Below are 57,671 nucleotides of genomic sequence, written 5' to 3'. Positions count from 1 at the left end.
TAGGGGGTCGGTGGCACGCCCGCGCCGGTGGTGGAGTTCTTGCTGAATGCGTCTGCGGCACTCATCCAAGGCGTTGCCAGCCAGGTGCACGACATGGAAGGGGTCCATGACTGCCCTCGCGCCGGGGAGTTCTTCAGCGGCTGCGCTTTTGAACCCGGTGAATCCATCCATCGCGACGATCTCAATGCGTTCGCGCCACGTGTCAGGGCGGGAGGCCAGCCAGGTTTTGAAAACCTGCTTGGAGCGGCCCGGGACCATGTCCAGGAGCCGGGAGGGACCGCGACGGTCTCGTACGGGAGTGACGTCCAAGATGACGGTGACGTATTTGTCGCCGTAGGGGGTGTGGCGCCACACGTGTTCATCCACGCCAATGACACGCACGCCTTCACACCGTGCTGGATCATTGATCAGCAGGCGCGCCCCTTCAGCCAGGACAGCAGTATTGGCGGCTCTTCCAGGACACACCGAGGGCCTGGGCGACGCGCGCCACCGTCAGATGGTGGACCACCAGGCCCGTCAGCGCCCAGCGCACCGCCGCACGCGAGAGCTTCGCGCGCGGATCGGCCGCTTGACTCATGTCTTGACGCCACACGTGAGCACACGTCTCGCACCGGTAGCGGCGCACGCTCACATGCAAGATCGTGGGACGCCACCCGTAAGGCTCGTGAGCTAAGCGCCTGACCACCGTGTCACGAGAAATGCCCTGGCACCCGCAGCGTCGACACCACCGGTCCTCACCCGTAATACGGCACGCCAACACTGCATGGTCTGCCTCAACGCGCTGGCCCGTCACTTCTAGGCCCAGGTCATCCAGGCGCGTGAACACGCTCAGATCAGGGCGATCAAAGATAGTATTGGCCATGTCGAGGTCTTTCAGATGGACGGTGTAGGAACCCCCATCATCGGAAGACCTCGACCCCTACCCAGCCACGACACGCCCAACCCCGCCCACAACACCTACACCCTCAAATGCGAAGAGCCACAAAAGTCCATGCACATCAGTCGCCGACGTCTCCGCCGCCGCGCAGCTCGTCGAGCATGCCCGCCGTGAGGATGCCCGAGGGCAGGGCAACGACGGCGACGCCCATGAGCGAGGAGATCATGGCGATGGCACGCCCCACGTCGGAGGTGGGGTAGAGGTCGCCGTAGCCGACGGTCGTCAGGGAGACGACCGCCCAGTACACGGCATCGAAGAAGGTGTTGAAGGTTTCCGGCTCGACGTTAAAGATGGCGAGGGCGCTGACGAGGATGTAGCCGATGGCCAGGCCGAGGACGGCGAGCAGCGCCTCCCTCTCTTTCTCGAACACGGCGGCGATGACGGAGGCGCTCTTCGAGTAGCGAATGAGCTTGAACAGCCGCAGGGCCCGAAACAGGCGGAGGACTCGCAGCGTGCGCGGCGCGTCGTTGAGGGCATTGAAGACTGGCAGGATCGACAGCAGGTCGATGACGGCCATGGGGGTGAAGGGATAGATCAGGAACGACAATGCGCCCTTGCCGAGCTTCAGATCCGCCGTCGCCCATCGTGCCAGATAGTCGGCGATGAACACGAGGACGCAGGCGTACTCGATTGTCTCGAGGACGGGGCTGGATTCCTTGAAGCACAGGGGAAGGAGGCTGGCGATAATGAGCACGGTCATGACGTGCCCGCACCACATCGCCGCTCCCCCATCACCATCCAGCAGAGAGTAGAGACGTTTCCGCACCTTTAACACTCCTCATCGATATGCGCGTCACGCGCCGGGAAAACGCACCCACGACTGGGCACTGACTTGCGTCGAGCGAGGGCCCCGGAGCTTGCCACTCGCCGATACCACGCACTGTAGCACCGCGCCGAGTCCCGCCGACCACGCCCCACACACAGTTGTGGGCCGCTCACAAACAGCACAAGAACGCCTATCTCGTCAAATACTCAACGAACTTCCCCGCACAAACACCATACGTGTTAATTATTTACGTGTAAGGTAGCAAACATGGCAACATGTGCACCCTCGCTCTTCACGGCGCTGATTCACACGGAAATGGGCGCGTGGAACGCGGTCGAATCCGCCCTCTCCGAGGCGGAAAACGCGCTCACGCTCGGCCGCTTCCTCGTCCTGCGCACGGTTCGCGACACCCCCGCGTGCCGCATTCAGGAGGTCGCAGCAAGCCAGGGCATCACCCTGGGAGCAGCCTCGCGCCTCGTGGATCGCCTCCACCGCGACGGGCTGCTGCACCGCACCCCGTGCGAGCACGACCGGCGCGCGACCATCCTGACGGTGACAGAGCAGGGCCTGGCGCACCTCGAGGAGGCCTGCACGATCGTCGACAAGGAGCAGGAGCGCCTCTTCGCACCACTCTCCGCAGCCCAGCGCGAGGAGCTGACGCGCTGCCTCGCGCTCATCGCCGAGGCTGCCAAGGAGCGCGCATGATTCGCTTCGATCACGTCTCCAAGACCTACCCGGGCGGCACACGCGCCGTCGAGGACTTTTCCCTCACCGTCGAGCAGGGTTCCACGACCGTCTTCCTGGGCACCTCGGGCTGCGGCAAGACGACGCTCATGCGGATGGTGAACGCGATGGTCACCCCAACCTCGGGCAGGGTATTCGTACGAAACCAGGACGTCGCAGGCGAGGACCCCGTGCGCCTGCGCCGCTCGATCGGCTACGTCCTGCAGGAGGGCGGCCTCTTCCCCCACCGAAGCATTGCCGACAATATCGCGACCGTCCCGCGCCTGGAGGGCGCCACGAAGCATGCCTCCCGCGAGCGCGCGCTCGAGCTCCTCGAGCTGGTGGGCCTGGATCGCGAGATGGCCGATCGCTACCCCGCCCAGCTGTCGGGCGGCCAGCGTCAGCGCGTGGGCGTGGCTCGGGCGCTGGCCAATCGCGCGGACATCCTGCTGATGGACGAGCCCTTTGGCGCGCTGGATCCGATCGTGCGCACAGAGCTGCAGTGCGAGCTGAAGGAGATTCAGCGGGTGCTGGGCACAACGATCCTCTTCGTGACACACGACGTGGACGAGGCGTTCACGTTGGGCGACCAGGTTGCCGTCCTCTCGACGGGTGGCCACATCGAGCAGGTGGGGACGCCCACCGAGCTGCTCTCCTCTCCCGCCTCGCCCTTCGTTGCGGAGTTCGTCGGAGCCTCGCGCGCGGCACGCCCGGTGCGCGTCGCCGGGCCGGGTGGCCTGGTCGTCGACGACGCCGGCACACCCGTGGGCACGCTGACGACCGACGAGGCCGGGGAGCGTCCGTGACCTGGCTGTCCTCCAACTGGGGGCTCATTGGCTCCCTGACTCTTGCTCACCTGTGGATCGCCCTCCCAGCGATCGCACTGTCGGTGCTGCTCTCCGTGCCGATCGCGCGCTGGGCGGCGTTTTCGCGCCGCGGCGGCTGGGTGTTGTCTGCCCTGTCGGCGCTGTACGCGGTGCCGTCGCTGCCGCTCCTGATTGTCATTCCCATGATCGTCGGGGTGGCGCTGCGTTCTCCCGCCAACATGGTGATTGTCCTGACGCTGTACGGCGTGGCGGTGCTGGTGCGACAGGCCGCGGAGGGCTTCCGCGCGATTCCTCGCGCGACCCTGCAGGCCGCAAACGCGTGCGGCTACCCGCTCTTTCGACGCTTCGTCGAGGTGGAGCTCCCCCTGGCGACGCCCGTCATCGTCGCGGGCACGCGCGTGGTCGCCACGTCGACGGTGTCGCTCGTGACGGTGGGCGCGTTCATCGGGGTGCGCTCGCTGGGGACGCTGTTCACTGACGGTTTTCAGCGCGGCCTCATCGCCGAGGTCGTGGCCGGCTTGGTCGCAACGGTTCTCCTTGCGCTCGTCATCGATGCGCTGATCCAGGGAATCGGCTGGACCCTCACTCCGTGGACGAGGAGGGGGCGGGCATGAACATTCTCCTCGACGCCCTGAAGTGGTTGGCGGTCCCCGCTCACTGGCTAGGTGAGTCCGGGATCCTCGTGAGGGCCACCGAGCACCTGGGCCTCACCCTCCTGATCGTGGCGCTCGCGGCCCTCATCGCACTGCCGCTGGGCACCTGGATCGGGCACACGGGCAGGGGCCGATGGCTGGTGAGCGCGACGGGCGCGGCCCGTGCGGTTCCGACGCTCGGTGTCCTGACGCTGGCGGGCCTGTGGCTGGGTATTGGACTGGCCGCGCCCACACTGGCTCTCCTCATCCTGGCGATTCCGCCGCTCCTGTCGGCGACCTACTCGGGCATCGCCTCGACGCCGCGCGCGACCGTGGACGCTGCGCGAGCAATCGGCCTCACGGAACCCCAGGTCCTCGCGCAGGTCGAGGCCCCACACGCGGCCGGCCTCGTCGCGGCGGGCGTGCGGTCGGCGACCCTCCAGGTCATTGCGACGACGACGCTGGCGGCCTACACGGCGAACTACGGCCTCGGCCGTTTCCTCTACGAGGGCCTGAAGACCCGAGACTACGCGGAGATGATCGGCGGCGCGATTGTCGTCGTCGCCCTCGCACTGGCGACCGACGCGCTCCTGGCGCTGGTTGCGCGACGCCTTCGCGCCCGCACCCATTCTTTCTCAGACGATGAAGACAACTCACCCAAGGAGTCACTATGAAACGCACGATGATCACAATGGCTGCCGTCGCAGCTTCCGCCCTGGCGCTGGCCGCCTGCGGTTCGGCGGAGTCGGTCGGCGGCAACGCGAGCACCGGAAGTTCAGAGAACGGCTCAACGACGCTCGTCGTGGGGTCGCAGGACTACTACTCGAACGAGATCCTCGCCGAGGCGTACGCCCAGGCCCTCGAGGGTGCCGGGTTTACGGTCGACCGCCAGATGCGGATCGGCCAGCGCGAGGTCTACATGCCCGAGCTCGAGGCCGGATCGATCGACGTGTTCCCCGAGTACACGGGCAACCTGCTGCAGTACCTGGATGCTGACGCGACCGCGCGATCTACGGACGAGGTGTATTCGGCTCTGCAGACCGCGCTCCCCTCGGGCCTGCGCGCCCTCGAGCAGGCTGGCGCGACCGACCAGGATTCCTACGTGGTGACGGCCGACTTCGCGCAAGCACACTCACTGACGTCGATCGGCGACCTCGCGAACGCGGGCACGCTGACGCTGGGCGGCAATTCGGAGCTACGCACGCGCCCCTACGGCCCGACCGGACTGAAGGACCTCTACGGAGTGACCGTCAACTTCACCCCGATCGAGGATTCGGGCGGCCCCCTCACGGTCAAAGCCTTGAAGGACGGCGACATCCAGCTCGCGAACATCTACTCGTCCGACCCGGCGCTCGCGGACGGAACGCTGACGGTCCTGACGGACCCGAAGGGCCTGTTCCTCGCCTCGCACGTGGTGCCCCTGGCCTCTTCGCGGGTAAACGAAGACGCGACCGCGGTCATCAACAGGGTGAGCGAGGCGCTGGACGCGCAGGATCTCATCGAGATGAACCGGGAGTCGACGGTCGAGCAGAAGTCCGCCTCTCAGATCGCCCACGACTGGCTCGTTTCCGAGGGTCTGCTTTCCTAATTCTCGCTTCTCGACTCGACGAGGCAGTGGCCGGGTGTGTGCGCACGCTCAGCCCCGGCCTCGTCGCATGAATACTTGGTCACACCCCATGCTCTTTTATGTGACCCACACCATCATTTGACCTACTTTTTACGTTTGTAACCAAAATGTAATGCGCACATGATGGACATCTTTCATGAATTCCACGCGGCACGGGTTAATCTCGGACCATACCTGAGGGCACCGCCCCCAGTTCCACCCATCAACCAGGAGGAAGAATCCATGAACCTGAAGAAGGCATGGCTCGTCATCCCCGCAGCTGCCGCGCTCGCTCTGACCGCCTGCGCCGGCGGCGGCACCACGTCGTCCGGCTCCGGCGACAAGGTCGTCACGACCAACGGCACCGAGCCCCAGAACCCGCTCCTGCCGGGTCTGACCAACGAAAACGGCGGCGGAAAGATCCTGACCGTCCTGTTCAGCCAGCTCGTCCGCTACGACGTTGACGGCAAGGCCGTCCTCGACGTCGCCGAGTCCATCGAACCCAACGAGGACGCGTCCGAGTGGACCATCAAGCTCCACAACGACCGCAAGTTCTCCGACGGCACCCCCGTCCAGGCCCACAACTTCATCAAGGCCTGGAACCTCATCACGTCGAAGCAGCAGCAGCAGGCTGCCTTCTTCAGCATCTTCGAGGGCACCGACGACGAGGGCAACGGCGAGATCACCGGCCTGACCGAGATCGACGACTACACCTTCACCGCGAAACTGAAGAACCCCACCTCGGACTTCATGTCGCGCCTGGGCTACGTCGCCTACGCGCCGCTCCCGGACTCGACCCTGGAGAACCCCGAGGCCGGCGGCCAGGCCCCCGTGGGCAACGGCCCCTACAAGATGGCCTCCGCCGACGCGTGGGAGCACAACGTCAAGTTCACCACCGTCCCCAACGAGAACTACGTGGGCGACTCCAAGGCCCAGAACGAGGGCGTGACCTTCGTCTTCTACTCGAGCCTCGACGCCGCCTACCAGGACCTGTCCTCCGACTCCCTGGACGTCCTTGATGGCGTGCCGGCCTCCGTGTTCGCCACCTACGAGTCCGAGCTCTCCGGCCGCACCGTCAACCAGCCCTACGCTGGCGCCCAGTACTTCACGATCCCGCAGTACCTGCCCCACTTCTCCGGTGAGGAAGGCCAGCTGCGTCGCCAGGCCATCTCCATGGCCATCGACCGTGACACCATCGTGAAGAACATCTTCAACGGCACCCGCACCCCCTCCAAGGACTTCACCGCTCCGACGCTCGAGGGCTACGACGCCAACGTCTCCGGCAACGATGTCCTGACCTACAACCCCGAGAAGGCCAAGGAACTGTGGGCCAAGGCCGACGCCATCTCCCCGTGGGACGGCTCCTTCACCATCGCCTACAACTCCGACGGTGGCCACAAGGAATGGGTCGACGCGACCGCTAACTCCATCAAGAACACCCTGGGCATCGACGCCGAAGGCAACCCCTTCGCCGACTTCAAGTCCCTGCTCGACGCAGAGGACAAGGGTGAGATGACCGGCGCGTTCCGTAACGGCTGGCAGGGCGACTACCCGGCGCTGTACAACTTCCTGCAGCCCCAGTACGCCACCGGTGCCGACGCTAACAAGGGCGGCTACTCCAACAGCGAGTTCGACTCCCTGGTGACCCAGGCGTCCTCCGCCACCAGCAGCGCCGACGCCGCGAAGATCCTCGAGCAGGCCCAGACCATCCTGCTGCGCGACATGCCGGCTGTGCCCCTGTGGTACACCAACGTCAACGGCGCATGGTCCAAGAACGTCGACAACGTCAAGTTCGACTGGAAGGGTCAGCCCGTGATGTACCAGATCACCAAGAAGTGATCACGCAAGGGTAACCTCGCCACGAGGGGCGGGCGGCGCGAGCCGCCCGCCCCTCGTGTATATCTTTTCGACAGCCCCACACACATCAACGCAGCTCAGCGGCGCACTGCGTACCCGCATTGACACGGAACACACTTTCATCTCAAAACAGCATCACGGGGTTGATACGGCAGACAAATTGAGAGACCGATGCGCCATTTGCCCATTCTTTACCCTATGATGAGACCATAGTCGGCCTCGCCTGCGAGGCTCCGCCAGGGATCGGTACCTCCCCTCCCACGACACGAACACTAAAGGATTGTCCATGCTCCGCTACATCGGACGGCGACTCCTCCAGACCATCCCGGTCTTCTTCGGAGCCACCTTTCTGATCTTCGCGATGGTCTACCTGATGCCAGGTGACCCCGTCGCCGCACTCGGTGGCGACCGCGGCCTCTCCGAGGCCGCCGCCGCGCAGATCCGCGCCCAGTACAACCTGGACAAGCCCTTCTGGATGCAGTACCTGCTGTACCTCAAGGGAGTCTTCACCCTCGACTTCGGCACCGCGTTCAACGGCCAGAAGGTCACGTCCATCATGGCGACCGCCTTCCCGACGACCGCCAAGCTCGCCCTCTACGCCCTCGCCATCGAGACCATCCTCGGCATCGGCCTGGGCGTCGTCGCGGGCATGCGCCGCGGCGGGTGGTTCGACTCCACCATCCTCGTTGTCTCCCTGCTGCTGATCTCCGTCCCCACCTTCGTGCTCGGCTTCGTCCTCCAGTACGTCCTGGGCGTTCAGCTCGCAATCCTGCCGACCACGGCCTCGGCCTCCGTCGACCTCCGGAGCCTCACCATGCCGGCCATGGTGCTCGGCGGCGTCTCCCTGGCCTACGTCATCCGACTGACCCGCCAGTCCGTCTCCGAGAACGTCTCCGCCGACTACGTGCGTACCGCGCGCGCCAAGGGCCTGAGTAACGGCGTTGTCATGACGCGCCACATCCTGCGCAACTCCCTCATCCCCGTCGCCACGTTCATCGGCGGCGACCTCGGCGCCCTCATGGGCGGCGCAATCATCACCGAGGGTATCTTCAACATCCACGGCGTCGGCGGCACCCTGTGGAGCGCCATCATCAAGGGCGAACCCCAGACCGTCGTCTCAATGACAACAGTGCTCGTGATGGTCTACATCATCGCGAACCTAATCGTCGACCTCCTGTACGCCGTGCTCGACCCGAGGATCCGCTATGAGTGACCAGATTCCTTCCGCCAACATCACCCGCACCCGCGCGGGCCAGGACCACTACGTCTCCGACATCGACGAGACCGGCCTCGGTGCCGTCGACGCGGTCGCCGACGAGGGTGCCCCCTCGTCCATGTGGGGCGAGGCCTGGAAGCGCCTGCGCCGCCGCCCGACCTTCTGGATCGCCGCGGCCATCATCACGCTCGCCGCGCTCCTCGCCCTCTTCCCGTGGCTGTTCACCTCGACCGACCCGAAGTTCTGCGAGCTGTCCTCGTCCCTGGCCGGCCCCACAGCCGGTCACCCCTTCGGCTTCGACAAGCAGGGTTGCGACATCTACGCCCGCGTCGTCTACGGCGCCCGCGCATCCGTGTCCGTCGGCATCCTCACGACCATCGCGGTCGTCCTGATCGGCGGCACCGTCGGCGCACTCGCCGGCTACTTCGGCGGCTGGTTCGACGCGCTGCTCTCGCGCATCACCGACGTGTTCTTCGCCATCCCGCTGCTGCTCGCCGCCATCGTCTTCATGCAGATGTTCAAGGGCTCGCGCTCCATCATGATGGTCGTCATCGTCCTGTCCATGTTCGGCTGGACCTCCATCGCGCGTATCACCCGCGGTTCGGTCCTGTCCGCCAAGAACGAAGAGTTCGTCACCGCAGCCCGCGCAACCGGCGCATCCCGCGCGCGCATCCTGCTGAGCCACATCATCCCGAACTCGATGGCCCCCATCATCGTGTACGCGACCGTCGCTCTGGGCACCTTCATCGTGTCCGAGGCCTCCCTGTCCTTCATGGGCATCGGCCTGCCGACCTCGGTCGTCTCCTGGGGCGCTGACATCTCGTCCGCCCAGACGTCCCTGCGCACCAACCCGATGGTCCTGTTCTACCCGGGCGCGGCGCTGGCCCTAACCGTCCTCAGCTTCATCATGATGGGCGACGCCGTGCGCGAAGCCCTCGACCCGAAGGCACGCAAGTGAGCGAAACGAACACCCCCCAGCTCTCCGACAAGGAGATGGAAGAGATCGTCGAACGAGCCGTCGCCCCCAGCGCGGCCCCGGCCTCGTCCGACATCCACCCGGACGACGCGCAGCCCCTGCTTAAGATCACGGACCTGGAGGTCACCTTCACCTCCTCGACCGGCGTCGTCCCCGCCGTGCGCGGCGCGAACCTGACCATCTACCCCGGCCAGACCGTCGCCATCGTCGGCGAGTCCGGCTCCGGTAAGTCCACGACCGCCGCCGCCGTCATCGGCCTGCTGCCCGGCACCGGCAAGGTCGCGGGCGGAAAGATCGAGTTCGACGGCCGCGACATCACCCACCTGACCACCAGGCAGTGGGTGGAGCTGCGCGGGTCCGGCATCGGCCTCGTCCCCCAGGACCCGATGAGTAACCTCAACCCCGTGCTCCGCGTGGGCACGCAGGTCAAGGAAGCTCTCCTCGCGAACAACGTCGTGCCCCGCTCCGAGGCCGGCCAGCGCGTGACCCAGCTCCTCAAGGAAGCCGGCCTGCCCGACGCGAAACGCCGCGCCAACCAGTACCCGCACGAGTTCTCCGGCGGCATGCGCCAGCGCGCCCTCATCGCCATCGGTATGGCCGCGCACCCCAAGCTGCTGATCGCCGACGAGCCGACCTCCGCTCTGGACGTGACCGTCCAGCGCCGCATCCTCGACCACCTCGGCAAGCTCACCTCCGAGATGGGCACCGCCGTGCTGTTCATTACGCACGACCTCGGCCTGGCCGCCGAGCGCGCCGAGCAGCTCGTCGTCATGCACCGCGGCCGCATCGTCGAGTCCGGCCCCGCCCTGGAGATCCTCCAGCACCCCCAGCACCCCTACACGAAGCGCCTCGTGTCCGCCGCGCCCTCCCTGGCCTCCGCGCGCATCGAGTCCGCTCACAAGCAGGGCATCTCGGTCACCGAGGAAGAGCTCGTCGGTGCCGGCAAGGGCGCAACCTCCACGGACGCCATCATCCGCGTCGAAAACCTCACCAAGAAATTCGACATCCGCGGCGCCAAGAAGGGCCAGGACACCTTCCTGGCCGTCGACAATGTGTCCTTCGAGCTGCGCCGCGGCACGACCCTCGCGGTCGTCGGCGAGTCCGGCTCCGGTAAGTCCACCGCCGCGAACATGGTTCTGCAGCTCCTCAAGCCCACCAAGGGCAAGGTCTACTTCGACGGCGAGGACACCTCGCAGATGAGCGAGGCAGAGCTCTTCCGCCTGCGCCGCCGCCTCCAGGCCGTGTTCCAGAACCCCTACGGTTCGCTGGATCCCATGTTCTCGATCTACCGACTGATCGAGGAGCCCCTGAAGATCCACGGCTACGGCACCCTGGAGTACGCGCGCGCCGAAATCAAGCGCGCCGAAGCCACGGGCCGCGAGCCCGAGGAGTGGATGCGCGTCCTCGTCGAGGCCGCCAACGCGAAGCGTTCGCTGACCGCCGCCGAAAAGCGCGAGTTCAACCCGAAGAAGCTGCGCATCGCGCGCGCTTCCGAGCTGCTCGACATGGTGGCCCTGCCGCGTAGCGCCATGCGCCGCTACCCGAACGAGCTCTCCGGCGGCCAGCGCCAGCGCGTGGCCGTGGCCCGCGCCCTCGCACTCAACCCGGAGGTCATCGTCCTGGACGAGGCCGTGTCCGCGCTGGACGTTCTGGTGCAGAACCAGATCCTGTACCTGCTCAACGACCTGCAGGCGCAGCTGGGCCTGTCCTACCTGTTCATCACGCACGACCTGGCCGTTGTTCGCCAGATCGCCGACGACGTGATCGTCATGGAGAAGGGCAAGCTCGTCGAGGCCAACTCGACGGACGAGCTGTTCAACAACCCGGTCCAGGACTACACGCGCGAGCTGATCGAGGCCGTCCCCGGCCGCAACATCCAGCTCAACCTGTGAGCAACTGACACACGCGAGTGTGGGGCCCGAGGCGCTGCGGCGCTTCGGGCCCCTTGCTGTGTGCTGCCGGGTTGCTTGCGGCCCCACGGGTGTTCCGGGCGCCGGAGGGGCCGGGTCGCTGTGAATAGCCCAACCAGGCCCCGCCACCGCCCACGGCACCGCAGCCAGGCCCACCAATCCCTCCGGCGCCTCCGATGCTCTCCACGCCGGCAGCAAAGGAGGTTTTGCACTACACGAAGCCCTCTTGCGGCGTGTCGCCGGCGTGTCGGACCCCCGTGTAGTGCAATTCCCCCCGTTTGGTGGCTGCGAGGCAGCGCCTTGAGGGGGCGTGGCCGCCCAACCAAAGCAATCTCGCACGTAATTCCCCGACGACTGCTTCACAGTTTGAAATACCATCATTGGAATTGCAACGTTTGCAGGCTATCTCAAAAAGTGACCGCATTAAATTACGTGCGACTTTTGGAAGAGGCCGCCCCTGACATTTGTCATGGCACCACCTACATCAAAGGACACTTCCGGCACCATTAATACGCGCGCAGACTGGGAGCCATGAACGCAGAAGCAACGCCCGCCCTCCAGGCGACGAACATCCACCAGTCTTTCGGCCACGTCGACGCGCTGCGCGGCGTGAACCTGACCCTCATGCCCGGCGAGATCGTGGCGCTCCTCGGCGTCAACGGCGCGGGCAAGAGCACCTTCCTGGACATCGTCCTCGGCCTGGCCACCCCCACGCAGGGCGACATCAGCGTCTACGGCATGAGCCCGCGCGAGGCCGTGCGCCGCTCCCTCGTGAGCGCAATGCTCCAGACCGGATCGATGCCGCGCGACGGAAAGGTCCGCAACACGATCGACCTGGTCGCCGCGATGCACGCCAACCCGATCCCCACCGACGAGCTCCTCGAACGCACGAACCTCACGAAACTCGCGAAGCGCCCCCTCAACAAGCTGTCCGGCGGCGAGCGCCAGCGCGTGCGCCTCGCCCTCGCACTGGCCGGCAACCCTGACTTCCTGATCCTCGACGAGCCGACCGCCGGCATGGATGCGCTGGCCCGCCGCGCCTTCTGGGAGACGATGCGCGCCGAGGCCGCGGAGGGCCGCACGCTCCTCTTCGCCACGCACTACCTGACCGAGGCCCGCAAGGACGCCGACCGCATCGTCATCATCGACGCCGGGAAGGTCCTCCTGGACGCGCCCACCGAGCAGGTCGTCGCCGACAACGAGGACCTCGAAGACGTCTTTGAGCGCATCACCTCCCACGCCGACGCCGAGTGAGCGCAACCAACGCCCACCCCGATGAGCCGGCCCCAGCCTCGTCCCGAGGCCGACGCCGAGGCCCCCGCCCCACGAACGCAGACACGACACACGAAGAAGGCATCATGACCACCCAGGCACCCACGCGTCCCACCGACCGACCGATCCCCTCCCCCTTCACCGGAGCGGGCAAGCTGTGGCGCGCGACGTTCCTGTCCCACATCCTTAACCCGTGGAACATGGCGTTTGCCCTGCTGCTCCCCATGTTCATGTACGCGATGTTCGGCATGACCGATGTTGCGCGCGCGACCCAGACCGGGCGCGGGAACCTGGCAGCCGCGATGATCGCGATGATGACCACGTACGGCGTCATCCTGGTCGGCGGCTCACTCGGTGCAACGCTGTCCGTCGAGCGCACGACCGGCATCTCGCGCATGTACGCTCTGACCCCCATCCAGCCGTGGGTGATCCTCCTCGTGCGCCTCACGGCCCTCGTGGCGCTGAGCGCATTCATCACGCTCATCACCTTCAGCTTTGGCCTGGCCACGGGCGCGCAGATGACCCCGGGCGCGTGGGCGGCCAGCGCTGCGGTCGTCGTCGCCCTGTCGGCCCTGGGTGCGCTCATCGGCCTGGCCTGCGGATACACGATCAAGGGCGAGAACGCCTACAGCGCCTCCGCGTTCGTCATGCTGATGGGCGCGTTCGTGTCCGGCATGTTCATCCCGCTGGACCAGCTGCCGCCCTTCGTCGCACAGATCGCGCCCTTCACGCCCCTGTACGGCGCCGTCCAGGCGATCTACGCTGTCGCCGGAACTGTGACGATGCCGACCGCCGCGTGGCTCAACATCGCCGGGTGGGCGGTCATCACGGCGGGCATCGCCTGGTGGGGCGCATCCCACGACACGGGTCGATAGGCTTGTGCCATGAAGGAGCGCTTAATCTCCCTGGCGTGGGCGACCCCGTGGATGCTGTTCATGGGCTTCCCCCTGGCCTACGCCCTGGAGTTGACGGACACGGCCCAGCGCGCGGGCATCATCGGGCTGTGCGCCCTCCTCGCGGCCGCTAACTCGGCGGCATGGCTGACCAATCCCCTGCCCGCGCGCAACTCCTTCACGAGGCCGTTCATCCTCTCCCACGCGGCGCTGGCCGCGACGACGGCCATCTACCTCGTCTACGCGACCGCCGTCGGTTTCCCTTACGCGTTCATGCTGACGTCGTATCTGCTGGTCGCGTGGATCTTCCAGGCGCCAAGCAGATACATTGTCGCGGGCGTCGTGCCGATCGTCGCCATCGCGGGCGTGGCCGCCTATGCCGAGGGAGAGCCACTGTGGATGATCTGGTACCTGGCCCTCCTTATCGGCTTCGTCGGTATGGCCCGGTGGGGCATGGAGCGTTCGGCCCGTGAGCGCCTGCGCCGCCAGGACGCGATTCAGCGCGCGAAGGCCGCCGAGCGTGCGCGCCTGAGTACGGACCTGCACGATATCCTCGGGCACTCGCTGACTGGGATCACGATGGTATCTGAGCTGGCGGGTCGCCTCCTGGAGGCGGGGCGCGTGGAGGAGGCGCGCGAGCAGCTGCGCACGGTCACGGCTCAGTCGAACGAGGCCTTGGCTGACGTCCGCCGCATCGTGGCGGCTACGCGGGCCCTGTCGCCCACCGAGGAGCTTGAGGAGGCACGAGCCCTCCTGGAGGTCGCGCGCGTCGACGCCGACATCACGAACGAGGGCGAACCACCGTCGGGGCCTCGTTCGGCCGCGGCCGCCCACGTGATTCGCGAGGGCGTCACGAACGCGATCCTGCACGCGCACCCCTCGTGGGTTCGTATTCGCCTCTCCCCCGGCGGCGTGACCGTCGCGAATGACGGCTACTCGGCCGCCTACGCCGCGTCGAGCGCGGGATCCGGCTCGGGGCTCGCGGGCCTGTCCGAGCTGGTCGGCGACGAGGGCACGCTCACCTGGGGCGCGTCGGGCTCCACCTGGACGCTCGCGCTGGCCTTCGAGGCCACGCCCGACGCCCACTCGTCCTGAAGGGCGAGCACGCCCGAGAGATGATCCTGCGACCTGCGCTAGCCTGGTACCCCAAGCGCAGACAGGAGGGTGACGTGACGATTCGGGTACTCGTAGCCGACGACCAGGCGATGATTCGTGGCGCCCTGGCGGGTCTGCTGGACCTGGAGCACGACATCGAGGTTGTCGCGCAGGCCGCCGATGGCGCGCAGGCCCTCGAGGAGCTGGCGCGCCTGGTATCGGCGGACGCCCCGGCCCACGCGAGCGCCCCCGTCGACGTTGCCATCATCGACGTCGAGATGCCTCACATGGACGGCATCACGGCCACGCAGGCGATTCGTTCCCGTTTCCCGGGGGTGCGCGTGCTCATCGTGACGACGTTCGGGCGCCCGGGATACCTGCAGCGTGCCCTCGACGCGGGGGCGACGGGCTTCATGGTCAAGGACGCGCCGGTCGAAGCCCTGGCCGACGGTGTGCGCACCGTGGCTGCGGGTGGCCGCGCGATCGACCAGAGCCTGGCCCTCGAGGCACTGTCGGCGGGCTCCTCGCCCCTGACGGACCGCGAGGCAGACGTTTTGCGCGAGGTCGAGGGCGGCGGCACCATCGCGGATATCGCTCACTCTCTGGGACTCAGCCAGGGGACGGTGCGCAACCACGTGTCGTCGTCGATGCTGAAGATGGATGCGCGCACCCGCGCCGAGGCCGCGTCCCTGGCCCGCGCCGCCGGCTGGCTGTAGACAGGCCACACAAGTGGTATCAGAGTGATACCATGTCGATATGGCTATGACACTCCGACTCGATGAGGAACACGCACGCAAGCTCGATGAGCTCGCCCAGCGTTCCGGCACGTCAAAACACGACGCAGTGCTGCGCGCCATCGATGAGGAATTCAACCGCATGACCCACCGTCAGCGCGTCACCGACGCACTCAACCAAACCGTTGAGCGCTGGGGGGACGCACTTGAGCGGCTCGGCCAGTAACAACATGCCGTGCGAGTTTCTCTCGCTTGAAGACCTGCTGGACATCGTATCCGCGCTGAAAATCGGTCCTGTCCGGGATCTCGGCCTCCTCAATGCGGCAGCACTGCGCCCCCAAACAACGCTGATGGGTCAGGACGCCTACCCGTCCACCGCCGCCAAGGCCGCAGCCCTCCTCGAGTCGCTCACGAAAAACCACGCGCTGATCGACGGAAACAAACGCCTTGCGTGGGCCGCATGTTCCGTTTTTCTATCACTCAATGCGCTGGAGATCCAGAAAGACGTGTCCAACGATGACGTCTACGAGCTTGTCATCGCCGTCGCTTCCTCACACGTGACACTTGAGCAAGTCTGCGCCACACTCTCGGAATGGACGGCTACGCGCCCATGAAGCGCGAGTTGCGCGCCATGAAGGGCAGCAGGCGCACGCCCGCGTAGGCGCCCAGCGTATTCATGATGACGTCGTCGATGTCGACGACACGGTAGGTGCAGGGCACGACGCCAAACAGGCCCGTGTACTGAGTCAGCTCGATGAAGAATAAGTCACACCCAGCACCTGATCGCGAATCTCAGAGAGGAAGTGGCGGTCGGAGTTAATCAAGTACTCATAGAGTTGAGCTCGCAACATAACTGCATCCGATAAACAAAACTCTTCAAAACCGTTCTCACGTAACGAGTAGTAGCCCGCTACAAAACGAGCAAATATCATAGACCTAACTACCTCTTGATCCATCTCCTGAAAAAACGCATTTTCGCTACACAACATCTCCAAATATGCCATTTGATTCAAAATAACACGATGAAGGGGATGCGGGTGCGTATCAGCACTCACATCCACATCAGCCGCATCCCCCTCACGGACTGCCATGACAGCACAGACAAGTTGCGAAGCAACAAATGCGCAAAATTTAGTATGACCATCAAGTTGCGATCCACGGATATACTCATATGCAATGTAATCACATAAATACTCATCTAAGTGCTCGTCTGAAACGCTGAAAATATCAGACCGTTTCTCAAGGAATTTAACCAGGGAGTCGCCCAGCTTGCCCAGCATTTTTTCCCTACTTCTTTTTGATGCATTCACATGCATTTCATGTGCCACTTCATGACATATAGTCCACACTAGAGCACCTTTGACCAGATGATCAATTTGGCAATGAAAACAAGGATGCGAGTCGCAATATTTGTTAATCTTACCATCAAGATAGTATAGAACACTATCCACTACCATCCCATGGTCCAATTTAACAGGTGTTGCAGCATTCTTGCGTCGCAACATTGACGAAGCAATGCAATTCCTAAAGCTTTCAGACATGCGATCGAATTCTCGGACCAGACATTTATGCTGCTCACCAGCTTGGCTTCCAGGCGAGGAGAAATGCTGTAAATACTCCGCACTAATCACATCCATATACAGGTACAATTTGGCAGCCTTCATCACCCCTTTTATGAGATCAACTCCAACAGTAATCAACCTATATTTATCGCTGTACCTACTTTCACCAAAGTGATCACCTCCCATAAGACCGCAATACACTTCATCACCAATTCGCTCCAGCCCATCAACATTTTGCAACTTTTGAATTGTCTCTGACAATAGAGCATGACTGCCATTGGGATAGTCCTTACTTGCCTTACCGAGGAGGCGATCAACGAGCCGATCTTGCTGAACAAACCGGCTCTTCATAATTGAGGGTGTAGTTGGGGTCTGAATCCTCCGGTTTCGAGGAGTGCTCGGGTGATGTAGTGGTTGAGGTTTCGGAATCCGAGTGCGGATCCGCGTAGGTGTTCGAGGCGGCCGTTGATGGCTTCGGTAGGACCGTTGCTGGTGTGGGGATGATCGAAGTAAGCCAAGATGTCTCCGGCTCTGCGTTTGAGCGTTCTGCCCAGCGTGATGAGCTCGGTCAGGCCCCTGGGTACGCGCGTGGAGGTCAGTGTGTTGATTTCGGCTTGCATTAGGGCCTTGCCGCGGATTTTGTGGGGATCGCGGTAGCTGTCGATGATGTTCTGGTAGACGCTCCAGGTGACTTCGAGTGCGACGTGGCAATCGCTGGCGAACAGATCGGCTAGCTGGTGTTGCTGGCGTGGGGTGAGCAGGCAAGATCTGGTGTGTAACATCCTGCGAGCCTTGTACAGGGGATCCGTGGCCCGCCCGCGCCGATGGTGAAGTTCTTGCTGAATGCGCCTGCGGCACTCATCGAGAGCATCACCGGCCAGGCGCACAACGTGGAAAGGATCCATGACCGCCCTCGCGTCTGGGAGCTCTTCGGCGGCGGCGCTCTTAAAGCCGGTGAATCCATCCATCGCGACGATCTCAATGCGCTCGCGCCAGGTGTCGGGCTGGGAGGCCAGCCAGGTTTTGAAAACCCGCTTGGATCGGCCCGGAATCATATCCAGGAGCCGGGAGGGACCACGACGGTCACGTATAGGAGTCAAGTCCAAGATGACGGTGACGTATTTGTCCCCGTATGGGGTGTGTCGCCACACGTGTTCATCCACGCCAATGACACGCACCCCCTCGAAACGATCAGGATCATCGATGAGCATGCGCTGGCCTTCACCTAAGATCGCGGTATTGGCAGTGTTCCACGACACGGCCAATACGTCGGCGACGCGCGCCACCGTCAGATGATGGACCACCAGGCCCACCAGCGCCCAGCGCACCGCCGCACGCGAGAGCTTCGCACGCGGGTCGGCCGCTGCACTCATGTTTTGACGCCACACGTGAGCACACTCTGGGCAGCGGTAGCGGCGCACGCTCACGTGCAACATGGTGGGGTGCCACCCGTAGGGTACGTGAGCCAAGCGCCTGACCACCGTGTCACGTACGACGCCCTCACCCCCACACTGTCGGCACCACCGATCCTCACCCACTACCTTGCAGGCCAAGACGGTCCGATCGTCTCCTACACGTTGACCCATCACTTCCAGTCCTAGGTCATCCAGGCCCGTGAAGGCGCTCAGATCAGGGCGATCAAAGGTAGCATTGGACATGTCGAGGTCTTTCAGATGGACGGTGTCGCAACCCCCATCATCGGAAGACCTCGACCTCTACCCGGCCACGACACGCCCAACCCCGCATACCACCCCCACACCCTCAATTATGAAGAGCCAACAAACCTATCAGGGCTATGCCAATAGCGATTAGAGGATTTTGCCTTATTCATCATACCCATACAGTAACGCCATGTACTTCCCCACGCAAGCTTCACTCTCAGCCTTCAGGATAAATGGCAATAAATTACAACTACTTTCAATGAAGTTTCAATTTACATTGAACTACCATCATTGGCGAGTCAATCACGCTTCGATAGGTCGTACGCGGCTCCGATGAGCACACACTTTTACGGCTTCAATCGATCAGCCCCCCCAACCCGATCACAGTCCTCAAGTCCACATATATTTCAACAGCATTTCGAGCACATTCAGGCAAATCGGAGAATGAATACCCTGACAGAGTTCTCCACCCACTGACCACAAATCACAGCATTTTCACAATTCGAAGGTTCAGCTAATCAAAGAATAGCCGGGATAGATTTATACCAGAGGACTTTTATCAACATATGCATCTGACGCACTCATTTCTTATGCATGAACAGCAATGTTCCATTCGATCATGGCTATGTCTACGCGCAAACACCTACGCACCATGATTCACAAGCGCCACCAGCATGTTTCATGTGCGCCCGAGGCGCACTCTCAAACATAGGGAGATGGCTTATTGCTCAGTTTGGTCATTTGCACCTCTACGCGCCCATGAAGCGCGAGTTGCGCGCCATGAAGGGCAGCAGGCGCACGCCCGCGTAGGCGCCCAGCGTATTCATGATGACGTCGTCGATGTCGACGACACGGTAGGTGCAGGGCACGACGCCGAACAGGCCCGTGTACTGGGTCAGCTCGATGAGGCAGGAGACGGCACAGCCGATCGCCACCCACGCCAGGACGCGGCGATGCGGGACCGATCGGGCCAGGCGAGACCCGTCGGCTGGCACACCCTCGGGGGCGCGCCGCATGCGACGGAAGCGCCAGCTGGTTTCCGCGAGCGCTCCGAGGGGCACAAACAGCGCGATGTTGAGCAGGATCGACAGCGCGTACAGGGTGCCGCGCAGGCTCTCGCCGTCACGGAACTGGTCGGCGACAGCCACAAAGGAACCGAACGGCGTGTAGTTATCCCAGTGAATGATCGCGGCGCACGCGGCCACCGGGTCGGAGGGCAGCGGCAGCAGCGTGAAAATCAGCAGGCCTGCCGCGTACAGGATCCAGGCGAGAGGCAGGGCGCGCGGGAACCTCCACATCGACGAGGCGGGGGCCGCGACCATGGGAATCTCTGCCGTCGTCGGGGTGTCCGGGTTCTCCTCGCGAGGCAGGAGCGCACCCGTCTGCTTCGAGCGGCGATAGATGAGCGGCAATGCTTGAGCGACGGTCAGGCGTGCACGGCTCACCCGCCCGGCGCTCTGAGCGGAGTCGGTCGAGGCCTCGGCACGCCCCGCGGTGGCACTGGTTTCACCTCGGCGCCCGAGCAACCACCACAGCGCGCACGTGATCGCGCAGACAGCGGCGTAAAGGCCCAGATCAAGCGCCCAGTTAATTGCCGTGTACATGTCACCCCTCCCCTTGAGGGGAACATTACCGGCGTTATCGGGCAATGTTGCGGACGTGCGCTCAGTTCCACACGAGATGGACACATTGTGAGAAAACGGCTGGGAATCCGCTGGAAATTGCTGGTCAGATTTGCGCGTCACAGCGGCGCACGGCGCAGGGCTAGCACCCCACCCATCACCCGGAACAGATAGACAGCTGCTCGGCGAGCGCGTCCTGCTCAGCACGGGTGACGCTCAGCCCGTACGCGTTCTTGACGGCGATCTGGCGCTTCACGTAGTCGCAGCGGAACGCGGTATTGGGCGGCAGCCACTGATCCGCGGACGAGGCCGATTTGTCCTCGTTGGCCTGGCCATCCACGGCGAGCAGGTTCTCCGGGTCATTGGCGAATTCCTGGCGGCGCTGCGCGTCCCACTGCCAGGCGCCCGAGCGCCACGCGTCCGCGAGGGCGACAACGTGGTCGATCTGCACCAGGGACGAGGTCTTGTCCCCCCTCTGGAACTCGATCGTGGCACCCGTGTAGGGCTCGGCGAGCGTGCCCGACAGGACGACGCAATCGCGCGTGCCCGGCTTAAAGGTGGGGCGCGCCAGGTCACGGGCAAGAATGTCGTTACGGGTGTCGCAGCCGTTGTGGTCGGTGTCTGCCCAGCGCTGCCCGAAGGCTTCGCGGTCATACGACGGCGCAGCCGGATCGTCGACCGACTCTCGGACCGTGAGCTCACGCAGCTGGCGGGCAGCCTCGCTATCCGGCAGAGAGGACAGCGCCTGCCCGCTGCGCAGCGGCGGCCACCCCAGGCGCGAACGCAGGCCCAGCAGGTCCCAGCCGACGCCGGGCGCGAACGCCCACACGAGCGCCGCGAGAATCACCAGCAGGAGGACCGTGTCCCCGATGCTCCTGCGCCTCTTGCGCGCCATCTCCCTCTCCTTTCTCTCACGCCACCCACACAATGAGGGCACCCCGACCGTTCGGGGTGCCCTCATGATGCACCCACCCACCGGCATCTGCGTCCAGGCGGGTAGGCTCCTGTGGATAATTAGGCCCTCTTGCTCGACCCCACGAGCTGACGCACGAAGTAAATCGCGATGATGAGGAGCGTCAGCGCACCCATGGAGACCAGCTGAGCCCGGCCCTCGTCGCTCATGAGCATGAGGACACCAATACCGCCCAGACCCACGAGGACCAACCACGGCAGCCACGGCCACCCGGGCATACGAATCACGAGTGAGTCCGAGCGATCCAGCGAGGGGTGCAGGCGCATCAGCGAGATGATGATGAACGTCCACACGATCAGCAGAACCATACCGATCGCGTTGATGAGCATCGTCAGGATCGAACCGGGCAGGTACCAGTTGCCCAGGACAGCCAGCAGCGCCAGCACGACGACGAGGCCGACCGCACGCTTCGGGGTCCGGCCCGCCTCGATGTCGCCCTGGAGCTCGTTGGCCAGGAGGGCCTCGTCGTCCTCGAGGGCCGCCTCGACGACCGAGCGCGCGCGAGCCTTGTTGGACGCGGACGCGCCGAGCAGCCATCGCGGACCCATATCGCGCGCCGACAACGAGTACGCCATGCGGGAGGAGGCGTAGATGTTCGCGGAGAACGCCGAGATGAGCGCCATGAAAATGATGAGGTTCATGAGCGTCCCAACCGCGGGGACGCCAGCCATCTCGAGAACGGCAGCGAAGGCGTTCGTCTTCATGGCCTCGCCGTCCCAGGGCAGCAGCGCGATCAGCAGGATGACGGAGCCGACGTAGAACACGAGGATACGGGTGACGACCGAGCGAATCGCGCTGCTCATGGCGGCGCGGGGGTCCTCGGCCTCGGCGGCTGCGATCGTGACGATCTCCAGGCCACCGAAGGACGTGATGACAGCCAGGAGAGCGACCGCGATACCCGACAGGCCGTTGGGCGCGAAACCGTTGTGCCCCAGCACATTCTGCAGCACACCCTCATGACCCAGCAGGGGGCCGACGATCGCCGTGCGCGCAACCAGGTAGACGCCCACGCCCAGGAAGGCGACGATCGCGACGATCTTCACCATCGACAGCCAGGCCTCAATTTCGCCGTACTGCCCGGCCGCCAGCAGGTTAATACCGCCAATAACAACGACAATAACGAGGGCAACCACCCACTGCGGAACTGCGGGGAACCAGCCAACGAAGAACGTCGCCGCGCCCGTCACCTCCAGACCCGACACCATGATGAGCATGACCCAATACAGCCACCCGATCGTGAACCCGGCCCACCGACCGATCCCGGCCTCGGCGTAAGAAGAGAAGGAACCCGTCGACGGCAAGGACGAAGCCAGTTCCGCGAGAGCCAGCATGACCGACACGACGATGACGGCCGCCAGGGCGTAGGACACGATGACGGCCGGACCGGCCTGATGGATCGCGGAACCCGTACCCAGGAAGAAGCCAGCGCCGATGGCGAGGCCCAGGGCCATCATGGACAGGTGCCACGTCTTAAAACGCTTGCCCCCCGAGACGGGCGTCGCTGCGGGGGACGAAGATGCGGGTGTTGATTTGGGAGTCACACCGCCATACTAACGCTTGCCCCCACGCAGAGCTTTTAACTGTGAATATGTGAGAGTGATGGTCCACTCGCGGGTCTGGGGGAGCTTCCAGCGGCGCCAATGCGCCATTCCCGTGAACACGAGGCCCACGATGATGGACGCGCCCATGCCCAGGACCGGCTGGCCCATGTGCCAGAAGATGACGGTGACCAGCGAGCACGCGAACGCGGGGGTCGCGTAGAGGTTGTTGCCGCCGAAGACGCGCGGGACCAGGCCTGCGGAGATGTCGCGGACCATGCCGCCGCCGATCGCCGTCATGATGCCCATGAGGATCGCCGGCATGATCGCAAACCCCGCGTCGAGGGTCTTGATCGCACCGGTCGCGCTCCAACAGCCCAGCACCATACCGTCGGCGATCACGAGGAGCACCGACCACGCGCGCGAATCCATGCGGAAAGCCATCGCGATGAGAGCCCCGATGATCGCGAACCCCAGGTAGTAGGGGTCCGTGATGGCGACGGGCGCTCCGGTGCGCGTCGTCAGGAGCAGGTCACGGATCATGCCGCCCGCGAGCGCCGTCATGATCGCGAGGATGCAGAAGCCAACGGCGTCGAAGTTGCGTTCTCGGGCAACTTTGCCACCGAGGATGCCGTTGAGGAGAACGCCCATGAGGTCAATGGCTCGGAAGACCTCGGGCAGGGAGTTGTTCAGCGCGTCGAGCAGGTGCATGGCGATCCGGAGGAGTCGATGAGTGTCGTTGCCCATATGCTACAGGGTTTGTCGGCCTGTCAGCGAGAGCCGCGGCCATGCCGTCTCGCGCGGCCACCGGGTGCGACAATGTCCCCATGACTGCTCTCTTCGCCGGGCTCACGACCCTGGATGTCCTGCATCGACTCGACCACGTGCCGGACCCTTTCCTGAAGGTCACGTCGACGGACTTCACGATGGCCGCAGGCGGTCCCGCGACGAACGCGGCCGTCACGTACGCGGCGCTGTGCGCGGCCTCGCGCGTTCTCTCTGGTCCTGAGCACGAGGCCGGGGCCGCCTCGGGCGCTCCCGCTGACTCTGAGGAAGCGCCGATTCTGTTGACAGCGCTCGGCGAAGGCCCCGTTGCCGCCTTCCTTGCGGCCGACCTCGCGGCCGTGGGTGTGCGCGTCGTGGACGCGACGGCCCCTACCGCATCCCCCGCTCCCGAGGCGGGCGAGCACCCCACCGACGCGGGCGAGCGTGAGAGCGCCCCGGCCTCGTCCCCCGCATCGCGCGAGCCCGCCGTGTCCTCGATCATTGAGCACCCGAGCGGTCGCATGGTGGCTTCCACGAACGCTCGGCTCGACGCGGACGCGGAGCGCGTGGCGGCCGAGCTGCCCGAGCGCGTCGGCGCGGTCCTCATCGACGGGCACAACCCGGCGCTCGCGCATGCGGCCCTCACGCTGGGCGTGCCCGAAGTCGACGGGGAAGACCCGTTCGCCCTGCTCGAGGCTCGCCCGCCGCACCCGCGCATCCTGGACGGCGGCTCGTGGAAGGACTGGCTCACTCCCCTGCTGGGCTTCGTGGACATCGCTGTCGTTTCGGAGGATTTCGCGCCGCCGCTGATGGCGCGCCCGGATGGGGCGCAGGTCGCCGAGTTCCTGCGAGGCTTCGGCATCACGCGCACTGTGCGCACGCGCGGGGATCGCTCCGTGCAGTACTGGTGGGATGGGACGAGCGGCGAGGTTCCCGTCGAAGCCGTCCGGGACGCATCGACGCTGGGGGCGGGCGACGCTTTCCATGGGGCTTTCACGTGGGCGATCGAGCGCGGCGGGGACGCCGACCCGGAACGCCTGATCTGCTTTGCGTCAGCCGTCGCCGCGGTGTCCGTGTCTTCCTTCGGCACGAGGCAGTGGCTGGCTTCCCCAGCTCTCGCGGAGCTGGTGCGCAGCTGGTAGGTGGCCGGCGGCGGGGATGCCCCGGTACAAAATTCGCCCAGCGCGGGGCATTCTTGGGCCAACCCGGTACAAAACTCGCCCAGCAGTGGGCATTCTTGGGCCACCCCGGTACAAAATTCGCCCAGCACGCCACAAACCGCCGATGTTGGGCCATTTTTCGTGCGCTGGGCGAACTTTGTCACGCTCAGGCCGACAATAGGCCACGCGGGGCGAAAAAAGTCACACCCAAGACCCCACCTCAGCCCAACAAGGTCACCATCCCCCAATTTCGCATGCAATTCAATTCGAAGAAGTTTCAATAAAGTCTGAAAACGTTGCAATTCCAATGCCGTGAATTCATGGTTTGAAAGAGTCGTGGGGGAATTGCATGCGAAATTGATGTGGACCAGGCACCGCCGGTGTGGAGGGCGCCGGAGGGATTGGTGGGCCTGGCCGCGGTGCCCGTGGGCGGCAGAGCCAGAGAGCACACGCACCCCAAGCCCCGCCCGATTGGAGGCCGCCGCGGGGCCTGCGGGGCCTGGCCGGGCTAGTCCAAGCAACACAAGTGCCGCCGGTGTGGAGGGCGCCGGAGGGATTGGTGGGCCTGGCCGCGGTGCCCGTGGGCGGCAGAGCCAGAGAGCACATGCTCCCCAAGCCCCGCCCGATTGGAGGCCGCCGCGGGGCCTGCGGGGCCTGGCCGGGCTTCGAGACGACGCGCCGAGCGAAGCTCGCGGCGCGGACGGCTCGCGGGCGGGCCGCCGCCCACGGGCACACCAAGCAGCCCGGCCCCACAGCCGGGCCCGAAGGCGCCCAGAACACCAGCGGCGCAACAAACAGCGCCGGAAATCAGGCGATCAGCGGCTCACGGGCACCCAGCGACTCGCCCACTCGGCGGCGACATCCGCCAGCACGGGCAGGTGCGCCGAACCGGAGGCGGCGAGCGCGCGATCCACGGCCTCGTCGATGACGGGCACGCCGTCGACCGGCGTGTACTCGCCCGCGATGCCGTCGGGGGCAGCGGTCATTTCGACGAGGGAGCCGTCGGGCAGCAGGTGGAAGACCTCGCGTGTGCGGTCGAGCAGACCGGTTTCCTCATCGAAGGAGTCGTGCGTGATAAGCACGGGGACGCTGAGGCCGCGCAGCGCGTCCTCGCCGGAGACCATGGACATGTCGGCGAGGGTGCGCTTGGAGATCGTGAACTGCTGGCGCACGGACTCTGAGTCGTCGGGCACGGTCGTGGCCCCGTGGTGCTCGAGGTCGGAGAGCTGCACGTCGGAGAACACGAGGTTCCAGTCGTAGGACAGCGGGCCGAGGACCGGGGAGACAAGCACGTATGTCTGCACGGCGGGCGGGCGCGAGCGCAGCGCGACGGCGGCGCCGAACTCGTGGCCGACGCAGATTTGGCGCACGAAGCCCTGGTCGGCGAGCCAGCCGGACGCGGATCGGAAGTCTTCGATGAGAGGATCGAACGTGATGATTTCGTCACCCGAGGCACCGTGGCCGGAGTAGTCGAAGCCGAGAGTCGCATAGCCGGCGCGACGCAGTGCACGACCGAGTGAGTCGAACATGCCCGATGCGTGACGATCCGACAAAAAGGTGTGAGAAAAGATCACCGCGGCGTCGCGGCAGTCCACGGGACGCGTGAATGTACCGGAGAGGGATACTCCCCGGGGCGTCTCAATCGTTACCTGGCTCACGCTATAAACATAGCGTGTGAGGACCACTCACGGAAAGAGGCGCCCACACTGTGCACGAATGTGACAAGGGGACAGCTGAGACGAGAAGCATCCCTGAATAATCCCCACTCATGGTGAGGATCGTGCGGCGCGGCGGGCAGCGCCACTAAGATGGGACGCATACGCGCCGGTGAGAGCCGCGCCCACGGGGCTTGCGAAAAACCCGCCACAGCGGGACACCCCACGACTTGCAGCGAGAGAAGGACATTCATGGGAACCAAGACTGGAATCCTCATCGGAGTTGGCATCGGATACGTCCTGGGCACCCGCGCGGGCCGCGAGCGCTACGAGCAGATCCGCGCGAACGCCTCGAAGCTGCGCCGCGTCCCGATCGTTGCACGTCCCCTGGATGCGGCGGGCCAGAAGATGTCCGACCTCGTGCGTGCGGGCGGCGAGCAGGTGACCGATAAGGTCGCCGACGCCGTGAAGGAACGCCTCTTCGGAGCCCCCGCCTCCCAGCCGACGACGGTCGACGCGCAGGCCACCTCTTCCACGACGCAGCGTTGAGCGCGCGAGGGTACGAGGCCGTGAGCACAGACCCACAGCTCAACACTCAGGAGCCCACGCGCGCACAGATTAAGCGCTGGCGCAAGCACCTGGCTGAGGAGCGCATGGAGGCCCGCACCTACCGCGACCTTTCTGAGCGCCGGACGGGCGAGGAACGTGCGGTCCTCTTGCAGCTCGAGGAGGCGGAGCGCCGCCACGAGGAGTATTGGCTGGCGCGCCTGGGTGATCAAGCCCTGCCCGCCCCGAAGCCGCCGCTGCGCACGCGCGCCGCGTCCGTCCTCGCACACCTTTTTGGCACGATTTTTATTCTGGCGATGGCCCAGCGCGCGGAGCAGCGATCCGCGCGCGACGTGGATGACGACGTGCCCGCGCACATGCAGGCGGACGAGCACATTCACGCCGAGGTCATCCGTTCCCTGGCGGCGAAGTCCCGCGAGACCCTGGCGGGCACGTTCCGTGCGGCGGTTTTTGGCGCGAATGACGGCCTCGTGTCGAACCTGGCCCTCGTGCTGGGCGTGGCGGCGACGGGCATGGAGCCGCACGTCGTTCTGTTGACGGGAATTTCGGGTCTGCTCGCGGGTGCCCTGTCGATGGCGGCCGGCGAGTGGGTGAGTGTGCGCAGTCAGCGCGAACTCCTCGACGCCTCGATCCCCGACCCGGACGCGCATCAGGCGGTGCCGGACCTGGACGTGGACGCGAACGAGCTTGCGCTCGTGTTCCGTGCGCGCGGAGAGAGCGAGGAGGAGGCCGAGCGACACGCGAAGCAGGTCTTTGCACGTCTCGCCAAGCCTGCGACCGGTGAGTCCGGCGCGATCGCGGTGCGTGCCGCCCTGGGCGGCAGCCCCGAGTCGGACGGCGCTGGCGACCAGGTGGGCACGCCCATGAAGGCGGCGCTGTCCTCGTTCTGTTTCTTCGCGGTGGGCGCGTTCTTCCCTCTGATTCCCTACCTGCTGGGCATGACCGGCCTGGCGGCGATCGTCGTCGCGGCCGTGATCGTCGGCGTCGCCCTGCTGTTCACGGGCGGCGTGGTCGGCATCCTGTCCGGCCAGTCCCCCATGCCTCGCGCGCTGCGCCAGCTCATCGTGGGTTACGGCGCCGCGGGCGTCACGTACCTGCTGGGCTCGCTGTTCGGCACGTCGATCGCCTGAGTCTTCCACGCCGGGGACGAGGCCGGGGCTAACTCGCACGCTCCCCTGGCCTGGGTGCTCGGGGGCGCGGGCCCGGAACCAGACGAGCACGCCCCTGTGCGACACTAGGGTCATGACGGATTTTCTTTCTCGGGCGCGCGGCGCTCTCATGGGCCTGGCTGTCGGCGACGCGGTCGGTACCACGAATGAGTTCAAGTGGGCGGGCACTTTCGATCCGATCACGGACATGGTGGGCGGCGGCCCCTTCCTGTTGAAGCCCGGGCAGTGGACGGATGACACGTCGATGGCGCTGTGCATCGCGGATTCCCTGCTGGCGCAGGGGCGCTACGACTCGTTCGACGTGATGGACCGCTATCAGCGCTGGTTTTCGGAGGGTTACCGTTCGTCGACGGACACGTGTTTCGACATCGGTGGCCAGGTGCGCGCTGCACTGTTCGATTATCAGCATGAACGCCGCGTGCCGGTGACCGCCGAGCGCACGAACAGCGCGGGCAACGGCGCGATTATGCGCCTGGCGCCCATGGTAATCGCGGGTTTCCGTTCGCGTTCCCCGCGCGAGGTGGTCACGACCGCTCGCCTGAGCGCGCGCGAGACGCACTTCTCGGTCGAGGCCGAAGCCGCCACCGAGGTCTTCGCCGCCCTTCTGGTGGGCGCCCTGCTGGGTTGGTCCCCGGAGCAGCTGATGGACGTGTCGTGGGCGTCGACAGGCGCGGCGTTTGACGAGATGGCCGCACGGGTGATCAGCCCGGATCCGCAGGTGCACGCCTCGTGGGAGGCGGAAACCAACGGCTACATCGTGAACGGCCTGCGTCTGGCGGTGCACGGCCTCCTGGATTTCCCGTCCTTCAAGGATGCGACCCTGGCGATTTCAAACATGGGCGGCGACTCGGATACGAACGCCGCGATCTACGGGCAGCTGGGCGGTGCTTTCTATGGGATCGAGGGGATCCCGGCCTCGTGGAGGGAGCGCGTGCACCTGGGCGAGGAGATCGACCAGCTGGCGCGCGACCTCGTAGATCTGCACCTGGAGCCTCCCGTGACTCGCTTCGACGAGGACCTGCAGGGCGAGGCCTCAGCCTGACGGCAGCCCAGACTCGTCACACCCACACCCAGCAATTACCCAAAAATGTCGCACGTAATTCCCCCACCCCTCTTTCAATATTTGAAATCAGACCGTTGAAATCATGCGGATTTAAGCCGCACTCAAAAACTGACCCAAGGGAATTACGTGCGACTTTTGGGGGTTGAGCCCCTTCCAGTGTGGCCACGCCACCGGGTGCCGGGCGGCCGCCTCTGACCAGCGACTAGACTGGCTCTATCATGCCTGACTCTCGCCCCACGCCTTCGTCCGAGCCCAACGAGCGCGGCCCCCGTTCTCGCAACGCGGGTCGCCGCGCCAACGGGCGCGACGGTGCGCGTCGACGCCAGGGCGGCCGAGGCCGGGGCCAGGGACGCCGAGGCCAGGCAGGCCGGGAGGGCCGCCGCCCCCAGCGTGAACACGCGCGCCCCTTCAAGCCCTTCACCCCGGAGCAGCTAGCCGAGCGCGCGGCCGCGATCCCGGTCATCTCCTTCCCGGACCTGCCGGTGAGCGCCCGCCGCGACGAGATCGCGCGCGCTATCCGCGACCACCAGGTGGTCATCGTGTCGGGCGAGACCGGCTCGGGCAAGACGACGCAGCTGCCGAAGATCTGCATGCAGCTGGGCCGCGGCGTGGCCGGCATGATCGGGCACACCCAGCCACGCAGGCTCGCGGCGCGTTCGGTCGCGGATCGCATCGCTGACGAGCTGGGCCAGACCGTGGGCCGCGAGCGCGGCCAGGTGGTCGGCTACCAGGTGCGTTTCACGGACGAGGTGGGCCCCACGACCCTCGTCAAGCTCATGACGGACGGCATCTTGCTGGCGGAGATCCAGTCGGACCCGATGCTGCGCCGCTACGACACGCTCATCATCGACGAGGCCCACGAACGCAGCCTCAACATCGACTTCATCCTGGGCTATGTGGCGCGTCTGCTGCCCGCGCGCCCGGACCTGAAGGTCATCATCACGTCGGCGACGATCGATTCGGACCGTTTCGCACGCCATTTCGGCACGTGGGAGGGCGCTCCCGGCTCGGGTCGCCTGATCGAGCCGGCGCCGGTCATCGAGGTGTCGGGGCGCACGTACCCGGTGGAGATCCGCTACCGTCCCCTCGGCCCGACGACGCCCTCGTCGTACACGTCCGAGGCCTCGGCGCAGCAGGCGAACGATCCCACCGAGACCCTCGAGATCACCGACGTCACCGAGTCCGGACCCATGCAGCTGGTCCTGGAGGACCCGGACGACGAGCTGGCGACGCTGGGCTACGGCATGGGCGAGGACATCGACGTGGAGACCGCGATCTGCCACGCAGTGGACGAGCTGAGCGCGGAGGGCGACGGCGACATCCTGGTCTTCCTGCCCGGCGAGCGCGACATCCGCGACACGGAGGCGGCCCTCCTCGATCACTTGAAGGGACGAGGCCGGCGCGCGGGAGACGACAAGGGCGCACGCCCGGGAGACATCGAAATCCTGCCCCTGTACGCGCGGCTGACGGCGGCCGAGCAGCATCGCGTGTTCGAGCCGCACCGCCTGCGCCGCGTGGTCCTGGCGACGAACGTGGCGGAGACGTCGCTGACGGTGCCGGGGATCCGCTACGTGATCGACCCGGGTTTGGCGCGCATTTCCCGCTATTCCAACAAGACGAAGGTGCAGCGCCTGCCGATCGAGCCGGTCAGCCAGGCGAGTGCGAACCAGCGCGCGGGCCGATGTGGCCGAGTCGCGGAGGGCGTGGCGATCCGCCTGTTCTCCCAGGCCGACTACCTCTCGCGTCCGCGCTTCACCGAGCCGGAAATCCTGCGCACGTCGCTGGCCAGCGTCATCTTGCAGATGGCGTCCCTCGGCCTGGGCGCCGTCGAGGACTTCCCGTTCCTGGACGCCCCGGATCGGCGCGCGGTGCGCGACGGCGTGGCCCTCCTCGTGGAGATCGGCGCGCTCGCGCAGGAGCGCGAGAGCGCGGACGCGACCCCGGCCTCGTCCCAGTACAGGCTCACCGGCATTGGGCGGGACCTGGCGCGCCTGCCGATCGACCCGCGCCTGGGGCGCATGCTGCTGGAGGCCGAGCGCCTGGGCTGCGCCTCGGAGGTGCTCGTCATCGTGGCGGCGCTGTCGATCCAGGACGTGCGCGAGCGCCCGGCAGAGCATCAGGCCGCGGCGGACGCCTCGCACGCGCGCCTGGCGGACCCGCATTCGGACTTCATCACGTACCTGAACCTGTGGCGCTACCTGGCGGTGCAGGCCCGCGACCTGTCGGGTTCGGCGTTCCGGCGCATGTGCCGCGCGGAGTTCTTCCACTACCTGCGGTGGCGCGAGTGGCGCGACGTGGTCGGCCAGCTGCGCCAGATGGCCCGGGCGCTGGGGATCGCCGCGGGTCCGGTGGGCGAGCCGTCGACGGGCGACGTCGTGGAGGCCGCCCAGTTCGGCGGCGCGCAGGACGCGGCCGTTCGCGCGGTCCTGGCCTACGGGCAGGGCACGGCGAGCGTGGACGCGGACCAGGTGCACCGCTCGCTGCTGGTGGGCCTGCTGTCCTACCTGGGGTCATGGGACGAGACGAAGCGCGACTACGAGGGCGCGCGCGGCACGCACTTCACGATCTGGCCGGGCTCGGGCGTGAGCGGGCACCCCGCGTGGGTGATGACCGCGGAGCTCGTGGAGACCTCGCGCCTGTTCGCGCGCACGGTGGCCCGCATCCGCCCGGAGTGGGTGGAGCCGGCGGCGCGCGGCCTGCTCAAGCGCTCGTATTCGGAGCCGTTCTGGTCGGTCGCGAAGGGCGCAGCGATGGTCCGCGAGCGCGTGACCCTCTACGGGCTGACGCTGGCGGCGGACCGCGAGGTACTGCTGGGGCGCTTGGGGGACCTCGTCATCGACGAGGCCGTGGCCGCCTCGCGCTCTCACGCTCCGCGCGCGGGGTCGCTGGAGGCGCTGGCGGCCGGGTTGGTGTCGGCGTCGAAGGATCCGCTGTCGTCGGGGTCGTTTGAGCCGCGTCATTTCGAGGAGCTGGCGGCCGCGCGCGAGGGGACGACGGCGCGCGAGCTGGCCCGCGAGATGTTCATTCGCAACGCCCTGGTGGATGGCCAGTGGAGGGAGAGGCACGGTTTCCAGCGCCGAAACGAGGCCCTGGTGGAGCAGGCTCGCGAGGTTGAGCGCCGTAGCCGCACCCACGGCCTCGTCGCAGACGAGCAGGCGCGCTTCCGTTTCTTCGACGACCTGATCCCCGAGCACGTGACCAGCGCGGCGGCGTTCAACCGCTGGTGGAAGGACGAGCGCCGGGAGAATCCCGATCTGCTGATCTACCCGGCATCCCTGCTGATGCCGCGCGAGGCGACCTCGGGCGAGGGCTTCCCGGATCGTTGGCAGTGCGGCGATCTGTCGCTGGCCTTGAGCTACGAGTTTGCCCCGGGCAGCCCGCGCGACGGCGTGTCGATGCACATCCCGATCGAGGTGCTCGAGCGCGTCAGCGATGCGAGCACGGACTGGCTGGTGCCCGGCATGCGCGAGGACCTGCTGACCGAGGCGATCCGCGCTCTGCCCAAGGGCGTGCGCCGCCTCCTGGCCCCCGCGCCGGACGTGGCCGCGTCGGTGGCTCGCTGGATCGAGCAGGCGGGCGACGAGCCGGTCGAGGCCGTGGTGGCGTCAGCGGACAAGGCTGCTGGGAAAGCGGCGAAGGCCGACGGCTCCGACGAGCCTGATCCGCTAAGCCTGGACGCAGCGATGGGCCGCCTGGCGGCTTGGGGCGCGACATCGGGTCGACTCTCGACGCGCAATTCCCCCGCGAAGGCACCGAAGAAGGCGGCGCCGAAGGAGGCTCCTGCGCCGGAATCCACCCAGCAGGGCGCGCCTGCCGCGAGCGAGGCGCCCAAGCCCCGCCCCCTCACCGAGGGCCCCGTCCTGGACGCCCTCGCCCACGCGGTGCGCGTCCTGCGCGGCGTGGACCTGAGCGAGGCGGACCTGGCGCACGCGCGCGCCCACCTGCCCGACCACCTGCGCATGACCTTCGTCGTCACCGACACGTCGGGCAAGGAGCTGGGCGCGGGCAAAGACCTGGCCTACCTGCAGCGTTCCCTCGCCAGCGACGCGAATAAGGCGGTGCGCACGGCCGTGCGCGCGGCCCTCGAGGAGGCCGGCGAGAAGCAGGCGCGCAGGAACAAGCGCGGGCGCGGGGCCTCGGAGAAGGCTGCCGCACGAGGTGGGGAAGATTCCTCCACCTCCGCATCCGCGTCCAACGTGGGCGCGCAGTCTGCCCCAAACGGGGGCGCGCAGTCCGCACCCGGGGGCACGCACGCGCCGAAGGACGCCCAGGCCTCGGCCCCCGCGCCGGACCCGGCGTTCCACGCGGACGGCGTCACGCAGATGCCGACGCTGCCGCGCTCGATCACCCAGACCTCGGGCACGATGACGCTACGGGCCTTCCCCGCGCTGGTCCCCCAGGGCAGCGCCGCGGCCCCGGCAGCGGGCGTGCGCGTCATGGCCAGCGCCGCCGAGGCGGACCGCGAGCACCGCGCCGGCCTCGCCCGCCTGCTGCTCTCCCGCGTCGCACTGGCGACGAACCGAGTGACCACGCGCTGGACGGGCCGCGAGGCCCTCATGCTGGCGGCCTCCCCCTACGCGGACACAGCGGCCCTGGTCGCGGACGCGCAGCTGGCCTCGGCCCTCGCCCTCGTGGACGAGCTGAGCACCCCCTCGGACGTGCGCGACCCCGAGGCCTTCGAGACGCTTGTGGCGGCCGCTCGCGACGCCCACGAGGACCGCGTCTACCAGATCCTCTCCCACGTCGTACGGGCTCTCGAGGCCAGCGCCGAGGCCGACGCCGCCGTGCGCTCCCACCCCCAGGCCTCGCTCGAAGAGACGACGCGCGATGTCGCGGCGCATGGGAAGACCCTGCTCTATGAGGATTTCGTGTCGGCGACGCCCGCCTCCGCACTGCCGCACCTGGGGCGCTACCTGCGCGCCGGGGCCGTGCGCATTGAGCGCGCCGCCTCCTCGCCGGGGGCACTGGCCCGCGACCTGGAGGACATGGACCGCATCCACCAGGCCGAGGCCGAGATCGCCGCCACGCGCGAGGCCCTGGAGCGTCGGCCCTACGACACCCGCCGAGACGCCGCGCTCACTCAGGCGCGGTGGATGGCCGAGGAGCTGCGCGTGTCCATGTTCGCCCAGACCCTGGGCACGCCGAACAAGGTCTCCATGAAGCGCCTGCTCGGCGTGCTCGCGGGGGCGCGGTGAAGCGCGAGGATGCTCGCACCCTCGCGCGCTCCCTCATGGACGCGGCTGGGCTGACCGACTGGCGTTTCCGCTTCGACCACGCCAAGCGCCGGGCGGGGGCGTGCACGCATACCTCGCGCACGATCAGCCTGTCCGGCCCGCTCACCGACCTGTATGACACGGACACGATCCGGGGCGTCGTCCTGCACGAGATCGCCCACGCCCTCGTCGGCCCCTCCCACGGGCACGACGCCGCGTGGAAGCGGGCCGCACGCGCCCTCGGCGCCCCCGATTCCGCCCGGCTGCCCTCGTCCCTGCCCTCCCCGGACGCACCCTGGGTGGGGACGTGCCCGCGCTGCGGGGCCACCCGCCGCCTGTACCGGGCGCCGCGCCGAGTCTCCTCGTGCGGGGTGTGCTCGCGCGCCTTCAACCCGGCGCTGATCCTCACGTGGGAGCACCGCGGAAAGGCCGCCTCGCCCGGGCGCGCCTACGAGCGCGAGCTCGCCTCGATCCGCCGCTCTCGCCGCTGACCGCCGCCCGGCGCCCACGCCGTATCCGGCCTCACACAACCGGTTACCCAAAAATGTCGCACGCAATTCCCCCCTCACTCTTTCAAACTTTGAAATCAGGCCATTGGGATTGCAACGTTTTAAGCCATACTCAAAAACTGACCTCGTTAAATTACGTGCGAGTTTTGGAGAGCAGACCCAGACACGGCCTCGGGCACAGAATCCCCCAACCCACCGCGCGCGGCGTGCATCTGCCCACGTCACAGTTTTATTACCCGTACGGGCGCGCACACACCCGCCCGACGGCGATACCCTTGATCCCAACACCCCCGAGAGAAGGAAGCCATGGGTACCACCGCCAGCCCCGACGCCACCACTGCTCCCGACCGCGAGGTCCTCACCTGGGAGGGCTTTGGCGACGCGTCCCGTGAGCTCACTCAGCAGATCGTCGACTCTGGCTGGATCCCGGACCTGATCGTCGCCATCGCCCGCGGCGGCCTCATCCCGGCTGGCGCCATCGCCTACGCGATGGACGTCAAGGCCATCGGCACCATGAACGTCGAGTTCTACTCCGGCATCGGCGAAACCCTCGACGAGCCCCAGCTCCTTCCCCCGCTCATGGACGTCTCCGCGATGGACGGCAAGCGCGTCCTCGTCGTCGACGACGTCGCCGACTCCGGCAAGACCCTCAAGATGGTCATGGACCTCATCGACGAGCACGGCCTCACTCTCGACGGCTCCGCCGCCGTGCGCGTCGAGGCGCGCAGCGCGGTCATCTACAAGAAGCCCGTGTCCATCATCGAACCCGACTACGTGTGGGCGTACACCGACAAGTGGATCAACTTCCCCTGGTCGACGCTGCCCGTCATCAAGCCGTGACTTCTCTAAGGGCGAGCTCGGGACGGCAGGTGACTGCCGCCCCTCCTGAGCGCGCCCAGGCCTCGTCGATCACCCAGCACATCGTCGAGGCCGTGGCCGAGCGCGCACGCATCGGTGACCCCGTGCGCGTGCTGGGCCTGACCGGCCCTCCCGGGACCGGCAAGACGACGATCGCCGCCGAGCTGGCGCACGCCCTGCCCGAGGCCGGCATCCCGGTCGCGGGCCTGGCGCCCATGGATGGCTTCCACATGTCCAACGCGGTGCTGGCCGCGCGCGGGATCGCGGACCACAAGGGCGCGCCCGACACCTTCGACGTGGGCGGATACGTGGCTCTCCTGGGGCGCGTGCGCCGCGCGGACGGCGTGGTCCTCGCCCCCGACTATCGACGCGACCTGCACGAGCCCGTTGCCGCCTCCCTGCCCGTCGAGGTCGACGGCGTCGTCATTACGGAGGGCAACTACCTGGGCCTCGAGCTGCCCGGCTGGGCGGACGTGCGCGGCCTCATCGACCTGCTCGTCTTTATTGAGACCCCCTTCGAGGAACTCGCCTCGCGCTTGATCGACCGGCACATGAGCTTTGGCCGGGACCGCGCGGACGCCGCACACTGGGTGCGCACGGTGGACGCGGCGAACATGGCCCTCGTCGATCGCACGAAGGAGCGCGCGGACCTGGTCCTGTCGCTGTAACGCCACACCCTCCAAAATGTCGCACGTAATTTCCCTCGGTCAGTTTTAGAGTACGGCTGAAAACCGCATGATTTCAACGATCCGATTTCAAAGTTTGAAATGCCGGGAAGCGAATTACGTGCGACTTTTCAGGGGACGGTCATGCCCAGTTGTCATGCACGCAGCCGACAAGTCGCATGCATTTTCAACTACTTCCAAGTAAGGTGAACCTATGTTCCTCTTGCTCGGCCTTCTTGGTGGCTTCATCACGGGCATCTCCCCGTGCATCCTTCCCGTCCTGCCCGCGCTCTTCCTGGGCGCCGCTGGCTCCCGCGCCTCGAACGAGGCATCCCGGTCCTCCGAGGACGGAAAGGCAGGCGTGGACCCGTCTCTCTTCCGCGTCGCCCCGGGCGTCAACCTGGGTGGAGAAGCGCCAAAGAAGGCAGCAGTGAAGGCCGACGGCAGCGACTCGGTGACGCGGCGCCCCGTGCTCATCGTCCTGGGCCTCGTCACCTCGTTCATGATCATCACGGTCGCGGGTTCGGCGCTGCTGAGCCTGCTACACCTGCCGCAGGCCGTGATCCGATGGACGGGCATCATCCTGCTGCTGGCCGTGGGTATCGGCATGATCGTCCCGAAGATCATGGAGGTGCTCGAGCGCCCCTTCGCGCGCCTGGCACCTCGCACGACGGGCGACAGCGCGGGCTTCGGCCTCGGCCTCGTCCTGGGCGCGGCGTTCGTGCCGTGCGCGGGTCCGGTGCTGACCTCGATCATCGTGGCCTCGAGCTCCGGGCAGATCACGTGGCACATCATCGGCCTAGCCATCTCCTTCGCGATCGGCGTGTCGATCCCGCTGATGATCGTCGCGATCGCCGGTTCGGGCGTCGCGGCCCGCTTCCTGAAGACCCGCCAGCGCCCCCTGCGCATCGCCGCAGGCGTCGCCATGATCGCGCTCGCGCTGGGTATCGCGACGGACGCCCCGATGGCCCTGCAGCGCATGATCCCCGACTACACGGCCTCGCTCGAGGCCAGCACTGAAGGCGCCTGCGAGGACGGCGCGTGCGAGCCCGAGAAGGAGGTCGAGGCAAGCACCGACTTCGCGCAGTGCGCGCGTGGTGGCGCGAAGGATTGCGGCGTCATGCCGACGCTCCAGGCCTCGGAGTGGCTAAACACCCTGGGCCAGCCGTCCGGCACGGTGACGCTCGTGGACTTCTGGTCGAGCTCGTGCACAAACTGCCAGCGCGAGATCCCCGAGCTCGAGGCCATCTACGAGAAGTACAAGGACTACGGCCTGGTCGTCGTGGGCGTGCACTCGCCCCAGCAGGCCTACGAGCGCGACGCTTCGGTCGTGAATGCATCGATCGAGAAGCTGGGCATCACCTACCCGGTGGCGCTGGACCCCGACCTGGAGGCCTTCAAGGCCTACGGTGCGACGGCGTGGCCGACGCACTTCATCGCGGGCTCGGACGGCAAGCTGGTCGCGATGGGCCGCGGCACGAAGGGCGTCGAAGAGCAGATCCGCACTCTCCTCACCGAGGCGGGAGTGTCCCTGCCGGACTGAGTTCTACTTTCCAATTTCGCACGTAATTCCCCCGCGCCTCTTTCAAGATTTGAAATCAGATCGTTGAAATCATGCGGTTTTCGCGAGGTTTCAAAAGGCCTCGGCAGGGAATTACGTGCGAAATTTCTTAGTTATCCACAGATATTTCAAACAGCTCACACGAAGCGTGACAAAGTAGCATGATCTGTACATGGATCTCAACGAAGAGCTACGTAAACGGCACGGAATCACCAAACTATCGAGCTTGCGCCACGCAGAGCTCACTCCCACAATGCTCCCCCAGTCCATCGGACACTACCGAGGCTGGATCTATGACAAGAACAGCTTCACTCTCGATCAGGTTCGCGCTTTTGTATACAACGCGTGCATCTCCTGCGTGAGTGCTGCACAAATTTACGAACTTCCGGTCCTCATGGAGGAACGCCCACAAAAGACCCACCTGTCAGTTTCGTATAACCGCGGAATGCACCCGTCGAAGCTACGCCGATTCGATGACGTATGCGTTCATAGGGAACAGTTCGTGAGCGACGAAGAAAGGCGCACACACGTCGCCAGCATCGGGACAGTCTTGGAGCGAGTGCTCGTCTGCATGCCACTCAAGGTCTCACTCCCGATGCTCGATGCCGCGCGCAACCGTGGCCTTTACGACATCTCAACGCTCACTATCCCACCAACCGGCAGCCGACTGCCTCACCTCAGAGAGGCGCTTTCTCTTTCGTCGGAGCGTGCCCGCTCGATCCTCGAAACCGTTGCCCGCTTGCAGCTCGTCGACATGGGACTGACACCGCAGGTCGGAGTCTGGATCGAAGGAGTTGGTGAGGTCGACATGATCATCCTCGACTTCATCATCATCGAGGTGGATGGGTGGGCCTTCCACTCGTCAAAGGAACAGCGCGAGAAGGACCTCAAGCGCGACCGTGAACTTCTACGGCACGGATACATCGTCCTTCGATTCACCTATGACGACGTCATGAACGGCGACTTTGCGCGAGAGGTCCCGATATCGGTGGCAGCCCTCCGTCTCCTCGTCCCAGAAACCGGACTAGAAGACGCACACGCCACCGTGAAGAACGCTGGCTTCCTCGACATCCTGAGCAGATACTTATCGAGCTATCACCCTCAACACTAATTTCGCACGTAATTCCATCACCACTATTTCAACATTTGAATTCTAAACGTTGAAATCATGCGGTTTTCTCGGGGTAACCCGAAGATCTCCCGGGGGAATTACGTGCGAAATTAATGGGGCAACGAGGAAACAGTCCGCGCGCCTAGCGCACCAGGGCGAGGATCTGCGGAGTGACCCGCTCGATGACCTCGAGGGTGTCCAGGAAGTCCTGGTGGCCGCCGTACCACGGGTCGGGCACGTCACCGCTGCCCTCGGGGTCGAGGTCGCGGTACAGGCAGATGCGCGGCCTCTGCCCCAGGTCGGCGGCGGACTCGGGCGCGCCCTCGTGTTCAACCCCCACGCGCTCGGCGAGGCGCTCCAGGACGCTCAGGTGGCGCGAGGTCATGGCCAGCACGAGGTCCCACTCCCCCAGCTCCCCGGCGCGGATCTGGCGCGCGCGGTGGTCGGGCACGGCGTACCCGGCGTCGCGCAGCACGCGGGCGGCGCGGCGGTCGATCGGGTTGCCCTGCTCTTCGTCGGAAACGCCGGCGCTATCGACGACGACGTCCACGCCGGCGCGCGCGGCGGCCTGTTCGAGAACCGCGTGGGCCATCGTGGATCGGCAGATGTTACCGGTGCACACCATGAGGACGCGGGCGGGGCGGGTCATGATCGTTTCCGTTCGTTCGGGGCGGGGACGAGGCCGGGGCGACGAGGCCGGGCGCGGTTCAGTGGGGGGCCGCAGGGTATAGCCGGGACGCTCAGAGCAGCGTCAGGTAGGCGCGCACGGCCTGGGCACTGTGGGCGGCGGCGCGGGCGCCATCCATGTGGAAGGCCTGGTCGGCGGTGGGGCCGCACAGGTCGGAGACGGCTCGCAGAGAAATCCAGTCGACGTCGGAGGACCAGCAGACCTGGGCCATTGCGCAGGTTTCCATGTCGGTACCGATGGCGTCGGGGAAGCGCTCGCGCATGGGGCCGACATTGGCTTCGGTGCAGAAGGAGTCGGAGGAGACGATGCGCCCGCGGCGCACGGGGTGTTCGATGAGGCCGCGCAGGATGGGCAGGCGCTCTTCGGCGGCTTCGGAGGTGGTGTAGTCGACGGGCATCTGGGGGACCTGGCCCATGGCGTAGCCGAAGGCGGTCGCGTCGGCCTGCCCGTAGATGGCGCGGGTGCCGGCGGCGATGTCGCCGACGTTGATGTCGCGCGCGAGGCCGCCGGTGGTGCCGGCCGCGATGACGATGGGTGCCTCGACGAGGGTGAGGGCGCGCGCGGTCGCGGAGGCGGCGTTGGCCAGGCCGATGCCGGAGGTGACGACCAGGACGGTGCGTCCGTCGAGGATGCCGAGCACGAAGCGCTGGGTCTTGCGGCTGCCCGCGAGGATGGCCTGGGGCGTCTCGTCGTCCCCGATGGGCGCGAGTTCGTGCAGGAGGGGCGCGGCCTCCATGTCCATGGCGGCTTGGATGATGGCGTCGACGCGGATGCGCTCGGGGAAGCTGAGGTTCATGGTTCCCATCGTAGGGGACGAGGCCCGCCGCGGTCGCGCTCGCCTCGCGCGGTGGCGGCACAGCGGGCGCGCACCACAGGGGACGTGAAGCGGGATCGAGCCCCGGCCTCGTGCCGGTCAGGCGGTGCGGCGGCGCGCCCAGGCGCACGCGCCGGCGAGGCCGAGGAGGGCGGCGCCGAGGCCAAGGTGCGGGTAGATGCCCGCGGAGCCGGAGTTGGGCAGGACGCCGACCTGGGTGTCGACGACGCGGATGGCGGGCAGCGCGGCGGCGCCCGTGCCCGCGGAGGCGGGGATGACGCGCACGGAGGTGAAGCCCTCGTCGGAGCCGAAGTCGGTGGTGATCACGGTGGAGGCCGAGGCGTCGGCGCCCACCTCGATGTGGAAGGGCACGGCGCGGGGCAGGAGGACGTGCCCGGCGGGGGCGCGGGTCTCGACGAGCCAGTAGGTCTTGCCGGTCTCGAGGGGCGCGGTGACGAACTGCGATTCGCCGTCGGAGGTGGACACGGGGGTGCCGGTCAGGGCCTCGTTGTCGTAGATCGCGAAGGCGGCGCCCTCAAGCGGGTAGGTGCCGTCCTCGTTGGCCGTGCCGACGGGCTGAGTGCCGGCCTTCTCGATGCGGATGGTGCGCGGGCGGGCGGGCGCGCAGGCCTCGTTGTTGGCGGCGCCGTCATGGTCGTAGGGGCCGGCGACGGAGTTGTAGAGGCCGCGCTTGGGGGTGAGGCGCCCATTCGAGGGGACGCATTCAAGGGCGGCCTCGCTGTATCCGGCGGCCGCCTTGTCACGGGCGACCTTCATGCGGATGAACCAGGTCGCGGACTTTCCGGGTTCGACGGTGGTGCCCTGGGTGAGGACGTAGGTGGCGGCACGATTCTGTTCGCGGACGCTGCGCAGTCCCTCGAGTGAGGTGGCGATCGCCGCGGAGCGCAGGGTGAGGCCGGGCGCGAAGGCCGGGGTGTCGACGAGGCGGCCGGTCGTGCCCGCGATCGTTCCGTCGTTCGTGGCGGTGACACGGTAGGTAACGGTGATCGTATCGCCCGAGGCGCCCTCGACGCTTTCCACGGTCTTGTCGATGCGCAGCTTCGGGGCCTGCTGCTGGATCGTAAAGTTGCAGGTGATCGGCACGGCGGCCGCGGTCTTGGCCGGGGGCACGTCGGAGAAGTCGATGCCACCGGTCATGGGGTCGCGCGTGACGTTGACGGCCTCGCCGATGCCGTTCACGCACGTAATGTCGGTGAGCTCCCAGCGCGCGGAGTTCGGGTCGTCGGAGACCTTCCAGGGGCCGAAGTAGCCGGGTTCGCCGAAGCGCAGCGGGCGGCGCCCGGGGATGCGCGGGCCGGTCTCGGCGATGACGAACTGGGAGTAGCCGGGGATGAAGGCCTGGTAGTCGCTGAGGACGGTGCCGTCCTTGCCGTAGCCCGTGGGGGTCAGGGGGCTGTCCTCGAAGGAGGACCAGTCGACGAAGCCGCCAGCGTTCTCGGCGGTCTTGAGGGGCTCACCCGTGGGCGAGACGAAGTCGCCGATACCCAGCGTCGTGAAGTTGAAGGAGGGGATCTTGCCGCCGATCGCCTCGGATTCCGGGGTGACGGTCTTGGCGATGCGGATGTAGCGCTCCTGGCTGAAGGTGGCGTACAGGCACCCGTAGGAGGTCTTGTTTTCCTTCGAATTGAAGGTGGAGACGGGGGTGACGCCCTCGGGCGGCGTGTCCGGGCAGATGCCGTCACCGCTGGGGGTGAAGCCGGCGATGACGAGGCGGTACGGGATGCCGTCGATCATGACGGTCTTGTTGGAGGTGGTCCGCGAGATCGTCAGGACGTCGTCCGAGTTGGGGCTCTGGTCGGGCGTGCCCGCGGCGTCCGGGTAGGCGGCCGGATTGTTCGTGTAGATATCGCGGTTGCCTCGGCCCTTGCCGACGTGGCGGTAGCAGTACCAGACGCCCGAACCCGCGTCGCGGTTGAGGGCGGCGTAGGGCGCGTTCGCGGGGCAGGAGGATGGGCCGTTGGCGCGCGAGGCAAGCATGTAGGCGCCTTCGTCGCTGAGGGCCGCGGTGGTGTCGGTGTCGTCCGCGGTCTCCTCCTGGTCGAAGGGGAAGGAGTCCTCGATGCCGCCGATGTTGACGTCAATCGACGAGTGGACCCACTGGCTGGCCGAGTGCACCTGGAAGTTGTTGTGCCGCACGGTGCCCAGGAGGAAGGGTTTGCCGATGGGGACGTTGCCCGGGTTGTTGGGCTTGTACCCCAGGGCGTTGGTGTTCTCGGGCGAGATGACGCCGGTGGCGACGGGGTTGGCGGCGGGTAGGCCGCGCGCGATGTAGGTCCAGTAGTCCCCCGACGCGACAGCGGCGTCCAGCATGGGCTGGGCGGTTCCGGCCTGGAGGGGGGACGAGGACTGGGCGGGGTCAGCAGCATCGTAGGGGCCCGCGCCACGCACGGTTCCGACGTAGGCATTGTCGGGAACGCTGGTCGTACGGTTGAAGCCCGAGCCGTTGATGGTGGCCGCTCCGAGCCGGCCGGCGGACGAGGCGACGGGGACGGTGCCGCCGCCGGGGGGCTCGAGCGTGGGGTCTGCGTCGGCGCGCTCGGGGGCGACGAGGCCGGGGAGGGCAGCTGCGCTCACGACGAGGAGGGCGGCCAGGGTACGCGCGACGGCGCGACGAGGCCGGGACTCGGCCCTCGCGTGCGTGGCGCGGCGGGAGCGTGCGCCGCTGGGGTGATGCTCCACAAGCCCTCCAGATCGTTTGACAGTTACTCACTGACTCTAGCGTAAATACGCGGAAACGCGCGGGTGAGCTTGCTCGCTCGCTCGCGCGTTTCCGCGTCTCGGTGCCCCGTGTGGGCCACATGTTGAGGTCGCTTACTGCTTGCCGCGTTCCTCGAGCATCTTCTTGAGGGCGGCGGTGCGGCCGGCGTTGATCTCCTCCTCGGAGATCTGCTCGGCGTCCGTCAGCAGGTCGGGGGCCTCGGGTGCGTCAGATGCGTCGGGGGCGGCGGTCGAGGCCTCGGCGGGCGCACCGGACTCAGCGGAAGACGAAGCGGACTCAGCCCCGGCCTCGTCCCCAGCCTCGGCGGAGGCGAGGGCAGCAGCGGCGGCGCCTTCGATCTCCTGCGGCTCCTCGTTGTTGCGCTTGCGGGAGCGCAGCCAAATGACACCAGCGATGCCCAGGATGACGACGACGGACGCGAGGACGGCGATCATCCACGGCTTCATGACGGCGCCCTTGACCTGCGCGGCTTCGGCGGCCACAGCTTCCTCGTCCATGGGGACGCGCTCGCCGGTCACGAGGAGGCGGTGCGTGTTGACGCCGTAGGGGGTACAGGTGATGAGGGTGGCGAGGTCCTTGCCCTCGACCTTGTTAAGGGACTCGGTCTCGTGGGGCAGGACGACGCGGATGTCGGTGACCTGGTACTTGAGGTGGCGCCCGGCGGTTTCGATGTAGAAGTAGTCGCCCATCTTGACGCTGGTCAGCTGGTCGAACATGGTCGCGTTGCCCAGGCCGGTGTGGCCGGTGAGAACCGTGTGCGTGGATTCGCCGCCGACGGGCAGGGCGGTGCCGAAGAGGTGGCCGACGCCCTTGTCGAGCGTCGCGGTGTCGGTGCCGTGGTAGATCGGCAGGTTGACGTCGATCGAGGGGATCTTGATGGTCGCCATGACGTCATTGAGGTTGAGCTGGCTCAGGTAGTCCTGGTATTGGGCGGTGCCGGGGCGCTGGGCGTCCAGCCAGGGGTCGAGGATCGGCGACTCGGAGGCCTTGAGGTTGTATTCGTCGGCGCGGCGAAGGTTTTCGGCGACGGCGTCGGGGCCGGCCTGCTCGGCGACGGCGCTGAATTCGGAGGCGATGCGCTCTTGGCGCGCGTTGTTGTACTGGGTCGCGAAGACGGGGTACAGGAGGACCAGGATGCCGGCCAGCAGCAGGATCGGGGGCGCGATCGTCAGGAGACGCCACTTGAGGGGTGTCTTCTTCTTGTCGGGCGCTTGGGTGCTCACGCTTTCTCCGTTCATTGCCGAGGCCGTGAAAGTTTGTCTGGTTACAGGGTAGTACCGCTGGGGGCGGTTGCGGGCAACGCAAGGGGGGTGTGGACCCGCGGGTCCACACCCCCCTGTGTGTCGCTAGCTAGGCTCAGGCGTCAGCCTGCTCCTTGCGGCGCTTGTTGGCCAGCGCGATCGCACCGGAGCCGCCCACGAGGAGGGCGCCGGCGCCGATCAGCACGCCGATGCCGGCAGCACCGGTCAGCGGCAGGTTGAAGCCACCGTTCTTCGGGACGTCCTTCACCGTGGTGTTGAGGGTGTACTCGTTGTCAGCGGTGGAGTTGGACTCGAGGACCTGGAAGGCGATCGGGCGGGTCTGGAGCTCGAAGCCCTCGGGGGCCTTGGTCTCAACGAGGCAGTAGTAGCCGGGGTTGGCGACCTTGGCGTTGTTCGCCCAGTCGTTGTTGCGCAGGCCGTCGATGGTGACCTCACCGTTGGCGTCGGTCACGTAGGTCGTGGTGCCGGCGGGCGACAGCTTCTTGTCGAGGGTCGCGTCAACGGACTCGAAGTTCGCGGTCGGGGTCGTCTGAGGCGTGCACTGGTAGACCTCGAACTCGGCGCCCTTCAGCTTGGCGGTGGTGTCCACGGAGGAGACCTTCGTGATCTTCACCTTGCCGAACTTGGAGACGACCTCGGAGTTCGGGTAATCCGGCGGGGGAACCTCACCCGAGTTGGGCTTCCAGCCGTTGGAGGGGGCGTTGGGGAGCAGGATGGCCTTGTTCTTGAACAGGCCGTCAGCCTCAACCTTGTCCTTGACGGTGCCGGCCAGGTCCATCTGGACCTTGGTGTTGTCGTCCTTGCGGTTGGCGACGAGCTTGGCGCGGCCGTCAGCGGTGAACTCGGCGGTCCAGAACTTGGTCTTGCCGTCGGTGCCGTCAGCGGCGATCAGCTTGTAGTCGGTGCCCTTGGCCAGGGTGACGTCGCCGTTCTTGCCGTTGATGATCTTCAGGGCGATGTCGGCCTCGGGCAGCTCCACGCGCTTGTCGTACTGGTCGACGACGTCGTAGAAGTCGAGGGCCTCAGCGGCGGGGATGTCCGACTTGATGGTGTAGGAGATCGCGGAGCCGATGGCAGGGGTGTTCTCGTCGGCGACGGTCTTCTCGATGCCAGCCTTGGAGTTCTTCGGGTAGGCGTGGACATCGTAGACCCACTTGTTCAGCTCGGTCGGGTGCGTCATGGGCACCGTGATGATGAAGGACTTCGCGCCGACGTAGCCGGCGGGGGTCTCGGTCTCGGTCACGACGTAGGCGCCGAGGGGGAGGTTATCGAAGGTGGCCAGGCCGTCCGCACCGGTGGTCTGCTCGCCCTTCTTTTCAGCGCCTGCAGCCTTCGCGGTCTCAACGTTGCCGTTGTAACCAGCGAGCTTCTCCCAGCCGGCCTGCGTGGTGAGGTCGACGGTGGTCAGCTTCTCGACGGTGAACTTGGCGCCAGCGAGGGGGGTGCCGGAAGCGTTGGGATCCTCGAGGCCGTTGCCAGCGGTGGTGCCGTTGGTGGCGTCCTTGACCAGCTTGTGGATCTTGATGGAGCCGGTCTTGGAGGTGTCGAGGTCGACCAGCGAGGGGGCGCGCTCGGTCGTGGCAGCGAGGCCGAAGGCGGGGGCAGCCTGGGTCGCGGAGGTGGCGGCGGGCAGGGCCAGCGCGCCGGCGGCGACGGCGAAGGCTGCGAGCAGGCTCAGGCTGCGGCGGGTCTTCGTGGTGCTCATAGGTTTTCTTTCTCCTGTGTGTGTGATTTCGGGAGTTTTTTCTGATGGTGGGTCTCGTGGTCACGGGACCTCATGGGTGGCTCAGGCGATTGCCTTGCGCCTCTTGGTGGTGACCACGGTCATCACCATCGCCCCGGTCATCAGCACAGCTGCGGCGCCGATGTAGGGGTAGATTCCGGTGCTGCCGGCCTTGGGCAGCTCGCCAACCTCGGTGTCCTTGACAACGATGGTGGCCTTGCGGGTTCCGGCGACCAGGAAGCCCTTGTCGCCAGGGAGGCTGTTGGCCTCCGAGGAGAAGCCCTGGACGGCGCTCTTGGCCCACTTATTCGCGTCCGTGAGGTCGCCTTTGAGCTCAACCGTCGTGCCAGAGCCGGTGGCTCGGGATGTCAGCTTGAACTCGATGGGCTGTGGCAGGAGCGAGTGTCCCGCGGGGGCCTTGGTCTCGACCAGCCAGTAGGTGGTGTCGATGTTCAGGTCGTTGACGGACCAGTAGTAGCCGTCGGTCGCGGTCGCCTGGGTCAGGGTCTTGACCACGGTGGCATTCGCATCAGTATTCGGGTTGGCGTTGTAGATCGCGAACTCGGCGCCCGACAGGGGGTACAGCTTGGCTCCACTGGGGCTCGTGTACTGGTTATCGGCGTCCGCGAAGGCCTTGCCCGTGTTCTGCGTGCCAGCCTTCACCACCACGAAGTCGTGGGGAACGGTCGGGCCACAGGCCTTGTTGTTGCTCGTACCGTCGGAGTCCTTGCCGTTCTCAGCCAGGACCTCGTTGAAGAGACCCTTGCCGGGGGCGAACTCGTTGTTTCCGTTGACGGAGCAGGCCAGGTTGGCCTCGTTGTAGCCGGCGGCGGCGGGGTTACGGACGACCGCGAAGCGGATCCAGTATTCCTTGGTGGCCCCCGGGGCCAGCTCGACGCCGTCGGTCAGCGTGTAGACGCCGTTCGTGGCGGTCGCGTTGGACGCGGAGTCCAGGCCAGCCTGGGTCTCGGCGATCTTCGCGGACTGGATCTCGAGACCCTTGGCGAAGTCGGGCTTGTCGGTGAGCTTGCCGGTGTTGGCGGCCAGCGAGCCGTCGTTGGTGGCGACGATCTTGTAGTCCACGTTGAAGCTCGTGGCGCCATTGGCACCGCCGTTCGCCTCGATGGACTTCTCAACGCGCAGCTTGGGAGCCTGGTATTCGTTCACGAACGTACAGGTGATGGGGGCTGCCTCGTTGGACGCTGCGCCGCCGACGTTCTTGAAGTTGACGCCGCGCTCGGTCTTGGTCACGGCGACGTCTTCACCGATGCCGTTGACGCACTTGATGTCCTTGAGGTTCCACTTGTCGTCGCCGCCGGTCGAGATGTCCTTCTCCGTAATGGTGAAGTCGGAGTTACCGACCTCGAAGGGGATGAAGGTCGAGTCGTACTTCGCCTGGTCCTCACCGAAGGCGGTGGGGGTCAGCGACGCGGCCGGGTCGGCGGGTGCCATGTACTTGTCGCGCGCCGGGGCGGACGCGGCCGTGGGCTTCGTGACCGACACGGTGCCGGTGGTCGCCGGGGTACGGTCAGTGTTGTCCGCCCACGCGTCGCCCGTGGTCACCGCGAAGTTGGCAGCAGGGATCGCCGGGTTGGCACCCGACGGGTCCTCGACGGCCTTCGCGATGCGCACGGAGCGCTCCTCGGTGATGACGCCGTAGAGGCAGGCGTAGTTAACCGAGAGTTCCTGCGTCACGAAGTAGTCGGTGCGCTTGGCGTCAGCCGGCGGGGTCGCCGGGCAGTTCGCCGTCGGGATGGAGTTGAAGTTCTCCGGGGTCAGGAAGTTGGTCGCATTCGTCGCAGGGGTGAAGCCCCACAGCTGCAAGCGGTAGGTGCGGCCGTTCTTCGTAAAGGTCTTGTCGGAGACAGTCTTCTCCAACTTAACGGTGTCGGAGACGTAGGGGTTCTCGTTGACGTTACCCTTCGCGCCCGGCCAGGTGCGAGGGGTGACCTCTTCCTTCACGAGCTGGTTGTGAGGCTGCTCTGCACCGCCGTTGTAGTACTGGCTGTACAGGTCGTAGTCACCGTTGCCCTCGCCCACGTACTTGACACAGTACATGCGTCCAGAACGGGATTCGGGCTTGTTGACGTAACCCTGCGAGCGATCCGCCGCGTTCACCGGGTCCGGCTCATAGGCGGGACCGATGAAGTCGCCGGAAAGCGTGTTACCGGGACGACCCGCTTCGCCATTAAGAACAAGGTCACGAGGGAACTTGTTGTTAATTTTTTGGGTGGCATCCCAGCCGTTTCGACCAAACTGGGGGGAGCACAAGCCGGCCACGCCATCCGTCTTCACGTAGGCGCCACCCTTGCGGTAAATGATCGTCGAGGCCAGCGTGTTGAAGGTCTCGTGGTTGATGAAGGGGAAGGCTTCGCCCTGGTCCCCAGGAATCAGGCCAGTGAACTTCAGGTTCAGGCTCGAGACGAAGTAGGGCTGGCCAAGAGCACCAGCAGCTTGCCCGATGGGCAGGTTGTTGTGGCGAATCGCGCCAAGAAGGAAGGTCTGACCCGGATCAACCTTGCCCGGGTCGTTCGGCTTGAAGCCGATGGCACTCTGTCCATTCACCCAGATCTTCGTGGGGTCGGCAGCCCACTTGTCATAGTGCGACTGCATCCAGGCTTTGCTGGCAGCAGTATCGCCCCAGTCAGCGGTCTGGTTGTCCCACTTCCACGGTGTGCCGCGGGCGATGTAGGTCCAAAGATCCTGAGTCTTCGTGGTCTCGCCACCCAGCCAGGTAGTCAGCTTCTGATTGCTGGATCGCTTTCGATCTTCGGTCATGCCGACGACGACGCCGTAACGGATGCTGTCATTCAAGTCAGAGCCGGTCGGGGTCTCGCGAGTATGCCCCTCGCCCATGATCGCATCGACCAAACCGACATCAATCTTGGTAGCACCGGGCTCCTGGGCGGCCTGAGCCGCCTGGGGGGCGGCGACCTGGGAGACGACCAGCGTGCTGGCGGCAGTTGCCACGACAGCCAGGGCGGCCAGGGCGCGGGACGCGACTCCTGCTCGCTTGGTCCGCGCGTGGCCTGCGCGCGCTCGACTCGTTGCCATTAATCGCTCTCCTTGAAGACTATTGCTTCGCTGTGTCGTACTCGGGGGATGTTCCGAGAGGTTTTTCCACAACCGTGATGACACTCAGCGTACGACGCGGTTACCGAAAAATGCAACCCATTTTCTTCAGCTTTGTGAGTGGGCTACATTACAGAAAAACAGTAAAGCTATATTTCCGCAGAATAACGCGGTTTGACCTAGTGGTTTCAATCTATGAAAACGCGTCTTTTCGGTGATTTTTATCTTTTTTAACGGCTGGAAACAAATCATAATGCGGAATTTTGCCAAGCTTGACACTACCCCTCTAAATTCACCACTGAGCCCATTTTCAGCACTCTGTCACCCCCAAACTGTCAAGCATTACAACGAAAACCCTTTATCCTGTCATCCATTTCCGCTCAAACTTCTTCCCACCTGCGAAAACATAGGACTTCGGTCCCACCTGCGAAAAAAATAGGACTTCAGACCCATCTGCGCCCCAGATGCTCGCAGGCGCTCCCCAACCACACCCCTCCCTCCCCAAAGTCGCACGTAATTCCTCCAGGGCCTCATTCATCGACAGCTCAAAAACCGCGGAATATCAACGATCCGATTTCAAACTCTGAAACATTCTCAAGGGAATTACGTGCAAAATTGCTGAGCTGCACCACGGTTCCTGGGGCACCCCGCCCGGGGCCGCCGCGGGGCCTGCGGGGTCTGGCCGCGGTGCCGGTGGGCGGCGGCAGGGCCAGGACAAGCACGCGCACGCCCGATCGGAGGCCGACGCGTGGCCTGCGAGGCCTGGCCGGGCTTCGAGACGACGCGCCAGGCCACACCCCAGCGACCAGGCGCCGCCGGTGTGGAGGGCGCCGGAGGGACAAGATGGCACGGGCGGGCTTCGAGATCGACCACTCCGAGCGAAGCTCGCGTGTGGCGATCTCGCGGGCGGGCCGCCGCCCACCGGCACACACAGCGGCCCGGCCCATTCAGGCAGGCCACGCGGCGGCCGGAAATCTGGCGGGCCACAACAGGCAGTCCCCCGGGCGGCTGCTGCACAATAGTCCCCATGGATCTTCGCCCCGTCGCCCTCGGCGCATCAGTTACGACATACGACCCGTCGCGTCCCACGCCCGCAGCTATCGTCTCGGGTGAGGTGGCCGCGCACGATGCGCCGCACCCTCTGTCGGTCTTCGACATGTTCCGCATTGGTATCGGGCCGTCCTCGTCGCACACGGTGGGTCCGATGCGCGCGGGCCTGGCGTTTACGACGGAGCTGACGACGCTGAAGCCGCCGTCGCACATCACGATTGACCTGTTCGGTTCGCTGGGTGCGACGGGCCGCGGCCACTCGACGGACCGCGCGGTCCTCCTCGGCCTGGCGGGCTACGACCCGGAGACGGTGGACATCGAGACGGTGGAGTCCATCCTGCCGACCCTGGCCTCGTCGAACATGCTGACGCTGCCGAGCGGCACACAGGTCCCCCTCAACATCGCCGAGGACGTGCGTTTCGTGCCGCGCACGGTCCTGCCGTATCACGTGAACGCGCTGACGATCACGGCTTCCGACGAGGACGGCACCGTCATCCTGGAGCGCACCTATTATTCGGTGGGCGGCGGCTTCGTCATGATTCAGACGAATGACGACCCGCTGAACCCGGAGGTTTCTTCGCTCGCGACGAGCCAGGCGGGCGTCGGCATCGACGTTCCCGCGCCGCACCCATTTGCGTCGGGTGCGCAACTGCTCGCCGCGTGCGACGCGTCCGGCCTGAGCATCGCGGACCTCGTGCGCAGGAACGAGGAGGCGGTGCGCCCGCGCGAGACAGTCAACGCCTACCTGGATCGCATCGCCGACACGATGTTCGACTGCGTGGACGCGGGCACCTCGGCGGCGGGCATCCTGCCGGGCGGCCTGGACGTGCCGCGCCGCGCCCGCGCGCTCGCCGGCCAGCTGGCGGAGCGCCTGACGGGCATCCCCTCTTCTTCGTCGGACGAGGCCGGGGCCTCCTCGGGCGCATCTCCCGCGGACGGGGTGCGCTCCCCAGGCGCGCGCGCCTGGGTGTCGACCGTGGCCGACCCGATGCGGGCGATGGACTGGGTGAACCTTTTTGCCCTGGCCGTCAACGAGGAGAACGCGGCGGGCCACCGCGTCGTGACGGCGCCGACGAACGGCGCGGCCGGCGTCATCCCTGCGGTGCTCGGTTACCTGGTGACGCACTGCCCTGAGACGGGTTCGACGCCCGGTGTGGCGGCGGGCCCTGCGACGGAGGACGGCGCGGTCACCCCGCTGGCACACATTCGCATGTCGTCCGACGGCTCCTCGGAGGATGCTGCCGACGATCCCACGTCGCCCGAGGCCTGCGCGGCCCGCCGCCGCACTCTCGTGCACGACTTCCTGCTGGCGGCGACGGCGATCGGCGCCCTGATTAAGACGAACGCGTCCATCGCGGGCGCGGAGGTCGGTTGCCAGGGCGAGGTCGGGTCGGCCTCGGCGATGGCGGCCGCCGGCCTGGCGCAGGCCCTCGGCGGCACCCCGCAGCAGGTGGAGAACGCGGCGGAGATCGCGATGGAGCACTCGCTGGGCCTGACGTGCGACCCGGTGGCGGGCCTCGTGCAGGTGCCGTGCATCGAGCGCAACGCGATCGCGGCCGTCAAGGCGATCAACGCCGCGCGCATGGCCCTGTGGGGCGACGGCCGCCACACGGTGAGCCTGGACGTGGTCATCGAGACGATGCGCCAGACCGGCAACGACATGCTCTCGAAGTACAAGGAGACCTCGGAGGGCGGCCTGGCCGTCAACGTCGTGGAGTGCTGAGGCCTGCGGGGCTTCGAGACGAGGCGCCGAGCGAAGTGAGGTCGCCTAGCCTCGCGGGCGGCCGGGGCCTCCGGCGCCCGGAACACCCGTGGGGCCACAAGCAACACCACACAGCAGCACCACGCAGACCCGCATGCCAACGGGTGGGGCGCCTTCCGGCACCCCACCCGTCATCAACACCCATCAACACCCGTTGATCAGCAAGGATTCACTCCGTCGCCAGCGCCTCCGAGGGGCTGACCTTCGCGGCCCGGCGGCCGGGCAGCCACGAGGCGATCAGTGCGGACACGATGGCCACGACGCACACGCCGACCAGCTGCAGCCACGGCACGCTCAGCACCGGGGTAGCCCCCTCGATCGGCAGGGACATCACGCCGACCCACCCGAAGGCGACGCCCATGCCGACGCCGATCAGCGCGCCGGTCAAGGACAGGAACAGCGCCTCGAGGGCGAGGAGGCTCTTCATCTGGCGTCGCGTCAGGCCGAGGGCCCGCAGCAGCCCGTTTTCGCGGGTGCGTTCGGCGACCGACAGGGACAGCGTGTTGGCCACGCCCACCAGGGACACGAGGACGGAGACACCCAGCAGTCCGACGAGGACGAGCATGAGCCGGTCGATGATCTTCGTGTACATCTGGCGCTCCAGCGCGGAGCCGTTGACACTCAGGCGCGAGTCCTTGAGCAGCGCGGCCTGGACGGTCTCGGCATCGGCTCCGTCGGCCATCTTGATGATGATCGCCTGACGCTCGAGAGAGCTCGCGATAGACCGCAGGGTCCTCTCGGAGACCTGGGCCTGCCCGACGCTGCCGTTCTTGTCGTACGTGGCGCTCAGGTCCACGCACGTGTCGGCGCACAGGCGCAGCGTCTGCCCGGCCAGGGCCTCGTCGCCGACGCGCACCTGGTTATCGCCCAGCTGGGTGACGGTCGAGTGGGTGACACCCGTGTAGTCGGGTTCTCCGGTGATCATGACCGACGAGGCCTGGGCCTCGTCCTCCGACCCGCTTCCCTCTCCGGGAGCGTAGGCGGGCGCGCCCGACGTGGTCGTCAGGGTGCCGGGGGCGGCGTACTGGGCGACGGTGGCGGCGACGCCGTCGGTGGCCGCGATGGCGGCCTGCTGGTCGTCGGTGAGCGCTCCGCTCGTGGAGGTGGCCATGAGATCGAAGGGGCGCGCGTCGTTCACGGCGTTGGTCAGCGTGGTGCGCACGGAGGCGGCGCCGACGATGATGGTGACGACGAGGGTCACGCCGATGATGATCGCGGTGCCGGTCGCGGAGGTGCGGCCGGGGTTGCGCATGGTGTTCTCGCGGGCCATGGCGGACAGGGTGCCCGGGAAGGCTGCGCCGAACGCGCGGGTGAGGGCGGGCAGCAGCACGGAGGCGACGAGCAGCGCGCCGAGGAGCGCCAGGAGCGACCCACCGAAAGCCCCGAGGAATTTCGTGCCGCCGCTATCCGAGCGCCACGCGAGGGCCACAGCTCCGCATCCGGCCACCGCGATGAGCGCGCCGATGATGAAGCGGACGGTGTGCTTCTTGCGGGCGGCGGCCCCGGCCTCGTTCACGGGGGCGAGGGCGGCGACAGGTGCGACGCGGGAGGCCACACGGGCCGGGAAGACGCCAACCAGGGTCGTGAACAGGGTGGCGCCCAACCACGTGAGGACGAGCTGCCAGACGGAGGCCCCCGCCAGCGCTGCGACGACGCTAGAGGCCAGGCCGGTGCCCGCCTCCGCGAGCGCGCCAATCAGCCAGCCGAGTGCGACGCCAATCGCGGACGAGATCGCTCCGATCGCGAGGGCCTCGCGGGTCACGAGCGAGCGGACCTGTCGCCTGGTTGCTCCCAGCGTGCGCAGCAGCGCCAGTTCGCGGGTGCGCTGCGTGAGCACCACTCGGAAGGTCGAGGAGACGACGATAGAGGCCACGAGCGCCGCGATCGCCGGGAAGATCAGCATGATGCCCATCGTCACGGATGCTCCCAGGCGCGCCTGGTTGAGGTCGTCCTGGATTGCCTTGTGCACGCTGGTCATGGTCACGCCCGAGATGCCGCTGAGCGCGGAGTTTGCTGTCGCCACCCATTCGTCCTGGGTGGCGCTGGGAGGGTTTGCGTTGCTGTCCGTATCCGATCCGGAAGTCGCGACGATGAACTGCCCGGAGGCGGTCGTTCCGAAGATCGCAGAGAATCCGCCGTCGGTCACGTAGCTAGCGGGCACGCCCATGCTGATGGTGTTCGAGCGCGTGGTGCCGACGATGGTGAGGGTGCGGTAGTCGCCCTCGGTGAATCCGGCGCGCACGCGGACGGTGTCGCCGACCTTCAGCGAGAGGGTCAAGGCCGTGTGCTCGGGGATGGCGATCTGGTCGTCGGCGGTCGGGGCGGTTCCGGCGCTCAGGTCAAGGTCGGCGAAGGGCTTGGGGGCCAGCGGCGACACGTAGAGGCCAGCGCGCGTCGCGTCGGTTTGGGCGTCGGCGGGCCACTGGGCCATGTGCTTGATGGCGGTGACGCCGCTGGTTGCTGCCAGGATTTCTTCGGCGCGCTGAGTCGACTCGTCGGTCGCGTCAGCGTTTTGAGAGACGACGATCGTGCCGCCGCGGTACTGCTGGTAGACGCTGGAGGTCAGGCCCGAGGTCATCGCCGTCATGACGATGAGGGTGATGACGATAAAGGCCGTGGAGATGGCGACGGCGAGGCCGGTGGAGATGTAGCGGCGGCCGTGGGAGCGCAGGTTGGCGCGCAGGAGGGAGTTTGTTGCAGACATGAGATGAGCCTTGGGGAGTGGGCGCGCGCGTTCAGTGCAGCGCCGCGGTGAGGGAGTCGGCGGTGACGTCGCGCAGGTCGGAGACGATGCGGCCGTCTCGGCACACGAGGACGCGGTCCGCGTAGGCGGCGGTGGAGGTGTCGTGGGTGACCATGATGACGCTCTGGCCAAGTTCGTCGACGGCGCGGCGCAGCAGGTCCATGACCTCGGTGGTCGAGTGCGAGTCGAGGTTGCCGGTGGGCTCATCCGCGACGATGACGGCGGGGCGGCTCATGAGGGCGCGGGCGACGGCGACGCGCTGCTGCTGGCCACCGGACATCTCGGAGGGGCGGTGGCTCAGGCGGTCCGCGATGCCCAGGGAGTTGACGATGAGGTCGAACCATCCCTTCTCGGGGGTGGCCCCGGCCAGGCGCATGGGCAGGAGGATATTGGCGCGGGCGTCCAGGGTGGGCACCAGGTTGAATGACTGGAAGACGAAGCCGATGCGGTCGCGGCGCAGCTTGGTCAGCGCGGTGTCTTTGAGGGCGGTGATGTCGGTGTCTTCGACGAAGACGTGCCCGGAGGTGGGGGCGTCGAGGCCGGCGAGGATGTGCATCATCGTGGATTTGCCGGAGCCGGAGGGGCCCATGATGGCGGTGAATTCGCCGGCACCGAAGCCGACACTCACGTCGTCGAGGGCGCGCACCTGAGCGTCGCCGCTTCCGTAGATCTTGGAGACGCCCTGGAGTCGGACGATGGACGAAGCCGGGGCCCCTTGGTCGGCCACGGGGGCCTGCGCGATTGTCGTGTTCGTGTTCATGCATCCATCGTGCACCTGCGGCGGGCGTCACCGCTACGGTGGTTTCCCCTGATTCATCCCCGAGACCACCCGGGGTACCCTCGGGGGTGCTCGGCCGCCCTACCCCGGTGCTGTGACCGTTGAAATTCCCGTGTTATGTGCCTGCGGGGTTGTTGGTCCTGGCCACGCCGCCCGCGGGCTGCGGTACCTGCTGCGGTACCTGCTGCGGGGCCTGGCTGCAGCACCCAGGAGTGATAGCAGAGACACATACCCGAAATTCCGCATGCAATTCGGTTGCATGAACTTTCAATAACCTCCGGAATCGCTGCAATTCCAACGACGCCAATTCAAATCCTGAAAGAGCCACGGGGGGAATTGCATGCGAAATTGGTCGGCACGCAATAGACGCGTTGGCCTGGCTGTGATGCCCCCGGCCATACCCACAGAAGCCCGGTCTCGCCCAACCACACCACTCACGCGCCCAAAACGCAGACCACCTCGCCCAAAACACCCCAAATTCACGCATTTTCACCGAAGTGGTCTGCGTTTTGGGCGATTCCCCTACAATCGGAGCAAGTCAAAGGAGACCACGATGGACGCATCTGCAATCCGCGCCGTTGCGGGGCACGCACACACCACCAGGGGTGCGACGAGCACCAAGCGCCGACGACTCGCTCGACATGCACAGCTTGGCGAGCTGACAAGGATTGCGCCGGGTTATTACCTCGATACTGTGGCCATTACTGCACACCCTGACCCCGGCACGGTGGTTGCTATCGCACGGCTCGCCGCCATCCAGAACAAGCACCCTCACCTCATCTCCTCAGGACCGACGGCGGCATGGCTGTTCGGCCTGCCGCTTCTGGAAGCGCATCCGCTCCACGTCACGACGATATCGAACCAACACCCAAGTCCGATTAACCTTCCCAAAATCCACGCGGGTTCACTACATTTTCCGGCCATGGCTGTGCGCCCCCACCGGCCTCGCAATGGGCGGTCACCCGCGATGATTCGTCACAACGGAGACTTGCTCAGCACTACCCTCGAAGATACGGTCGTTGATTGCGCATTGTTCCTTGATGAAGAGGAGGCGTTCGTCGTCGCGTGCGCAGGCTTGCATGAACTGGCTCGATACCGCCGTTTCTACCGCAATGATTCCCGTCAGCGTGAAGAACACAGCCGCGAGCGGCTGCTGCGTTTGCTCGGCGTATCCTCACAAGGCAGAAAGCACGCAATCTCAGCACGTTGGGTCGTAAGACACGCAGATGCAGGATGCGAAAGTGCGGGGGAATCGCGACTGCTCTACCTACTGACAAAGGGTGGCCTGCAGGGGTTGGAAACTCAGTACCCGGTCTCAGCAGCGAATAAGTGGTACTTCATCGACATCGCCATTCCGGCACAGAGGATCGGGATCGAGTTCGATGGCCGCGGCAAGTACGGTTCCGATGTTGACTCGGTCCACCGCTCCATCGAGGCCGAGGAGCGCCGCCAGCGCTTACTCGAGGCTCAGGGATGGCAGATCCGCCGCTTCCGATGGGAAGCACTCGCCCGCCCCGCGGAAGTCATCGCGCAGATTCGGGCGTTGTATGGCCGTGAATAGCTCAGTCGCGCAAGGTTGATTCTCAAACAGGCTCTGGTGATAACAATCGGAACACGGCGCACGGCGCACGGCGAGAATAGCGCACACCACCATGATGGGATCCAACCCGCCCCTGCATACTTGGGATGCCGCGTCCATTTGAAGGACTCCGCATTGTCCCACACTGCCCCTCGCCCTACTCATAACCGCCATGCGCCCAAAACGCAGACCACCTCGCCCAAAACACCCCAAATTCACGCATTTTCACCGAAGTGGTCTGCGTTTTGGGCGATTCCCTGCCCAGCACCGGTCGATTGGAGGGGTTGGAAGGCCCCGGAGGGACCGGAGGGCCTGGCTGCGGTGCCCGTGGGCGGTGGCGGGGCCTGGCCGGGCATCGAGACGA

At 66.2% G+C, this 57,671-nt stretch carries 43 protein-coding genes and 2 pseudogenes (1 of these 45 running past the window's edge); 27 read left to right on the top strand and 18 right to left on the bottom strand.

Features of this window, described 5'->3' with window-relative positions:
• Together JJJ16_RS09740 and JJJ16_RS09735 are read right to left on the bottom strand one after the other, a co-directional pair.
• Positions 1-862, bottom strand: a pseudogene (locus JJJ16_RS09740) (ISL3 family transposase) (it extends 451 nt beyond the left edge of the window).
• 136 nt (positions 863-998) lie between these two features.
• Entirely contained in the window at positions 999-1,703 is a 705-nt protein-coding gene (locus tag JJJ16_RS09735) for an ion transporter (RefSeq protein ID WP_219752604.1), read from the bottom strand.
• 267 nt (positions 1,704-1,970) lie between these two features.
• On the opposite strand from JJJ16_RS09735, the gene JJJ16_RS09730 reads away from it, so the two are divergent.
• From JJJ16_RS09730 to JJJ16_RS09660, 15 genes are all read left to right on the top strand, one after another.
• Positions 1,971-2,408 (top strand): MarR family winged helix-turn-helix transcriptional regulator, encoded by a 438-nt coding sequence (locus JJJ16_RS09730; protein ID WP_219752602.1) that lies wholly within the window; start codon positions 1,971-1,973, stop codon positions 2,406-2,408.
• Positions 2,405-3,232: an ABC transporter ATP-binding protein gene (locus tag JJJ16_RS09725; RefSeq protein ID WP_219752601.1), complete on the top strand. Its 828-nt coding sequence runs from the start codon at positions 2,405-2,407 to the stop codon at positions 3,230-3,232. Before JJJ16_RS09730 ends, JJJ16_RS09725 begins: the two co-directional genes overlap by 4 nt.
• Positions 3,229-3,867, top strand: a complete 639-nt coding sequence (locus tag JJJ16_RS09720) for an ABC transporter permease (protein ID WP_219752599.1) — start codon at positions 3,229-3,231, stop codon at positions 3,865-3,867. Before JJJ16_RS09725 ends, JJJ16_RS09720 begins: the two co-directional genes overlap by 4 nt.
• Positions 3,864-4,559, top strand: coding sequence for an ABC transporter permease (locus tag JJJ16_RS09715; protein ID WP_219752597.1), 696 nt, complete (start codon positions 3,864-3,866; stop codon positions 4,557-4,559). The genes JJJ16_RS09720 and JJJ16_RS09715 overlap by 4 nt, the downstream gene beginning before the upstream one ends.
• The gene (locus JJJ16_RS09710; RefSeq protein ID WP_219752595.1) at positions 4,556-5,473 is read left to right on the top strand and encodes an ABC transporter substrate-binding protein; all 918 of its coding nucleotides are present in this window, start codon (positions 4,556-4,558) and stop codon (positions 5,471-5,473) included. The genes JJJ16_RS09715 and JJJ16_RS09710 overlap by 4 nt, the downstream gene beginning before the upstream one ends.
• 261 nt (positions 5,474-5,734) lie before the next feature.
• Complete coding sequence (locus JJJ16_RS09705; protein ID WP_219752593.1) at positions 5,735-7,330, top strand: peptide ABC transporter substrate-binding protein; 1,596 nt, start codon at positions 5,735-5,737, stop codon at positions 7,328-7,330.
• 304 nt (positions 7,331-7,634) lie between these two features.
• Positions 7,635-8,561 (top strand): ABC transporter permease, encoded by a 927-nt coding sequence (locus tag JJJ16_RS09700; protein WP_219752591.1) that lies wholly within the window; start codon positions 7,635-7,637, stop codon positions 8,559-8,561.
• Positions 8,554-9,522 carry an ABC transporter permease gene (locus JJJ16_RS09695; protein WP_219752589.1) on the top strand — a complete coding sequence of 323 codons (969 nt, stop codon included), beginning with the start codon at positions 8,554-8,556 and terminating at the stop codon, positions 9,520-9,522. The genes JJJ16_RS09700 and JJJ16_RS09695 overlap by 8 nt, the downstream gene beginning before the upstream one ends.
• On the top strand, positions 9,519-11,432 hold the full coding sequence (locus JJJ16_RS09690; RefSeq protein WP_219752587.1) for a dipeptide ABC transporter ATP-binding protein: 1,914 nt from the start codon (positions 9,519-9,521) through the stop codon (positions 11,430-11,432). Before JJJ16_RS09695 ends, JJJ16_RS09690 begins: the two co-directional genes overlap by 4 nt.
• 549 nt (positions 11,433-11,981) lie before the next feature.
• Positions 11,982-12,704, top strand: coding sequence for an ABC transporter ATP-binding protein (locus tag JJJ16_RS09685; protein WP_219752585.1), 723 nt, complete (start codon positions 11,982-11,984; stop codon positions 12,702-12,704).
• 104 nt (positions 12,705-12,808) lie between these two features.
• Positions 12,809-13,597 (top strand): ABC transporter permease, encoded by a 789-nt coding sequence (locus tag JJJ16_RS09680; RefSeq protein WP_219752583.1) that lies wholly within the window; start codon positions 12,809-12,811, stop codon positions 13,595-13,597.
• A gap of 9 nt (positions 13,598-13,606) precedes the next feature.
• Entirely contained in the window at positions 13,607-14,710 is a 1,104-nt protein-coding gene (locus JJJ16_RS09675) for a sensor histidine kinase (protein WP_219752581.1), read from the top strand.
• A gap of 74 nt (positions 14,711-14,784) precedes the next feature.
• Positions 14,785-15,426 (top strand): DNA-binding response regulator, encoded by a 642-nt coding sequence (locus tag JJJ16_RS09670; protein ID WP_219752579.1) that lies wholly within the window; start codon positions 14,785-14,787, stop codon positions 15,424-15,426.
• 40 nt (positions 15,427-15,466) lie between these two features.
• The gene (locus tag JJJ16_RS09665) at positions 15,467-15,670 is read left to right on the top strand and encodes a type II toxin-antitoxin system VapB family antitoxin (RefSeq protein WP_003797348.1); all 204 of its coding nucleotides are present in this window, start codon (positions 15,467-15,469) and stop codon (positions 15,668-15,670) included.
• 4 nt (positions 15,671-15,674) lie between these two features.
• On the top strand, positions 15,675-16,058 hold the full coding sequence (locus JJJ16_RS09660; protein ID WP_219752721.1) for a type II toxin-antitoxin system death-on-curing family toxin: 384 nt from the start codon (positions 15,675-15,677) through the stop codon (positions 16,056-16,058).
• Here JJJ16_RS09660 and JJJ16_RS09655 read toward each other — a convergent pair.
• From JJJ16_RS09655 to JJJ16_RS09625, 7 genes and pseudogenes are all read right to left on the bottom strand, one after another.
• Positions 16,045-16,200, bottom strand: a pseudogene (locus JJJ16_RS09655) (VanZ family protein); the annotation flags it as partial. The gene JJJ16_RS09660 and the pseudogene JJJ16_RS09655 sit on opposite strands and share 14 nt — an antisense overlap.
• Entirely contained in the window at positions 16,191-17,357 is a 1,167-nt protein-coding gene (locus JJJ16_RS09650) for a hypothetical protein (RefSeq protein WP_219752577.1), read from the bottom strand. The gene JJJ16_RS09650 and the pseudogene JJJ16_RS09655, both read right to left, overlap by 10 nt.
• Positions 17,354-18,664, bottom strand: a complete 1,311-nt coding sequence (locus tag JJJ16_RS09645) for an ISL3 family transposase (protein ID WP_101602518.1) — start codon at positions 18,662-18,664, stop codon at positions 17,354-17,356. Before JJJ16_RS09645 ends, JJJ16_RS09650 begins: the two co-directional genes overlap by 4 nt.
• Positions 18,665-19,416: 752 nt before the next feature.
• A complete protein-coding gene (locus tag JJJ16_RS09640) occupies positions 19,417-20,271 on the bottom strand; it encodes a VanZ family protein (protein ID WP_219752575.1) in 855 nt (284 codons plus the stop codon).
• Between the two features lie 175 nt (positions 20,272-20,446).
• A complete protein-coding gene (locus JJJ16_RS09635; RefSeq protein ID WP_219752573.1) occupies positions 20,447-21,184 on the bottom strand; it encodes an HNH endonuclease family protein in 738 nt (245 codons plus the stop codon).
• A gap of 119 nt (positions 21,185-21,303) precedes the next feature.
• Positions 21,304-22,803, bottom strand: coding sequence for an amino acid permease (locus JJJ16_RS09630; protein ID WP_219752571.1), 1,500 nt, complete (start codon positions 22,801-22,803; stop codon positions 21,304-21,306).
• Positions 22,804-22,812: 9 nt separating this feature from the next.
• Complete coding sequence (locus tag JJJ16_RS09625) at positions 22,813-23,511, bottom strand: trimeric intracellular cation channel family protein (protein WP_219752717.1); 699 nt, start codon at positions 23,509-23,511, stop codon at positions 22,813-22,815.
• A gap of 116 nt (positions 23,512-23,627) precedes the next feature.
• On the opposite strand from JJJ16_RS09625, the gene JJJ16_RS09620 reads away from it, so the two are divergent.
• On the top strand, positions 23,628-24,707 hold the full coding sequence (locus tag JJJ16_RS09620; protein WP_219752569.1) for a PfkB family carbohydrate kinase: 1,080 nt from the start codon (positions 23,628-23,630) through the stop codon (positions 24,705-24,707).
• Positions 24,708-25,540: 833 nt separating this feature from the next.
• Here the strand turns inward: JJJ16_RS09620 and JJJ16_RS09615 are convergent.
• The gene (locus JJJ16_RS09615) at positions 25,541-26,383 is read right to left on the bottom strand and encodes an alpha/beta hydrolase (protein WP_219752567.1); all 843 of its coding nucleotides are present in this window, start codon (positions 26,381-26,383) and stop codon (positions 25,541-25,543) included.
• A 249-nt stretch (positions 26,384-26,632) separates the two neighbouring features.
• Here JJJ16_RS09615 and JJJ16_RS09610 point away from each other — a divergent pair, with 249 nt between their 5' ends.
• From JJJ16_RS09610 to JJJ16_RS09570, 9 genes are all read left to right on the top strand, one after another.
• Positions 26,633-26,929: a YtxH domain-containing protein gene (locus JJJ16_RS09610; RefSeq protein ID WP_219752565.1), complete on the top strand. Its 297-nt coding sequence runs from the start codon at positions 26,633-26,635 to the stop codon at positions 26,927-26,929.
• On the top strand, positions 26,926-28,077 hold the full coding sequence (locus JJJ16_RS09605) for a VIT1/CCC1 transporter family protein (protein ID WP_219752563.1): 1,152 nt from the start codon (positions 26,926-26,928) through the stop codon (positions 28,075-28,077). Before JJJ16_RS09610 ends, JJJ16_RS09605 begins: the two co-directional genes overlap by 4 nt.
• A 112-nt stretch (positions 28,078-28,189) precedes the next feature.
• Positions 28,190-29,158, top strand: a complete 969-nt coding sequence (locus JJJ16_RS09600; protein WP_219752561.1) for an ADP-ribosylglycohydrolase family protein — start codon at positions 28,190-28,192, stop codon at positions 29,156-29,158.
• Positions 29,159-29,397: 239 nt separating this feature from the next.
• Positions 29,398-34,374, top strand: a complete 4,977-nt coding sequence (locus JJJ16_RS09595; RefSeq protein WP_219752559.1) for a DUF3418 domain-containing protein — start codon at positions 29,398-29,400, stop codon at positions 34,372-34,374.
• Positions 34,371-34,883, top strand: coding sequence for a SprT-like domain-containing protein (locus JJJ16_RS09590; RefSeq protein ID WP_219752557.1), 513 nt, complete (start codon positions 34,371-34,373; stop codon positions 34,881-34,883). The genes JJJ16_RS09595 and JJJ16_RS09590 overlap by 4 nt, the downstream gene beginning before the upstream one ends.
• Positions 34,884-35,207: 324 nt before the next feature.
• On the top strand, positions 35,208-35,741 hold the full coding sequence (locus JJJ16_RS09585; protein ID WP_219752555.1) for a phosphoribosyltransferase: 534 nt from the start codon (positions 35,208-35,210) through the stop codon (positions 35,739-35,741).
• On the top strand, positions 35,738-36,427 hold the full coding sequence (locus JJJ16_RS09580; protein ID WP_219752553.1) for an AAA family ATPase: 690 nt from the start codon (positions 35,738-35,740) through the stop codon (positions 36,425-36,427). Before JJJ16_RS09585 ends, JJJ16_RS09580 begins: the two co-directional genes overlap by 4 nt.
• 211 nt (positions 36,428-36,638) lie before the next feature.
• Positions 36,639-37,967, top strand: coding sequence for a cytochrome c biogenesis protein/redoxin (locus JJJ16_RS09575; RefSeq protein ID WP_219752551.1), 1,329 nt, complete (start codon positions 36,639-36,641; stop codon positions 37,965-37,967).
• 520 nt (positions 37,968-38,487) lie between these two features.
• A complete protein-coding gene (locus JJJ16_RS09570) occupies positions 38,488-39,096 on the top strand; it encodes an endonuclease domain-containing protein (protein ID WP_318836548.1) in 609 nt (202 codons plus the stop codon).
• Positions 39,097-39,238: 142 nt separating this feature from the next.
• Here JJJ16_RS09570 and JJJ16_RS09565 read toward each other — a convergent pair whose 3' ends face one another.
• The 6 genes from JJJ16_RS09565 to JJJ16_RS09540 all read right to left on the bottom strand — a co-directional run bounded on the left by JJJ16_RS09565 (position 39,239) and on the right by JJJ16_RS09540 (position 49,377).
• On the bottom strand, positions 39,239-39,745 hold the full coding sequence (locus JJJ16_RS09565) for a low molecular weight protein-tyrosine-phosphatase (RefSeq protein WP_219752549.1): 507 nt from the start codon (positions 39,743-39,745) through the stop codon (positions 39,239-39,241).
• 91 nt (positions 39,746-39,836) lie between these two features.
• Entirely contained in the window at positions 39,837-40,580 is a 744-nt protein-coding gene (mtnN, locus tag JJJ16_RS09560; RefSeq protein ID WP_219752548.1) for a 5'-methylthioadenosine/S-adenosylhomocysteine nucleosidase, read from the bottom strand.
• 117 nt (positions 40,581-40,697) lie between these two features.
• Positions 40,698-43,298, bottom strand: coding sequence for a SpaA isopeptide-forming pilin-related protein (locus tag JJJ16_RS09555; protein ID WP_219752547.1), 2,601 nt, complete (start codon positions 43,296-43,298; stop codon positions 40,698-40,700).
• Positions 43,299-43,430: 132 nt separating this feature from the next.
• Complete coding sequence (locus JJJ16_RS09550) at positions 43,431-44,561, bottom strand: class C sortase (protein ID WP_219752545.1); 1,131 nt, start codon at positions 44,559-44,561, stop codon at positions 43,431-43,433.
• Positions 44,562-44,694: 133 nt separating this feature from the next.
• Positions 44,695-46,305 carry a SpaH/EbpB family LPXTG-anchored major pilin gene (locus tag JJJ16_RS09545; protein ID WP_219752543.1) on the bottom strand — a complete coding sequence of 537 codons (1,611 nt, stop codon included), beginning with the start codon at positions 46,303-46,305 and terminating at the stop codon, positions 44,695-44,697.
• Between the two features lie 81 nt (positions 46,306-46,386).
• On the bottom strand, positions 46,387-49,377 hold the full coding sequence (locus JJJ16_RS09540; protein WP_219752541.1) for a SpaA isopeptide-forming pilin-related protein: 2,991 nt from the start codon (positions 49,375-49,377) through the stop codon (positions 46,387-46,389).
• A gap of 1,045 nt (positions 49,378-50,422) precedes the next feature.
• Between JJJ16_RS09540 and JJJ16_RS09535 the strand changes: the two genes are divergently transcribed.
• A complete protein-coding gene (locus tag JJJ16_RS09535) occupies positions 50,423-52,168 on the top strand; it encodes an L-serine ammonia-lyase, iron-sulfur-dependent, subunit alpha (RefSeq protein ID WP_219752539.1) in 1,746 nt (581 codons plus the stop codon).
• Between the two features lie 208 nt (positions 52,169-52,376).
• On the opposite strand, the gene JJJ16_RS09530 is transcribed toward JJJ16_RS09535, so the two are convergent.
• A complete protein-coding gene (locus tag JJJ16_RS09530) occupies positions 52,377-54,911 on the bottom strand; it encodes an FtsX-like permease family protein (RefSeq protein WP_219752537.1) in 2,535 nt (844 codons plus the stop codon).
• A 31-nt stretch (positions 54,912-54,942) separates the two neighbouring features.
• A complete protein-coding gene (locus tag JJJ16_RS09525; RefSeq protein WP_219752535.1) occupies positions 54,943-55,710 on the bottom strand; it encodes an ABC transporter ATP-binding protein in 768 nt (255 codons plus the stop codon).
• A 571-nt stretch (positions 55,711-56,281) separates the two neighbouring features.
• On the opposite strand from JJJ16_RS09525, the gene JJJ16_RS09520 reads away from it, so the two are divergent.
• The gene (locus JJJ16_RS09520) at positions 56,282-57,289 is read left to right on the top strand and encodes a hypothetical protein (RefSeq protein ID WP_219752533.1); all 1,008 of its coding nucleotides are present in this window, start codon (positions 56,282-56,284) and stop codon (positions 57,287-57,289) included.
• Positions 57,290-57,671: the final 382 nt, after the last annotated feature.

This window comes from Schaalia sp. ORNL0103 (assembly GCF_019429565.1).
Taxonomy (GTDB): domain Bacteria; phylum Actinomycetota; class Actinomycetes; order Actinomycetales; family Actinomycetaceae; genus Pauljensenia.
This window is presented reverse-complemented; position numbering and strand designations above follow the sequence as displayed.

Bases quoted from the DNA above. Each gene is read 5' to 3' on its own strand.
- JJJ16_RS09540 (WP_219752541.1), bottom strand. From the start codon at position 49,377: ATGGCAACGAGTCGAGCGCGCGCAGGCCACGCGCGGACCAAGCGAGCA.
- JJJ16_RS09645 (WP_101602518.1), bottom strand. From the start codon at position 18,664: ATGTCCAATGCTACCTTTGATCGCCCTGATCTGAGCGCCTTCACGGGC.
- JJJ16_RS09625 (WP_219752717.1), bottom strand. From the start codon at position 23,511: ATGCACCTGCTCGACGCGCTGAACAACTCCCTGCCCGAGGTCTTCCGA.
- JJJ16_RS09585 (WP_219752555.1), top strand. From the start codon at position 35,208: ATGGGTACCACCGCCAGCCCCGACGCCACCACTGCTCCCGACCGCGAG.
- JJJ16_RS09595 (WP_219752559.1), top strand. From the start codon at position 29,398: ATGCCTGACTCTCGCCCCACGCCTTCGTCCGAGCCCAACGAGCGCGGC.
- JJJ16_RS09610 (WP_219752565.1), top strand. From the start codon at position 26,633: ATGGGAACCAAGACTGGAATCCTCATCGGAGTTGGCATCGGATACGTC.
- JJJ16_RS09650 (WP_219752577.1), bottom strand. From the start codon at position 17,357: ATGAAGAGCCGGTTTGTTCAGCAAGATCGGCTCGTTGATCGCCTCCTC.
- JJJ16_RS09715 (WP_219752597.1), top strand. From the start codon at position 3,864: ATGAACATTCTCCTCGACGCCCTGAAGTGGTTGGCGGTCCCCGCTCAC.
- JJJ16_RS09600 (WP_219752561.1), top strand. From the start codon at position 28,190: ATGACGGATTTTCTTTCTCGGGCGCGCGGCGCTCTCATGGGCCTGGCT.
- JJJ16_RS09725 (WP_219752601.1), top strand. From the start codon at position 2,405: ATGATTCGCTTCGATCACGTCTCCAAGACCTACCCGGGCGGCACACGC.
- JJJ16_RS09620 (WP_219752569.1), top strand. From the start codon at position 23,628: ATGACTGCTCTCTTCGCCGGGCTCACGACCCTGGATGTCCTGCATCGA.
- JJJ16_RS09700 (WP_219752591.1), top strand. From the start codon at position 7,635: ATGCTCCGCTACATCGGACGGCGACTCCTCCAGACCATCCCGGTCTTC.
- mtnN (WP_219752548.1), bottom strand. From the start codon at position 40,580: ATGAACCTCAGCTTCCCCGAGCGCATCCGCGTCGACGCCATCATCCAA.
- JJJ16_RS09525 (WP_219752535.1), bottom strand. From the start codon at position 55,710: ATGAACACGAACACGACAATCGCGCAGGCCCCCGTGGCCGACCAAGGG.
- JJJ16_RS09530 (WP_219752537.1), bottom strand. From the start codon at position 54,911: ATGTCTGCAACAAACTCCCTCCTGCGCGCCAACCTGCGCTCCCACGGC.
- JJJ16_RS09635 (WP_219752573.1), bottom strand. From the start codon at position 21,184: ATGGCGCGCAAGAGGCGCAGGAGCATCGGGGACACGGTCCTCCTGCTG.
- JJJ16_RS09575 (WP_219752551.1), top strand. From the start codon at position 36,639: ATGTTCCTCTTGCTCGGCCTTCTTGGTGGCTTCATCACGGGCATCTCC.
- JJJ16_RS09710 (WP_219752595.1), top strand. From the start codon at position 4,556: ATGAAACGCACGATGATCACAATGGCTGCCGTCGCAGCTTCCGCCCTG.
- JJJ16_RS09565 (WP_219752549.1), bottom strand. From the start codon at position 39,745: ATGACCCGCCCCGCCCGCGTCCTCATGGTGTGCACCGGTAACATCTGC.
- JJJ16_RS09660 (WP_219752721.1), top strand. From the start codon at position 15,675: ATGCCGTGCGAGTTTCTCTCGCTTGAAGACCTGCTGGACATCGTATCC.
- JJJ16_RS09705 (WP_219752593.1), top strand. From the start codon at position 5,735: ATGAACCTGAAGAAGGCATGGCTCGTCATCCCCGCAGCTGCCGCGCTC.
- JJJ16_RS09675 (WP_219752581.1), top strand. From the start codon at position 13,607: ATGAAGGAGCGCTTAATCTCCCTGGCGTGGGCGACCCCGTGGATGCTG.
- JJJ16_RS09730 (WP_219752602.1), top strand. From the start codon at position 1,971: ATGGCAACATGTGCACCCTCGCTCTTCACGGCGCTGATTCACACGGAA.
- JJJ16_RS09685 (WP_219752585.1), top strand. From the start codon at position 11,982: ATGAACGCAGAAGCAACGCCCGCCCTCCAGGCGACGAACATCCACCAG.
- JJJ16_RS09535 (WP_219752539.1), top strand. From the start codon at position 50,423: ATGGATCTTCGCCCCGTCGCCCTCGGCGCATCAGTTACGACATACGAC.
- JJJ16_RS09545 (WP_219752543.1), bottom strand. From the start codon at position 46,305: ATGAGCACCACGAAGACCCGCCGCAGCCTGAGCCTGCTCGCAGCCTTC.
- JJJ16_RS09680 (WP_219752583.1), top strand. From the start codon at position 12,809: ATGACCACCCAGGCACCCACGCGTCCCACCGACCGACCGATCCCCTCC.
- JJJ16_RS09695 (WP_219752589.1), top strand. From the start codon at position 8,554: ATGAGTGACCAGATTCCTTCCGCCAACATCACCCGCACCCGCGCGGGC.
- JJJ16_RS09640 (WP_219752575.1), bottom strand. From the start codon at position 20,271: ATGTACACGGCAATTAACTGGGCGCTTGATCTGGGCCTTTACGCCGCT.
- JJJ16_RS09665 (WP_003797348.1), top strand. From the start codon at position 15,467: ATGGCTATGACACTCCGACTCGATGAGGAACACGCACGCAAGCTCGAT.
- JJJ16_RS09520 (WP_219752533.1), top strand. From the start codon at position 56,282: ATGGACGCATCTGCAATCCGCGCCGTTGCGGGGCACGCACACACCACC.